The 55487-nt window shown below is 68.4% G+C and carries 52 protein-coding genes and 1 pseudogene (2 of these 53 cut by a window edge); 15 read left to right on the top strand and 38 right to left on the bottom strand.

The window, feature by feature from the left end; all coding sequences use genetic code 11:
- The 10 genes from BO996_RS07205 to BO996_RS07160 all read right to left on the bottom strand — a co-directional run.
- Positions 1-668 carry the 5' portion of an electron transfer flavoprotein subunit beta/FixA family protein gene (locus tag BO996_RS07205; protein ID WP_012203332.1) on the bottom strand. 82 nt of this gene lie to the left of the window's left edge, so only the first 668 of its 750 coding nucleotides appear in the window; its start codon is at positions 666-668; the stop codon falls past the left edge of the window.
- Positions 669-784: 116 nt separating this feature from the next.
- On the bottom strand, positions 785-1759 hold the full coding sequence (locus tag BO996_RS07200) for an NAD(P)H-dependent flavin oxidoreductase (protein WP_012203331.1): 975 nt from the start codon (positions 1757-1759) through the stop codon (positions 785-787).
- 7 nt (positions 1760-1766) lie between these two features.
- Positions 1767-2780 carry a Bug family tripartite tricarboxylate transporter substrate binding protein gene (locus BO996_RS07195; protein WP_034390425.1) on the bottom strand — a complete coding sequence of 338 codons (1014 nt, stop codon included), beginning with the start codon at positions 2778-2780 and terminating at the stop codon, positions 1767-1769.
- Positions 2781-2845: 65 nt separating this feature from the next.
- Complete coding sequence (locus tag BO996_RS07190) at positions 2846-3865, bottom strand: Bug family tripartite tricarboxylate transporter substrate binding protein (RefSeq protein WP_013804145.1); 1020 nt, start codon at positions 3863-3865, stop codon at positions 2846-2848.
- A gap of 118 nt (positions 3866-3983) precedes the next feature.
- A complete protein-coding gene (locus tag BO996_RS07185; protein WP_071954389.1) occupies positions 3984-5240 on the bottom strand; it encodes a CaiB/BaiF CoA transferase family protein in 1257 nt (418 codons plus the stop codon).
- Between the two features lie 42 nt (positions 5241-5282).
- Positions 5283-6083, bottom strand: coding sequence for an oxepin-CoA hydrolase, alternative type (locus BO996_RS07180; protein ID WP_013804147.1), 801 nt, complete (start codon positions 6081-6083; stop codon positions 5283-5285).
- A gap of 16 nt (positions 6084-6099) precedes the next feature.
- On the bottom strand, positions 6100-7236 hold the full coding sequence (locus BO996_RS07175; RefSeq protein WP_071954388.1) for an acyl-CoA dehydrogenase family protein: 1137 nt from the start codon (positions 7234-7236) through the stop codon (positions 6100-6102).
- A gap of 20 nt (positions 7237-7256) precedes the next feature.
- A complete protein-coding gene (locus BO996_RS07170) occupies positions 7257-8453 on the bottom strand; it encodes an acyl-CoA dehydrogenase family protein (RefSeq protein WP_071954387.1) in 1197 nt (398 codons plus the stop codon).
- Positions 8454-8619: 166 nt separating this feature from the next.
- The gene (locus BO996_RS07165) at positions 8620-9801 is read right to left on the bottom strand and encodes an acetyl-CoA C-acyltransferase (RefSeq protein ID WP_071954386.1); all 1182 of its coding nucleotides are present in this window, start codon (positions 9799-9801) and stop codon (positions 8620-8622) included.
- Between the two features lie 108 nt (positions 9802-9909).
- Complete coding sequence (locus BO996_RS07160) at positions 9910-12027, bottom strand: 3-hydroxyacyl-CoA dehydrogenase NAD-binding domain-containing protein (protein WP_071954385.1); 2118 nt, start codon at positions 12025-12027, stop codon at positions 9910-9912.
- Positions 12028-12302: 275 nt separating this feature from the next.
- Here BO996_RS07160 and BO996_RS07155 point away from each other — a divergent pair, with 275 nt between their 5' ends.
- Positions 12303-13214 carry a LysR family transcriptional regulator gene (locus BO996_RS07155; RefSeq protein ID WP_071954384.1) on the top strand — a complete coding sequence of 304 codons (912 nt, stop codon included), beginning with the start codon at positions 12303-12305 and terminating at the stop codon, positions 13212-13214.
- Position 13215: 1 nt separating this feature from the next.
- Here the strand turns inward: BO996_RS07155 and BO996_RS07150 are convergent, their stop codons facing one another.
- The 11 genes from BO996_RS07150 to BO996_RS07100 all read right to left on the bottom strand — a co-directional run bounded on the left by BO996_RS07150 (position 13216) and on the right by BO996_RS07100 (position 22406).
- Positions 13216-13575, bottom strand: a complete 360-nt coding sequence (locus tag BO996_RS07150) for a YXWGXW repeat-containing protein (RefSeq protein WP_034398157.1) — start codon at positions 13573-13575, stop codon at positions 13216-13218.
- Positions 13576-13703: 128 nt separating this feature from the next.
- Positions 13704-14129 (bottom strand): type II toxin-antitoxin system VapC family toxin, encoded by a 426-nt coding sequence (locus BO996_RS07145; protein ID WP_071954383.1) that lies wholly within the window; start codon positions 14127-14129, stop codon positions 13704-13706.
- Positions 14129-14386, bottom strand: coding sequence for a type II toxin-antitoxin system Phd/YefM family antitoxin (locus BO996_RS07140; RefSeq protein ID WP_012203319.1), 258 nt, complete (start codon positions 14384-14386; stop codon positions 14129-14131). Before BO996_RS07140 ends, BO996_RS07145 begins: the two co-directional genes overlap by 1 nt.
- A gap of 154 nt (positions 14387-14540) precedes the next feature.
- Entirely contained in the window at positions 14541-15419 is an 879-nt protein-coding gene (htpX, locus tag BO996_RS07135) for a protease HtpX (RefSeq protein WP_013804154.1), read from the bottom strand.
- Positions 15420-15501: 82 nt separating this feature from the next.
- A complete protein-coding gene (locus BO996_RS07130) occupies positions 15502-16311 on the bottom strand; it encodes a DUF3025 domain-containing protein (protein WP_071954382.1) in 810 nt (269 codons plus the stop codon).
- Positions 16308-17219 carry an NYN domain-containing protein gene (locus BO996_RS07125; RefSeq protein WP_012203316.1) on the bottom strand — a complete coding sequence of 304 codons (912 nt, stop codon included), beginning with the start codon at positions 17217-17219 and terminating at the stop codon, positions 16308-16310. Before BO996_RS07125 ends, BO996_RS07130 begins: the two co-directional genes overlap by 4 nt.
- Positions 17220-17252: 33 nt before the next feature.
- Entirely contained in the window at positions 17253-18293 is a 1041-nt protein-coding gene (pyrC, locus tag BO996_RS07120) for a dihydroorotase (RefSeq protein ID WP_043819970.1), read from the bottom strand.
- Between the two features lie 72 nt (positions 18294-18365).
- Positions 18366-19625: an alpha-hydroxy acid oxidase gene (locus BO996_RS07115; RefSeq protein WP_083571125.1), complete on the bottom strand. Its 1260-nt coding sequence runs from the start codon at positions 19623-19625 to the stop codon at positions 18366-18368.
- Between the two features lie 2 nt (positions 19626-19627).
- Positions 19628-20611: a Bug family tripartite tricarboxylate transporter substrate binding protein gene (locus BO996_RS07110; protein ID WP_013804158.1), complete on the bottom strand. Its 984-nt coding sequence runs from the start codon at positions 20609-20611 to the stop codon at positions 19628-19630.
- A gap of 61 nt (positions 20612-20672) precedes the next feature.
- On the bottom strand, positions 20673-21368 hold the full coding sequence (locus BO996_RS07105; protein ID WP_071954380.1) for an RraA family protein: 696 nt from the start codon (positions 21366-21368) through the stop codon (positions 20673-20675).
- 24 nt (positions 21369-21392) lie between these two features.
- Positions 21393-22406, bottom strand: coding sequence for a hydroxyacid dehydrogenase (locus BO996_RS07100; RefSeq protein WP_071954379.1), 1014 nt, complete (start codon positions 22404-22406; stop codon positions 21393-21395).
- A gap of 100 nt (positions 22407-22506) precedes the next feature.
- On the opposite strand from BO996_RS07100, the gene BO996_RS07095 reads away from it, so the two are divergent.
- A complete protein-coding gene (locus tag BO996_RS07095; RefSeq protein WP_071954378.1) occupies positions 22507-23436 on the top strand; it encodes a LysR family transcriptional regulator in 930 nt (309 codons plus the stop codon).
- A 16-nt stretch (positions 23437-23452) separates the two neighbouring features.
- Here the strand turns inward: BO996_RS07095 and BO996_RS07090 are convergent, their stop codons facing one another.
- Positions 23453-24190 carry a Crp/Fnr family transcriptional regulator gene (locus tag BO996_RS07090; RefSeq protein ID WP_043819957.1) on the bottom strand — a complete coding sequence of 246 codons (738 nt, stop codon included), beginning with the start codon at positions 24188-24190 and terminating at the stop codon, positions 23453-23455.
- Between the two features lie 153 nt (positions 24191-24343).
- Here BO996_RS07090 and BO996_RS07085 point away from each other — a divergent pair, with 153 nt between their 5' ends.
- The 7 genes from BO996_RS07085 (at position 24344) to BO996_RS07055 (ending at position 33635) form a co-directional block, all read left to right on the top strand.
- Positions 24344-25408, top strand: coding sequence for a porin (locus BO996_RS07085; protein WP_071954377.1), 1065 nt, complete (start codon positions 24344-24346; stop codon positions 25406-25408).
- A 9-nt stretch (positions 25409-25417) separates the two neighbouring features.
- On the top strand, positions 25418-27535 hold the full coding sequence (locus tag BO996_RS07080; RefSeq protein ID WP_071954376.1) for an acetate--CoA ligase family protein: 2118 nt from the start codon (positions 25418-25420) through the stop codon (positions 27533-27535).
- Positions 27532-28554, top strand: a complete 1023-nt coding sequence (locus BO996_RS07075; RefSeq protein ID WP_071954375.1) for a Bug family tripartite tricarboxylate transporter substrate binding protein — start codon at positions 27532-27534, stop codon at positions 28552-28554. Before BO996_RS07080 ends, BO996_RS07075 begins: the two co-directional genes overlap by 4 nt.
- A gap of 24 nt (positions 28555-28578) precedes the next feature.
- The gene (locus BO996_RS07070) at positions 28579-29964 is read left to right on the top strand and encodes a DUF1254 domain-containing protein (RefSeq protein WP_071954374.1); all 1386 of its coding nucleotides are present in this window, start codon (positions 28579-28581) and stop codon (positions 29962-29964) included.
- An 8-nt stretch (positions 29965-29972) separates the two neighbouring features.
- On the top strand, positions 29973-31334 hold the full coding sequence (locus BO996_RS07065; protein WP_071954373.1) for a DUF1254 domain-containing protein: 1362 nt from the start codon (positions 29973-29975) through the stop codon (positions 31332-31334).
- Positions 31331-32584 carry an alkyl sulfatase dimerization domain-containing protein gene (locus tag BO996_RS07060; RefSeq protein WP_071954372.1) on the top strand — a complete coding sequence of 418 codons (1254 nt, stop codon included), beginning with the start codon at positions 31331-31333 and terminating at the stop codon, positions 32582-32584. The genes BO996_RS07065 and BO996_RS07060 overlap by 4 nt, the downstream gene beginning before the upstream one ends.
- Before the next feature lie 61 nt (positions 32585-32645).
- Complete coding sequence (locus BO996_RS07055; RefSeq protein ID WP_043819940.1) at positions 32646-33635, top strand: Bug family tripartite tricarboxylate transporter substrate binding protein; 990 nt, start codon at positions 32646-32648, stop codon at positions 33633-33635.
- Between the two features lie 24 nt (positions 33636-33659).
- Here the strand turns inward: BO996_RS07055 and BO996_RS07050 are convergent, their stop codons facing one another.
- From BO996_RS07050 to BO996_RS07040, 3 genes are all read right to left on the bottom strand, one after another.
- Positions 33660-34688 (bottom strand): Bug family tripartite tricarboxylate transporter substrate binding protein, encoded by a 1029-nt coding sequence (locus BO996_RS07050; protein WP_071954371.1) that lies wholly within the window; start codon positions 34686-34688, stop codon positions 33660-33662.
- A gap of 76 nt (positions 34689-34764) precedes the next feature.
- The gene (locus tag BO996_RS07045; protein WP_071954370.1) at positions 34765-35781 is read right to left on the bottom strand and encodes a Bug family tripartite tricarboxylate transporter substrate binding protein; all 1017 of its coding nucleotides are present in this window, start codon (positions 35779-35781) and stop codon (positions 34765-34767) included.
- Between the two features lie 14 nt (positions 35782-35795).
- Complete coding sequence (locus BO996_RS07040) at positions 35796-36980, bottom strand: M20 family metallopeptidase (protein ID WP_071954369.1); 1185 nt, start codon at positions 36978-36980, stop codon at positions 35796-35798.
- 77 nt (positions 36981-37057) lie between these two features.
- On the opposite strand from BO996_RS07040, the gene BO996_RS07035 reads away from it, so the two are divergent.
- Positions 37058-38002, top strand: a complete 945-nt coding sequence (locus tag BO996_RS07035) for a MurR/RpiR family transcriptional regulator (protein WP_071954368.1) — start codon at positions 37058-37060, stop codon at positions 38000-38002.
- A 55-nt stretch (positions 38003-38057) separates the two neighbouring features.
- Here BO996_RS07035 and BO996_RS07030 read toward each other — a convergent pair whose 3' ends face one another.
- From BO996_RS07030 to BO996_RS07010, 5 genes are all read right to left on the bottom strand, one after another.
- Entirely contained in the window at positions 38058-38795 is a 738-nt protein-coding gene (locus BO996_RS07030) for an amino acid ABC transporter ATP-binding protein (RefSeq protein ID WP_012203297.1), read from the bottom strand.
- Between the two features lie 25 nt (positions 38796-38820).
- Positions 38821-39492, bottom strand: coding sequence for an amino acid ABC transporter permease (locus tag BO996_RS07025; RefSeq protein WP_012203296.1), 672 nt, complete (start codon positions 39490-39492; stop codon positions 38821-38823).
- Position 39493: 1 nt separating this feature from the next.
- Positions 39494-40246, bottom strand: coding sequence for an amino acid ABC transporter permease (locus BO996_RS07020; protein WP_043819928.1), 753 nt, complete (start codon positions 40244-40246; stop codon positions 39494-39496).
- A 112-nt stretch (positions 40247-40358) separates the two neighbouring features.
- The gene (locus BO996_RS07015) at positions 40359-41258 is read right to left on the bottom strand and encodes a transporter substrate-binding domain-containing protein (protein ID WP_063327262.1); all 900 of its coding nucleotides are present in this window, start codon (positions 41256-41258) and stop codon (positions 40359-40361) included.
- Between the two features lie 443 nt (positions 41259-41701).
- Positions 41702-42637 (bottom strand): LysR substrate-binding domain-containing protein, encoded by a 936-nt coding sequence (locus tag BO996_RS07010; protein WP_170962088.1) that lies wholly within the window; start codon positions 42635-42637, stop codon positions 41702-41704.
- 206 nt (positions 42638-42843) lie between these two features.
- Here BO996_RS07010 and BO996_RS07005 point away from each other — a divergent pair, with 206 nt between their 5' ends.
- From BO996_RS07005 to BO996_RS06995, 3 genes are read left to right on the top strand one after another with little or no spacing between them, the layout of a single operon-like run.
- Positions 42844-43389 carry a TRAP transporter small permease gene (locus BO996_RS07005; protein WP_013804178.1) on the top strand — a complete coding sequence of 182 codons (546 nt, stop codon included), beginning with the start codon at positions 42844-42846 and terminating at the stop codon, positions 43387-43389.
- The gene (locus BO996_RS07000; protein ID WP_043819923.1) at positions 43386-44684 is read left to right on the top strand and encodes a TRAP transporter large permease; all 1299 of its coding nucleotides are present in this window, start codon (positions 43386-43388) and stop codon (positions 44682-44684) included. The genes BO996_RS07005 and BO996_RS07000 overlap by 4 nt, the downstream gene beginning before the upstream one ends.
- Positions 44685-44716: 32 nt before the next feature.
- A complete protein-coding gene (locus BO996_RS06995) occupies positions 44717-45760 on the top strand; it encodes a DctP family TRAP transporter solute-binding subunit (RefSeq protein WP_012203290.1) in 1044 nt (347 codons plus the stop codon).
- A 164-nt stretch (positions 45761-45924) separates the two neighbouring features.
- Here BO996_RS06995 and BO996_RS06990 read toward each other — a convergent pair whose 3' ends face one another.
- The gene (locus BO996_RS06990) at positions 45925-46581 is read right to left on the bottom strand and encodes a TetR/AcrR family transcriptional regulator (RefSeq protein ID WP_071954367.1); all 657 of its coding nucleotides are present in this window, start codon (positions 46579-46581) and stop codon (positions 45925-45927) included.
- A gap of 116 nt (positions 46582-46697) precedes the next feature.
- Here BO996_RS06990 and BO996_RS06985 point away from each other — a divergent pair, with 116 nt between their 5' ends.
- Positions 46698-47138, top strand: coding sequence for a hypothetical protein (locus BO996_RS06985; protein ID WP_232240477.1), 441 nt, complete (start codon positions 46698-46700; stop codon positions 47136-47138).
- 8 nt (positions 47139-47146) lie between these two features.
- Here the strand turns inward: BO996_RS06985 and BO996_RS06980 are convergent, their stop codons facing one another.
- From BO996_RS06980 to BO996_RS06950, 7 genes and pseudogenes are all read right to left on the bottom strand, one after another.
- Positions 47147-48094 carry a 2-hydroxyacid dehydrogenase gene (locus BO996_RS06980; protein ID WP_071954366.1) on the bottom strand — a complete coding sequence of 316 codons (948 nt, stop codon included), beginning with the start codon at positions 48092-48094 and terminating at the stop codon, positions 47147-47149.
- A 106-nt stretch (positions 48095-48200) separates the two neighbouring features.
- On the bottom strand, positions 48201-49163 hold the full coding sequence (locus BO996_RS06975) for a PDR/VanB family oxidoreductase (RefSeq protein WP_071954365.1): 963 nt from the start codon (positions 49161-49163) through the stop codon (positions 48201-48203).
- A gap of 34 nt (positions 49164-49197) precedes the next feature.
- Positions 49198-50286: an aromatic ring-hydroxylating dioxygenase subunit alpha gene (locus BO996_RS06970; protein ID WP_071954364.1), complete on the bottom strand. Its 1089-nt coding sequence runs from the start codon at positions 50284-50286 to the stop codon at positions 49198-49200.
- 30 nt (positions 50287-50316) lie between these two features.
- Entirely contained in the window at positions 50317-51669 is a 1353-nt protein-coding gene (locus BO996_RS06965) for an MFS transporter (protein WP_071954363.1), read from the bottom strand.
- 259 nt (positions 51670-51928) lie between these two features.
- Positions 51929-52402 carry a MarR family winged helix-turn-helix transcriptional regulator gene (locus tag BO996_RS06960; protein WP_047326188.1) on the bottom strand — a complete coding sequence of 158 codons (474 nt, stop codon included), beginning with the start codon at positions 52400-52402 and terminating at the stop codon, positions 51929-51931.
- 98 nt (positions 52403-52500) lie between these two features.
- Positions 52501-53591 (bottom strand): annotated as a pseudogene (locus tag BO996_RS06955) (Rieske 2Fe-2S domain-containing protein).
- A 138-nt stretch (positions 53592-53729) separates the two neighbouring features.
- Positions 53730-54488: a GntR family transcriptional regulator gene (locus BO996_RS06950; protein WP_071954362.1), complete on the bottom strand. Its 759-nt coding sequence runs from the start codon at positions 54486-54488 to the stop codon at positions 53730-53732.
- 230 nt (positions 54489-54718) lie between these two features.
- On the opposite strand from BO996_RS06950, the gene BO996_RS06945 reads away from it, so the two are divergent.
- On the top strand, positions 54719-55487 hold the 5' portion of the coding sequence (locus BO996_RS06945; RefSeq protein ID WP_156897929.1) for a S9 family peptidase. The gene runs 1124 nt beyond the window's last position; 769 of the gene's 1893 nt are visible here — the first part of the coding sequence; it begins with the start codon at positions 54719-54721; the stop codon falls past the right edge of the window.

Here is a 55487-nt window from a genome sequence, read left to right as displayed (position 1 = left end):
GGCTCGGCCACCTTGAGCGTCTTCAGGCGCGGGGCGACATCGACGCCCAGCTCTTCAGGCTTGACCGTGTCCAACTGCTTTTTCTTGGCCTTCATGATGTTGGGCAGCGTGACGTAGCGCGGCTCGTTCAGGCGCAGGTCGGTGGTGATGACGGCCGGCAGGCTCAGGGCCAGGGTTTCCAGGCCGCCGTCCACTTCACGCGTGACATTCACCTTGTCGCCAGCGACTTCGACCTTGGAGGCGAAGGTGGCTTGCGGCAGGTCGGCCAGGGCCGCCAGCATCTGGCCGGTCTGGTTGGCATCGTCGTCGATGGCCTGCTTGCCCAGGATGATCAGGCCGGGCTGTTCCTTGTCCACCAGGGCCTTGAGCAGCTTGGCGACGGCCAGGGGCTGCAGCTCCTCGGTGGTCTCCACCAGGATGCCGCGGTCGGCACCGATGGCCATGGCCGTGCGCAGGGTTTCCTGGCACTGGGCCACGCCGCAGGAGACGGCGATGACTTCGGTGGCCACGCCCTTTTCCTTGAGGCGAACGGCTTCTTCGACGGCGATTTCGTCAAAGGGGTTCATGCTCATCTTGACGTTGGCGATGTCCACGCCCGTGCCGTCCGACTTCACGCGGACCTTCACGTTGTAGTCCACGACACGTTTGACGGGTACAAGGATTTTCATGAGAAAGCTCTTTCCTGGTTTTTGAAGTACGACCTACGCAAGAAGGAACAAGGCAAGCGGCTTGCCATGGGGCGCAGCACGTTGTCGCATCCTGTTTGCGTAAGCCCTATGGGCGGTCAGCGGGCCAGGCCTGCCAACCGCTCGTTGATCAGTGCATGGGCCTGGTCCATGATGCCGGAGATCAGCTGCTGGACCGTGGGCACGTCGTTGATCAGGCCGGCCACCATGCCACAGGACCAGACGCCTGCGTCCATGTCGCCGTCATGCATGATGCGCGGATAGACGCCGGCCACCTCGGGCGCGATGTCGGCAAAGGTGATGGCCGCGCCCAGCTCGCGCTCCTTTTGCAGCAGGCGCTCGGTGGCCGGGTTGGTCAGCACGCGCTCGGTGTTGCGCAGCGGGCGCATGACCAGGCGCGTGTCCAGCTCGCTGGCCGCGACGATGGCCTGCTTGACGTTGTCGTGCACGGGCGCTTCCTGGGTGGCGATGAAGCGCGTGCCCATGTTGATGCCCTCGGCGCCGAGCGCCAGCGCAGCCACCAGCGAGCGGCCGTCGGCCATGCCGCCCGAGGCGACAAAGGGAATCTTCAGTTCTTCGGCCGCGCGCGGCAGCAGGATGAAATTGGGGATGTCGTCCTCGCCCGGATGGCCTCCGCATTCGAAGCCGTCCACGCTGATGGCGTCGCAGCCGATGGCCTCGGCCTTGAGCGCATGGCGCACCGAGGTGCACTTGTGGATGACCTTGATGCCGGCTTCCTTGAGCGCGGGCAGCCATTTCTGCGGGTTGTTGCCCGCCGTCTCCACGACCTTGACGCCGCCTTCGATGATGGCCTTGACGTAGCCCGGGTAGTCGGGCGGGTTGACCGAGGGCAGGAAGGTCAGGTTGACGCCGAAGGGCTTGTCCGTCATCTCGCGGCAGCGCGCGATCTCGCGCGCCAGCAGTTCGGGCGTGCGCTGGGTCAGGCCCGTGATCAGCCCCAGGCCGCCCGCGTTGGAGACGGCGGCGGCCAGCTCGGCCAGGCCCACATGGTGCATGCCGCCCTGGATGATGGGGTGCTCGATGCCAAAGAGTTCGGTGATGCGTGTCTTCATGTCGATGTCACTCCACTGCAATGCCCTTGTCGCGGATCAGCTGGCCCCAGCGCGTGTAGTCCTGCTGGATGCGCTGGCCCAGCTGGGCGGGGTTCTGGTAGGCGGCGATGGCGCCTGCGTTGAGCAGCTTTTCCTGGATGTCCTTGTCGGCCAGGATCTGCTGCACTTCGCTGGCGATGCGGTCGACCACGGCCTTGGGCGTGCCCTTGGGCGCCAGCAGGCCGCCCCAGGAGACGGCGTCGTAGCCCTTGATGCCCTGCTCGGCAATGGTCTTGGTGTCGGGCAGCATGGCCACGCGCTGGGGCGATCCCACGGCGATGGCGCGCAGCTTGCCGGCCTGGATATGGGGCAGCGCGGCCACTAGGTCGGCATACATGATGGGCACCTGGCCGCCGATGGTGTCGGTGATGGCGGGCACGCCGCCCTTGTAGGGCACGTGCTGCATGTCGAAGCCGGCCATCTGCTTGAGCAGCTCCATGCTCAGGTGGCCGAAGCTGCCTGCGCCCGAGCTGGTGTAGTTGAGCGCGACCTTCTGCGCCTTGGCGTGGGCGATCAGGCTCTTGAGGTCGGTGACATCGGGCAGCAGCGTGGGGTTGACCACGATGACGATGGGCAGGTCATAGACCGTGGCCACGGGCGTGAAGTCCTTGACGGTGTCGTAGCCGGCCTTCTTGTACAGGTGCGGCGCCAGCAGCGTGGGCGTGGCCAGCATCATCAGCGTGTAGCCGTCGGCCGGGCTCTTGGCGACCTGCACGGCCGCGATGGAGCCGGAGGCGCCAGGGCGGTTTTCCACCACCACGGTCTGCTTGAGACGCTCGCCCAGCTTCTGGCCCACGATGCGCGATGCCGTGTCGGTGGGGCCGCCCGCCGGGAAGGGCACGACCAGCCGCAGCATCTTGCTGGGCCAGCCGGTCTCGGCCAGGGCGCCGCCGGCCAGGCCGGCCAGCAGCGGGGCTGCGGCCAGGGCCAGAACGCTGCGCCGCGTGGGGCGTGCCGGGGATGCGGGATTGCGCGTGTACATGAAGTCTCCTCTCAAAGCTGTCTCAGCAGTCGTCGGTGGCGGCCCGCTGCCGCGGGCCGGAAAAATCAATCAAGCTTCGCGCCGGCTTCTTCCACCAGCGCCTTCCAGATCGGCATGTCGCGCTGGTAGTTCTCGCGGAAGGCCTGCGGGCTGTTCATCAGCGGCATGAAGCCTGCTCCCACGGTGCGCTCCAGCACCTTGGGGTCCTTGGCGATTTCGCGCAGGTGGCCGTAGAGCTGGTCCACGATCTCCTTGGGCACGCCGGCCGGTGCGCCCATGGCCACCCAGCCGTAGATGGCGTAGGCGTCGTCGGTCACGCCCTGTTCATGGATGGTGGGCAGCTTGGGCAGGATTTCCATGCGCTCCTTGCCGGTGACGCCGATGGCCTTGAGCTTGCCCGAGTCGATGAAGGGCTTGGTGTTGAGCGCGCTGGAAAAGCACATCTGCAGCTGGCCGCCGATCAGCTCCTGGATCATGGGCGCCTCGCCCTTGTAGGCGGCGTGGGTCATGTCGGCGTCCATGGTCTTGCTCATGTAGGCACCGGCCAGGTGGGCATACGAGCCCACGCCCCAGGAGCCGTACGAGAGCTTGCCCTTGTTGGCCTTCACGTAGGCCAGCAGCTCCTTCATGTTGTTGGCCGGCACCGAGGGATGGACCACCAGGGTGACGGGCGCCGCCGCGATCTGGGTGACCAGGGCGATGTCCTTTTGCGGGTTGTAGGGCAGCTTGGTGTAGAGGAACTGGTTGATCAGCATGGAGGTGCTGAGCGAGACCAGCAGGGTGTGGCCATCGGCGGGCGCCTTGACCACGGCGTCCGTGCCCAGGATGCCGGCCGCGCCCGCGCGGTTGTCGATGACCACGGGCTGGCCCACGCGCTTGGCCAGGGCCTCGCCGATGGTGCGCGCAATGATGTCGGTGGCGCCGCCCGCGTTGAAGGGCACGACCACGCGGATGGGCTTGGTGGGCCACGCTGCCGGCTTGCCGGCCTGTGCGAGGGCGCTGGTGGCGCCCGTGGCCAGCAGGCTGGTGCCGCCGATGGCGGCCAGCCCTTGAAGAATGTCGCGGCGTGTGACTTGGTTGCTCATGGTTTTGTCTCCTGGGTATTGCTGTCTATGGGTGCCGTCTTGGTGCGGCATGCAAACCTGGCGGGTCGGGAGCCGGGCATCAATGGCCCCCGTGGAATCAGTCGCGTGATCGGTCCTCTTATCCCTGTTGCGCAGGCGTCTCGGGCAAGGTCAGCACGCCCTTGGACTGCAGCTGCTGCAGCTGCTCGTCGCTCAGGCTCAGCAGCCGGTGCAGCACCTCGCGCGTGCCCTCGCCCAGCGTGGGCGGTGCATGGCGGATGGGCAGGCGCTGGCCGTCCAGGCGGTAGGGCGGCGCGAACACGGGCGTGGTGCCGACCACGGGGTGGGGCATGTCCTGCAGCAGGCCGCCACGGCGCGTGCGCTCGCTGGTCAGGGCCTCGTGCAGGCCGGCCACGCGGCCGCAGGGGATGCCGGCGGCCGTCAGGCGCTCCAGCAGCAGATCGCGCGGGAAGGAGCGGATCAGCTCCTTGAGCATGGGGCCCAGCTCCAGACGGTTCTTGGCGCGGTTGACGTTGGTGGAGAAACGCTCGTCCTCGACGATGTCGGGGCGCATCACCACCTGGCGGCAGAACTTGTCGAACTGGGCGTTGTTGCCCACGGCGATGATCAGCGGGCCGTCGGCCGCCTCGTACATGCCGTAGGGAACGATGGAGGGGTGGGCATTGCCGTAGCGCTCGGGGTCGTGGCCGAGCTGCATGGCGTCCAGGCCGTAGTAGCCGGTGATCATGATGCCGCTGTCGTACAGCGCCATCTCGATGAGGCGGCCCTTGCCCGTGCGCTCGCGGCGGAACAGCGCGGCCAGGATGGCCTGGGCCGCGTACATGCCGGTCATGAGATCGACCACGGCCACGCCGAACTTGAGCGGCGGCGTGCCGGCCTCGCCGTTGAGCGCCATGAGGCCGGCCTCGCCCTGGATGACCAGGTCGTAGCCGGGGCGCTTGGCCTCGGGGCCGCTGCTGTCATAGCCGGCCACGGCGCAGTAGATGATGCCGGGCTTGATGGCCTTGAGCTGTTCGTAGCCCAGGCCCAGCTTCTCGGCGCCGCCGGTCTTGAAGTTGTGGATGACCACGTCGAACTGGGGCAGCAGGTCGTGGACGATCTTCACGCCCTCGGGGGTCTGCAGGTCCAGCGTGATGGACCGCTTGTTGCGGTTCATGCTGTTGTAGTAGGTGGTCTCGGTCTTGCCGATGCGCAGGCCCCAGTCGCGCGTGTCGTCGCCGCGGCCCGGGTGCTCGACCTTGACCACTTCGGCGCCGAAGTCGGCCAGCACCATGCCGCACAGCGGCCCCGCGAACACGCGCGAGAGGTCGAGCACGCGCACACCCTCCAGCGGGAAGTCGATGTCCTGGTTCTGATCGTTGTGGCTGTCGGCCATGTGCGTTGTCTCCTTGGAAAGTCTTTTAGGTCTTGAGCGGTTTCAGCCGCGCAGTTTGGTGAAGTCGGCAGCGCGCTTTTCGAGGAAGGCGCCAATGCCTTCGCGCGATTCCTCGCTCTCCTGCGAGCGCACCATGTACTGCGCCTCCAGCTCCAACTGCTCTTCCAGCGTGTTGCGCGGCGCCTGGCGGCACAGGTCCTTGATCAGGGCCATGGCCTGGTCGGGGCCGGTGGCCACCTGGGCGGCCAGCGCCACGGCGTCGGCCTGGGCCTGGCCCGGTTCGGACAGGCGGTTGACGGGGCCCAGGGCATGCAGGCGCTCGCCGCTGATGCGCTCGCCGGTCAGGCACAGCTCGGTCAGCACCTGGCGCGAGACGAACTCGGCCAGGAAGGCGGTGGCGCCGCCATCGGGCGTGAGGCCGACCTTGACGTAGGCGACCGAGAACACGGCGTTCTTCGCCGCCACCAGCATGTCGCAGGCCAGGGCCAGCGACAGGCCCGCGCCGGCCGCCGCGCCTTCGACGGCGGCGATCACGGGCTTGGGAAAGTCGCGCACGCTGCGGATCAGGTCATGCAGGCCTTCGAGCTTGGCGCGTCGCTCCTGCACCGGCAGCTCGCGGCGCTTGGCCAGCTGGCGCAGGTCGCCGCCCGCGCAGAAGTGGCCGCCCTCGCCCGTGAGCACCACGGCGCCCACGGTGGGGTCGGTCGCCGCGCTCTTGAGCGCCGCCGAGACGGCCGCGTAGAACTCGGGCGACAGCGCATTGCGCGCGGCCACGTTGTTGTTGGACAGCACCAGCACGGCGCCTTCGCGGCGGGTCAGCAGGACTTGGTTCGCTTCGGTCATGGCGGCTTTCCTTGGCTCAGTGTTGCGAGCCGAGTGCGATGTAACGCGACAGATGGTGGTCCTCGTCGCCGAACTGGTGGTCGATCATGACCAGGCGCTTGGCGTAGTGGGCCAGGGGCAGCTCCCAGGTCATGCCGATGCCGCCATGCATCTGGATGCTTTCCTCGGCCACCACGGTGCCGATGCGGCCGATGCTGTACTTGGCGGCCGACAGGGCCTTCTCGCGCGCCACGCGGTCTTCGTCCGCAATGGCGGCGGCCGCGTTGATCACGGCCGAGCGCGCCTGCTCCACTTCCAGCAGCAGGTCGGCCATGCGGTGCTGCAGGGCCTGGAAGCTGCCGATGGGCACGCCGAACTGCTTGCGCGTGCGCAGGTACTCCAGCGTCTGGTCCTTGGCCACGTCCATGGCGCCCACGGCCTCGGCGATCAGCGCCAGCACGGCGTAGCCGCTGATACGTTCCAGCAGGGACAGGCCCTGGCCTTCTTCGCCCAGCAGGGCGTCTGCCCCGACCTGCACCTTGTCCAGCACCAGCTCGGCCGCGCGGCCGCCCTCGATGCGGTTGTAGCCGCGCTTGGCGATGCCTGCGGCATTGCCGGGGACCAGGAACAGGCTGATGCCGGCCTCGTCGTACTGGCTGCCCGAGGTGCGGGCCGAGACCAGCAGCAGGTCGACCTTCTCGCCGAAGGCGACCACGCCCTTGGCACCGTTCAGCACCCAGCCGTCGCCGCTGCGCACGGCCGTGGTGGCGACGTTGTTGAGCTCGTAGTGGCTGCCGGGCTCGTCATGGGCCAGGGCCGCAATGGACGTGCCGTCGATGATGGCTGCCAGCTGTTCCTTTTGCGCATCGCTGCCAGCCGCGATCAGGGCCTGGCCCACGACCAGGGCGCCCAGCAGCGGCTCGGCCACCAGGCCACGGCCCAGGCATTCGAAGACCACGCTGATGTCGAAGCCCTGGCCGCCGAAGCCGCCAGCGTCTTCCGGGAACAGCGCGCCGATGGCGCCGATGTCCGCGAACTGCCCGTACAGCAGCGGGCTGTGGCCTTCCTCGCCATAGGCGACGTGGTTGCGCGCCTCGATGGCGTACTGCTCGGAGACGAAGCGGTTGAGGCTGTCCGCCAGCATGCGGCGGTCTTCGGTGTGTTCGAAGTTCATGTTCCGTTTTCCTTGCCGGATCAGAGGCCGAGGATCATCTTGGAGATGATGTTCTTCTGGATTTCGTTGGAGCCGCCGAAGATCGACAGCTTGCGGTAGTTGAAGTACGCGGCGGCGGCCGTGGCGGCAGCCGCGTCGCCGATGGCGGGCTGGTCGTAGCCGGCCTGCAGGGCCTCTTCGATGAAGGGCGCGGCGTAGGGTCCCATGGCGCGGCGCACCAGGGACAGGATTTCCTGGCGGATCTCGGTGCCGCGGATCTTGAGCATGGAGCTTTCGGCGCCCGGCACGCCGCCGCCGGCCACGGCGGCGATCACGCGCAGGTTGGTGGTCTTCATGTTCTCCAGGTCGATCTCGACCTTGGCCAGGCGGGCCGCGAACAGCGGGTCCTGCGTCAGCGGCTTGCCGTTGCGCAGCATGCGGCCGGCGACGGCCTTGAGCTTTTCCAGGCCGGCCACCGAGAAGCCCACGCCCGCGATGTTGGTGCGCTCGTAGGTCAGCAGGTACTTGGCGTAGGTCCAGCCCTTGTTCTCTTCGCCGACCAGGTTCTCCACGGGCACCTTGACGTCGGTGAAGAAGACTTCGTTGACCTCGTGCTCGCCGTCCAGCGTGATGATGGGGCGCACTTCCACGCCGGGCGAGTTCATGTCCACCAGCAGGAAGCTGATGCCCTGCTGCGCCTTGGCCTCGCGGTTGGTGCGCACCAGGCAGAAGATCATGTTGGCGTGCTGGCCCAGCGTGGTCCAGGTCTTCTGGCCGTTGACGATGTAGTGATCGCCATCGCGCACGGCAGACGTCTTGACCGAGGCCAGGTCCGAACCCGAACCCGGCTCCGAATAGCCCTGGCACCACCAGTCGGCGCCATTGAGGATGCGCGGCAGCCAGTGGGCCTTCTGCGCCTCGTTGCCGTACTTGATCAGGACGGGGCCCAGCATGCTCAGCCCAAAGGGCACGATGCGCGGCGTGCCCGCCAGTGCGCATTCATGCTCGAAGATGAATTTCTGCACCGCGCTCCAGCCCGGGCCGCCGTGCTGCTCGGGCCAGTGGTTGGCCAGCCAGCCGCGCTCGTTGAGGATGGCGTGCCAGCGCTCCATGTCCTGCTTGCTCAGCTGCAGGCCGTTCTTGACCTTGTGCGACAGGTCCTCGGGCAGCTTGTCCTTGAGGAAGCCGCGAACCTCGTCGCGGAAGGCCAGTTCTTCAGTCGTAAATTGCAAATCCATTGCTATTCCCCAGTAATCCGTGGCGTTGTAAGCCGTTTGCAGCCCTGAAATTGGCGTGCCCTAAGCGAGGGACGCCGAGCAAGGGCCGCCCCGCAGCAAGGGCGTCGTTCCCCTCCCGCGAAGCGAGAGAGGGGGAAGCGGCGCCAGCCGCTCAGGGGGTGCTTATTCAATAAATTTCGAACAGGCCTGCGGCGCCCATGCCACCTGCGATGCACATGGTGACCACGCCCCACTTGGCCTTGCGGCGCCGGCCTTCCAGCAGGATGTGGCCCGCCAGGCGCGCACCCGTCATGCCGAAGGGGTGGCCGATGGAGATGGCGCCGCCGTTGACGTTCAGGCGCTCGTTGGGAATGCCCAGCTTGCGCTGGCAGTACAGGGCCTGGGAGGCGAAGGCCTCGTTGAGTTCCCACAGGTCGATGTCCTCGACCTTGAGGCCGTGGCGCGCCAGCAGCTTGGGGACCGCGAAGACGGGGCCGATGCCCATTTCGTCAGGCTCGCAGCCGGCCACGGCAAAGCCGCGGAAGGCGCCCAGCGGAGACAGGCCCAGGCGCTCGGCCTGCTTGGCTTCCATCAGCACGCAGGCCGACGATCCATCGGACAGCTGCGAGGCATTGCCGGCCGTGATGAACTGGTCCGGGCCCTTGACGGGTTCCAGCTTGGCCAGGCCTTCCAACGTGGTGGAGGCGCGGTTGCAGTTGTCCTTGGTGGCGACCACGTCGCGGTAGGTGATCTCGCCCGTGTCCTTGTTCTTCTCGGCCATGCGTGTGGCGCAGGCAATGATTTCGTCCTTGAACAGGTCGGCGGCCTGGGCGGCGGCCGTGCGCTGCTGGCTTTGCAGCGAGAAGGCGTCCTGGTCCTCGCGGCTGATGCCGTAGCGGCGCGCCACGATGTCGGCCGTGTCGATCATGGCCATGTACAGCGCGGGCTTGTGCTCGACCAGCCAGGGGTCCATGTCGGTGGGCAGGTTGTTGCCGGGGCGGATGCCCGAGATGGTCTCGACGCCGCCGGCCAGCATGGCGTCCACGCCCTCAGCCACGATGCGGCCCGCCGCGATGGCGATGGACTGCAGGCCCGAGGCGCAAAAGCGCGTGATGGTCGTGCCCGCGATGGACAGGGGCAGCTCGGCGCGCAGCACGGTCTGGCGGCCCAGGTTGCGGCCCTGGAAGCCGTCGGGGTTACCGCAGCCCAGGATCAGGTCCTCGATCATGGCCGGGTCGATGCCCGAGCGCTCGACCGCGGCCTTGACCGAGAAGGCCGCCAGCTGGGCGGCGGGCGTGACGTTGAACTCGCCGCGGTGCGACTTGGTCAGGGGCGTGCGGGCAGTGGAAACGATGACGGCTTCGCGCATGGTCGGTCCTTGCTTGTCTCTGGAAAATTGTTGTGGTTGTGCACGGCCCTGCCCGCTCTGCGTTGGACGGAGCGGGTCAAGGGCATGGCGGGGAAACGCGGGGGCGGCTTACGCTGCCTTGTTCAAGCTTTCGAAATCGCGGCCTTCGGCGACCAGCTTTTCGAGCAGGGGAGCGGGCTTCCAGAACAGCGCGTCTTCCTTGGCGAATTCGCGGATGTCGGCCAGCACCTTGTCCAAACCTTGCATGTCGGCCCACTTCATGGGGCCGCCACGAAAGCGCGGGAAGCCGTAGCCGGACAGGAAGGTCACGTCCACGTCCAGCGGGCGCAGGGCAATGCCCTCCTCCACCACCTTGGCGCCTTCGTTGACCATGGCGGCCATGTAGCGGCGCATGATTTCCTCAGGGGTGAACTTGCGCGGCGTCACGCCCTTCTTGGCGCGCTCGGCATCGACGATGGCCAGCACTTCGGGGTCGGGCTGGCCGACGCGTGCGCCCTGCGGGTAGAGGTAGAAGCCACGGCCCGTCTTCTGGCCGAACCAGCCGCGCTCGCAGACGCGGTCGGCCACTTCGACATAGCGGGCCTTGGGATCGCGCGTGGCAGCGCGCCGCTTGCGCGTGGCCCAGCCGATGTCGCCGCCGGCCAGGTCGGTGACCTGGAACGGGCCCATCGGGTAGCCGAAGCCGCGCACGGCCTCGTCGATCTCGTAGGGGCTGGCGCCGTCTTCCATGATGTAGTCGGCAGCCTGCTTGTAGACGGCCAGGATGCGGTTGCCGATGAAGCCGTCGCAGACGCCGGCACGCACGGGCACCTTCTTCATGCGCTTGGCCAGCTCGAAAGCCGTGGTCACCACGTCGGGCGCCACCTTGGCGGGCACCACGATCTCCAGCAGCTTCATGATGTTGGCGGGGCTGAAGAAGTGCAGGCCGATCACGTCCTGCGGGCGCGAGGTGGCGGCGGCAATGGCGTCGATGTCCAGGTAGGAGGTGTTGGTGGCCAGCACGGCGCCGGGCTTGCAGACGCGGTCCAGTTCCTTGAACACGGCCTTCTTGACTTCGAGGTCCTCGAACACGGCCTCGATCACCAGGTCCACATCCTTGATGTCGTCATAGGAGGTGCTGGGCGTGTAGCGCGCCATGACGGCGGCCTTGGCCTCCTCGGTCATGCGGCCCTTGGCGATCAGGCCGTTGTAGACCTTCTCCACATTGGCCTGGCCGCGCGCGATGGAGTCGGCGTCGCGCTCGATCATGGTCACCGTGAGGCCCGCGTCCAGCGCGGACACCGTGATGCCGGCGCCCATGGTGCCGCCGCCGATGACGGCGATCTTGGCAAAGTGGCGCGGCGCGGCAGCCTTGGCCTCGGGAATCTTGGCGGTTTCGCGCTCGGCGAAGAAGGCGTGGATCAGGCCGGCGCGCTGCGGGCTGTTCAGGCATTCCACGAACAGGGCACGCTCCTTGGCGATGCCTTCGTCGAAGGGCAGCTCCACGGCGGCGCGCACGCATTCCACGATCTTCAGCGGCGAGAACAGGCCGCGGCTCTTCTTGGCGGTCTCTGCGGCCAGCGCGTCGAGTTCGGCCAGGGCGGCAGCCTTGTCGGCGATTTCAATGTCACGCGTGCGGCGCGGCGCGGTATTGGTTGCCAGCAGCTCGTTGGCGTAGGCCAGGCCTGCGGCCGTGGCGTCAGTGCCGTCCACCAGCTTGTCCACCAGGCCGGCGGCCAGCGCGGCCTTGGCCGACAGGTGCTTGCCGCTGAGCATGAGGTCGGCTGCCGCCTTCACGCCCATCAGGCGCGGTGCGCGCTGCGTGCCGCCGGCGCCGGGCAGCAGGCCCAGGTTGACTTCGGGCAGGCCAAGCTTGGCAGCCGGCAAAGCCAGGCGGTAGTGGGCCGACATGGCCACTTCCAGGCCGCCGCCCAGGGCCGGGCCATGGATGGCGGCGACCACGATCTTGTCGGAGGCTTCAAGGCGATTGAGCACCTCGGGCAGCGAGGGCGGCATGGCGGGCTTGCCGAATTCGCGGATGTCTGCTCCGGCGATGAAGGCCTTGCCCTCACCCACGATGAGCACGGCCTTCACGGCGGCATCCGATTCGGCCTGCTCCACGGCAGCCAGCAGGCCGGCGCGCACGGCCTGGCCCAGGGCATTCACGGGGGGGTTGTTGATGCTGACCACCAGCACGGCACCATCAAGGCGGGTCTGGACCACGGAAGCCTGGGCTTGTTCGCTCATCTGTATGTCTCCGAACTTGGGTTTTCCACTCAAAACATCCATTCTTGCCACGACAATGGTTCTTTACAATCCCATGAATGATTGACAGACTGTAAAAAAATCTTTGACATTGAAGCGCTTGCGCGCCTTCCCCCCTCTATTTGCTGCGCGAGGAGGGGGACGACACCATCGCTGCAGGGCGGCACGGCCGGCGTAGGCCCTTGCTCGGTGTCCCTGGTTTTGGAGCCCCGCCCATTTCATAGGCTGTGGGCGAAGCAAAGTATCTGGACATATCCATGGATCTGAACTCCCTGACCCTGCTGGTGGAAATCATCGATAGCGGCAATCTGAGCCAGGCGGCGCGCAAGCTGAAGATGACGCGGGCCAATGTGAGCTATCACCTGACGCAGCTGGAAAAATCGGTGGGGGTGCAGCTGGTGCGGCGCACCACGCGGCGCGTGGAGCCGACCGAGGTGGGGATGCGGATGTACGAGCATGGCCGCGCGATCCAGAACGAGATGATGTCGGCGCGCGAGACGATCACGTCGCTGGGCCAGGGGATGGCAGGCCGCGTGGGGCTGAGCGTGCCCAGCGGCTATGGGCAGATCGTGATGAGCGACTGGCTGATCGAGTTCAAGCGGCTGTATCCGGGCATCGTGCTGGATGTGCTGTTCGAGAACCGCGCCGACCATTTGCGCGACGAGGTGGACATCGCCATCCGCGTGATCCAGGAGCCGCCGCTGTCGGTGATTGCGCGCAGCCTGGGCAATGTGCACTACGTGGCCTGCGCCTCACGCGAGTATGCGCAGCAGCACGGCCTGCCCACCACGCTGTACGAGCTGCGCAACAGCCCCCTGATCACGGCCGGCGTGATGGGCCGCCAGCTGCGCCTGTCGGCCTACCAGGGGACGGACCGCCAGGAGGTGCTGCTGGCGCCGACCATGATCTCCGAGCACTTCCCCTTCCTGCGCCAGGGCATTCTGGCGGGCCTGGGCGTGGGCCTGGTGCCCGACTACGTGGTGCAGGACAAGGTGGCCAGCGGCGAGGTGGTGCTGACCCTGCAGGAGTACCGGCTCAGCATCTTCGGCACCCACATGTACCTGCTGTACCTGCCCGACCGTCATCAGACGCGGGCCGTGCGCACCTGCATCGACTTCCTGCTGGCCAAGGCCGGCCAGGGCGGCAGCGGCGACGCTGCCGCCACCTGACTCAGCGGCGGTACCAGCCGCCCGGGCGCTGGTACCAGCCACGCGGGCCATGGTCCCAGCCGTGCGGACGCCAGCCATAGCCGGGGTGCGGCGGCGCGGCCCAGTAACCGGGGCGCCAGGCATAGCGGCCGCCACCCCAGCCCCAGGAGCCGCCGATCCAGACATGAACCGGCGAGGGAGCGACCGGAATGACCTCGGTCTGCAGCGGCGGCGGCGCCATGGGCGCGTAGACCACCTCGCCCGAAGGACCTACGGGATAGGCAGGCGCCACCACGCAGCCGGTCAATGCCACAGTGGCGGCAGCCAGGACCAGGGCCGGAACCAGGCGACGGCCCGGCGTTTGAATCGATACAGACTTCACGATGCACTCCTGGCCGCGCTTAGTGCGGCCATGCAGATACAACGAAAAAGCCCCTGCCGGTTGTTGACAGGGGCTTGTGAAGCCTGGGTAAAGATCAAGTCTGGCTGTACGTGAGGTTGAGACGGGCCCTACATCCAAGGGTTCAAGACGCGCACTCCATGAACATGGAAGGGCTCGAAATCCTTGATGTTGCGAGTGACCACGCACAAGCCATGCACCTTCGCCGTGGCCGCGATCAGGCTGTCGGCCAGCGGGCGCGGCGCAGGCACGTGGTAGGCCGCGTTTTCCATGGCAACCATCGCATCCACAGGCAGCACACGCCCCTGAAAGGCCGTGAACACGCGTTCCACCAGCCAGCGGCGCAGCACCTGCCCGGCAATCGGGTCTTGCCGGGCTTTCAACTGCACGCCTTTCTCCAGCTCCATCAGCGTGATCGCGCTGATGAAAAGGGAGTCGGCCGCGACCGATTGCGCCCAGGCCACAACGCCATCGTTCGCGCGGCCCGACGATGCCTTGCGCAGTTCGGAAACGATGTTGGAGTCCACCAGATACATCAGGACAGGTCCACGGCGCGCGGCAAATCCTTCGTGCGCTCAATGTCGAAATCGATATCGGCGGCCTCGGGCATGGCCAGCAACTGAAGAATGTTCCGGGTCTGCCCCGACAGTTCACGGAATTTCTCAATGCTCATCAGCACGTGGGCAGGTTGCCCCCGGTCCAGGATGTAGACCACGTCATCACCGCTGGCCGCTTTCTTGGCAGCGGAAACATGCTGATTGAATTCACGGCTGCTGAAGGTCGAAATCTGCATGACGCACCTCCGTCAAAGAAAATGCTTGTACGTTACTACATTCGCATAAATGCAGCACCGGACAAGCATTTCTGATGGGGCTTCGGGAAGCGGAGCCCAGTCGATGACCGGGCCCCCACTGGACAGGTTCCAGCGTGTCGAACCTGATGCTGAATCAGAGGTTCTGCGCGTTCTGCAGGGCGGCAATGCGCTCTTCGATCGGCGGGTGGGTCGAGAACAGCTTGCCGATGCCGCCGGCAATGCCCATGGCGGCCACGCTCTTGGGCAGCTCGCCGGGGTGCATGCCGCCCAGGCGGGCCAGGGCATTCATCATGGGCTGCTTGCGGCCCATGAGCTGGGCGGCGCCCGCGTCGGCGCGGAATTCGCGCTGGCGCGAGAACCAGGCCACGATGATGGCGGCCAGGAAGCCCAGCACGATGTCCAGCACGATGGTGGTCACGTAGTAGCCGATGCCGGGGCCCGAGCTGCTTTCGTCGTTCTTGCGCAGGAAGCTGTCCACGGCATAGCCGATGACGCGCGACAGGAAGACCACGAAGGTGTTCATCACGCCCTGGATCAGGGTCATGGTCACCATGTCGCCATTGGCGATGTGGGCGACCTCGTGGCCGATCACGGCCTCCACCTCTTCGCGCGTCATGCCTTCCAGCAGGCCCGTGGACACGGCCACCAGGGCCGAGTTCTTGAAGGCGCCGGTGGCGAAGGCATTGGGCTCGCCCTCGTAGATGCCGACTTCGGGCATGCCGATGCCGGCACGGTCGGCGAAGCCGCGCACGGTGTTGACGATCCAGGCCTCATCAGCGTTGCGCGGCTCGTTGATCACGTGCACGCCCGAGCTCCACTTGGCCAGCGGCTTGGAGATCAGCAGCGAGATGATGGCGCCGCCAAAGCCCATGATGAAGGCGAAGCCCAGCAGGGCCCCGAGGTTCAGGCCATTGGAAGTCAGGAAGCGGTTGACGCCCAGCAGGCTGGCGACGATGCCCAGCACCACCACGACGGCGACGTTGGTCAAAAGAAAAAGTGCGATGCGTTTCATCAGTGGGTTCTCCACAAAGTGGGGAAAGGGGGAAGGATCTGGGCCCTGCAGCGTTGAAAAGTGAGGGCCCCACCGGCTGTTTTCAAGCCGGGTCCTGCGCCGTTGTCATTCCTTGTTGTGATGCTTGTGCGGAACGGGGCGCCCGGAACACGAGAGAGTCATCATAGAAGGAAAAGTTCTCGTTCTCGTGGCACCAGCCGGGCACGCCCAGCACGGGCAAGGGTGCAAAAGGCTTGCACGCCAGCGTGTCGGCCTCCAGCCAGATGCTGCCGGCTAGCCAGGCGTCGATGTCCGACGTGGCGGGGCCTGCCGTGGCGCCTGCACCATCCGTGTGCACGCACAGCACATGGGCCGTGATGGGCTTGCGCGGCTGCACCAGCTTTTCCAACAGCGCATGGCCTATGGGCAGCAGCCTGGCCTGCCGCCACAGTGCGCGCTGCTCCACGAAGAGCTGGTGCCAGCGCCGGTGGCGCAGCGCCTCGCACAGCGCGGCCGGCGCCAGCAGCAGGGCGCCGTTCTCGTCCAGCACGGTGACGGCATCGCGCAGCGGCCCGCGCTGCGCGCCCACGCCCGCCTGGGCAATGGCACGGGCCTGCAGGGCATTGCAGCGCTGCTTGAGCGCGGGCCAGCGCAACCAGATCAGGCCGTTGAAGAAATCATGCAGGTTGTCGCGCGTGGGGATGCAGCGCGTCTCGAAGATGAACTGCTCGTAGGCCTTGCCTTCGGGCAGATCGTGCTGGGGCACAAAGCGCCAGGGCAGCGCCTGTGCGTCGGCCAGTGACTGCAGGGCCTGCCAGACCGGCCGGCCCTGCGCCACCTGCAGGCAGGCCGCCCTGCCCTGCGCTTGCAGCCCCTGCAGCCAGGGCGCATTCCAGTCGATGGGAAACGTCAATTGCCGGACGGCCTGGACTGGGCCTTGGCCAGGCGCTTGTCGCGCACGGCCACGCGCGAGGTGCCCTCGTCGCGCATCTCGAAGGCCTGCGTGGCCGCCAGCAGCTTGGTGAGCGTGGCGTAGCCGTAGTTGCGCGCATCGAACGAGGCCTTGTTGCCGATCTGCGCGCCCACGGCGCCCACATGGGCCCAGCCGCTTTCGTCCTGCGTGGCGTTGACGGCGCTGCGCAGCATGGCCAGCAGCCGCTTGTCCTGGCGCAGTTCCTGGCTGGGAACGCGCAGACAGGGACGCTGGGGCTGGGCCTGGGGTTCTGCCGAGGGTTCGTTCTCGGCCTGGGCCGGCGCACGCTCCTTTCCAGCGCCGTTCGGCGGCTGGGGAGCGGTAGCCACCGCAGCTGCAGCCACGGGCGGCACCGCCGCCTGGCCCGCCTCATGCGCGGCGTCCTGGCCATTGCCGTTGGCGGGCGCCGCCTCGCCCAGCGCCTCCAGGTACAGAAAGCGCGAGCAGGCATTGACGAAGGGCTGGGGCGTCTGCGCCATGCCAAAGCCGTAGACGGCCGCGCCCTTGGAGCGCAGGTGCATGACCAGCGGGGTGAAGTCGGCGTCGGAGGAGACGATGCCGAAGGCGTCGGGCCGCTCGGTGTAGAGCAGCTCCATGGCGTCCACGGTCATCGCCATGTCGGTGGCGTTCTTGTGCTTGGAGTAGTCGAACTGCTGCATGGGCCGCAGTGCGAAATCGAGCAGCTTGCGCTGCCAGCCGCTGAGCGAATGCTTGGTCCAGTTGCCGTAGGCGCGGCGGATGTCGATGACGCCGAAGGTCGACAGCTCGGTCAGGATCTCGTCGATCATCTCGGCCGGCGCGTTGTCGGCGTCGATCAGCAGGGCGATGCGCGGTTGCGGCTCAGGCATGGCAATCCTCTGGCGGGTGGCAGTCCCGCCAGCTTAAACCAGCTTCCAGGGCAGAGCTTCGCCCGAGCGCAGCGGCTTCAGTTGCGCCTCGCCGAAGGCGAAGCTGTCCGGCGGCGTCCAGCTTTCGCGCACCAGGGTGATCTTGCCGGTGTTGCGCGGCAGGCTGTAGAAGTCCGGTCCGTTGAAGCTGGCGAAGGCTTCGAGCTTGTCCAGCGCGCCGGCATTGTCGAAGGCCTCGGCATACATCTCGATGGCGGCATGGGCGCTGTAGCAGCCCGCGCAGCCCGTGGCGTGTTCCTTGAGATGGGCCGCGTGCGGCGCGCTGTCGGTGCCCAGGAAGAACTTGGGCAGGCCGCTGGTGGCCGCCTCCACCAGGGCCAGGCGGTGCGTCTCGCGCTTGAGCACGGGCAGGCAGTAGTAGTGGGGACGGATGCCGCCCGTGAAGATGGCATTGCGGTTGAACAGCAGATGCTGGGGCGTGATGGTGGCGCCCACGAAGCGGTCGGCCTCGGTCACATACTGGGCGGCTTCGCGCGTGGTGATGTGTTCGAAGACGATCTTGAGTTCGGGGAAGTCGCGGCGCAGCGGGATCAGGTGCTGGTCGATGAAGGCGGCCTCGCGGTCGAACAGGTCGATGTCGCTGCTGGTGACTTCGCCGTGCACCAGCAGCAGCAGGCCTTCGCGCTGCATGGCTTGCAGCGTGGGGTAGATCTTGCGCAGGTCGGTGACGCCGTGGTCGCTGTTGGTGGTGGCGCCAGCCGGGTAGAGCTTGCAGGCCACGACGCCGGCCGCCTTGGCGCGCACGATTTCCTCGGGCGGCAGGTTGTCGGTGAGGTACAGCGTCATCAGCGGCTCGAAGGCCATGCCCTCGGGCACGGCCGAGAGGATGCGCTGCTTGTACTCCAGCGCCTGCTCGGCGGTGGTCACCGGCGGCTTGAGGTTGGGCATGATGATGGCGCGCGCAAATTGCGCGGCCGTATGCGGCACCACGCTGCGCATGGCTTCGCCATCGCGCACGTGCAGGTGCCAGTCATCGGGACGGGTGATCGTGAGGGTGTTGGTGGAGGCGGTCATTCCGCCATTTTCCCATCGCCGCGAAACCGTGGACCAATTGCGGGGCACGCCACCCTCGGGACTGGCGCGTGGCTAACGCGGTCGCAGGTGCTGCGGCCCCAGCTGCTGCAGGTTTTGCACGCCGATCAGGGCCATGTTGCGCCGCATCTCGGCCGCCAGGATGGCGATGGCGTGCAGCACGCCGGCCTCGCCGCCCACGGCGCCCGCATAGTTGAAGGGCCGGCCCACGAAGACGAAGTGTGCGCCCAGGGCCAGCGCCACCAGCACGTCGTTGCCCCTGCGAAAGCCGCTGTCGATCATCACCGGGTAGTCCGGCCCCAGCGCCTCCACCACCAGGGGCAGCATGTGCAGGGGCGAGACCGCGCCATCGAGCTGGCGGCCGCCGTGGTTGGACAGGATGATGGCGTCGGCCCCGGCATCGCGCGCGGCCAGCGCGTCCTGCGGGCTGAGGATGCCCTTGACCACGAGGCGGCCCTTCCAGCGCCGGCGTATGAGGGCCAGGTGTTCCCAGCTCAGGTGGTCGCGTGCGCCGAAGTCGCGCGTGACGGTGGACGAGAGAATGGGCGCGCCGCGCGTGGCCTGCGAGTTCTCGAAGTGCGGCATGCCGTGCCGCACCAGGGTGCGCAGCGCCGTGCCCAACAGCCAGCGCGGATGGGTGATGCCCTCCCACGCCAGGCGCAGGCCGGGCCGCAGCGGCGTCGAGAAGCCCGCGCGGATGTTGTTCTCGCGGTTGCCCGACACGGGCGTGTCCACGGTGACGACCAGGGTGGCGAAGCCTGCGGCCTCCACGCGCCCCAGCAACTGCACGATGCGTTCGGTCTCGCCCGGCACATAGGCCTGGAACCAGGCCTGGGGATTGGCCTGGACCACCTCCTCCATGCGGATCAGCGAGGTGCCGCTCAGGATGGCCGGGATGCGGGCGGCCGCCGCCGCGCGCGTCTGCACCAGGTCGCCCCGGTAGGCCGACAGCGCGCTGATGCCCATGGGCGCGATGCCGAAGGGCGCAGCCCAGGTCTGGCCCAGCAGCGGCGTGGCCAGCGTGCGGCGCGAAGTGTCGGTGAGCACGCGCGTCACCCAGCGGTGGGCATCGAAGGCCTCGCGGTTGGCGCGCAGGGATTTGTCGGTCTCGCAGCCGCCGCTGACGTAGGCGAAGATCGGCGCGGGCAGGTGGTGGCGCGCCGCCCGCTCGAAATCATCGAGCGACAGGATGCGCCTGAGCCTGCGCGGCGTGGCGGAGGCCTGGCCCGCGCCCAAGAGTGCGGGTAGGTGTGCGGGCAGGGGTGCGGAGGAACTGGGGGTGTCGAGCCGGTCGACCTCGATTGGGGCTGCCATGGTCAGTTGATCTGGAACTTGCCCTCGCGGATCAGCTTGCCCCATTTGGCGTGCTCGCTGCGAATCCACTCGCCGAACTGCGCGCCATTGGCGGGCGTGGCCATGCTGCCTTCCTGGGCCAGCTTCTCTTTGACCTCCTTGGTGGCCAGCAGCTTCATGGTCGCGTCGGCAATGCGCTCGGCGATGGGGGCGGGCAGGTTGGCCGGCCCCACCAGGCCCAGCCAGGTGGAGGCCTCGAAGCCCGGATAGCCCTGCTCGGCCACCGTGGGCACGTCCGGCAGGGACGGCACGCGCTGGGCCGAGGTGACGGCCAGCGCACGGATCTTGCCCGTGGCCAGCTGCGACATCACCGACACCGTGTTGCCGAAGTACAGGTCCACCTGCCCGCCCATCAGGTCGGTGAGCGCGGTATTGGCGCCCTTGTAGGGCACCTGCAGCACCTCGATGCCCGCGCGGCGTGCCAGCATTTCCCCGGCCAGGTGGCCTACCGTGCCATTGCCGGCCTGGGCGATGCCGTAGGTGCCGGGCCTGGCCTTGGCCGCCTTGATGAAGTCCTGCAGGTTCTTGAAGGGCGAGTCGCGCCGCACGGTCAGCACCACGGGCTGCAGGGCCACGCTGGCGATGGGCGTGAAGTCCTTGAGCGCATCGAAGGGCATCTTGGCGTAGAGGCTGGGATTGATGGCCAGGTTGGCGGCCTGCCCCATGCCGATGGTGTAGCCGTCCGGCGCGGCCTTGGCCACGGCATCCAGGCCGATGTTGCCGCCCGCGCCGGGCTTGTTGTCTATGACCATGGTCCAGCCCATGGCGAGGTTGAGCCGGTCGGCCACCAGGCGCGAGGTGGCATCCGTGCCGCCGCCGGGCGGAAACGGCACGACCAGGCGCACGGGCCGCTGCGGCCATTCGCCCTGGGCCAGCGCCAGTGCAGGGAAGGCCGTGGCCAGGGCGGCGGCAGCGCCGCCCAGAAGATGCCGTCTGCGCATTGTCATTGTTTGTCTCCTTGGAATCGTTATGGCGGGAAAAAGTCGGGCGCAGCCTGCGCGCGGGACGCTAGACCGGCAGGCCCTTGGCGCGCAGCACGGCGTCGAAGCGCTCGGGGTCGGCCGTGCCGCTGCGGTTGGTCTCGCGGATGACGGCCTCGCGGGCCAGGTGGGCCTGGCTGCGGCGCAGCACCTCGGCGGCCTCGGCCGCGGGCACGGCGATCACGCCGTCGGCATCGCCCACGATCAGGTCGCCGGGCAGCACGGCCAGGCCGGCGCAGGCCACGGGCACATTGATCTCGCCCGGGCCGTCCTTGCTGGGCCCGCGGTGCGTGTGGCCGCGCGCAAAGATGGGCATGCCGTCCTGCGCCCATTCGCACAGGTCGCGGATGGCGCCGTCGATGACCAGGCCGCCCAGGCCACGCGCCAGGCAGGTGGTGCGCATCAGGCCGCCGACCAGGGCCTGCGAGACATCGCCGCCGCCGTCGATGACCAGCACATCGCCGGGCTGCACCATCATCAGCGCCTTGTGGATCATGAGGTTGTCGCCGGGCCGCACGCGCACGGTGACGGCGGGGCCGCAGAGAACGGCCTCCAGCCGCGCGTGGTACTGGCGCAGGCCGATGGCGCCGACATTGCGGCTCATGGCGTCGCCGATGGCGGCCACGGGAATGGCCTTGAAGGCCTGGACGACGTCGGCCTCGGGACCTGCGGCGCGCGGATGGATGCGGTAGCCCGCAGGCCATTGGCTGGATGGGGTGGTCATGGCAAATCTCCGGGAAAAAACAGCTCAGCGCAGAACCTCGGGGTTCACGCAGTGGGAAGGGTCGGCGGGGCTGCCCTGCAGCCAGCCCAGCACATTGGCGGCGGCCATGCCGGCCATGGCCGCCAGCGCAGCGGGCGTGGAGCCGCCCACATGGGGCGTCAGCACCACGTTGTCCAGCGCGGCCAGGGCGTGGCCTACAGGCAGGGGCTCCTCGGCCATGGTGTCCAGGCCGGCGGCGGCCAGGTGGCCGCTGCGCAGGGCGTCGATCAGCGCCGCCTCGTCCACCACCTCGCCCCGCGCGGTGTTGACCAGCAGGGCGCCGCGCGGCAGCTGGGCGATGCGGCCGGCATCGAGCAGATGGCGCGTGCGGGCATTCAGGGGCACGTGCAGGCTGAGCACATCGGACAGGGGCAGCAGCTCGTCCACCGAGCCCAGCATGCGCACGCCCGCCACAGTGCCGGGCCCTGGGGCGCAGGCCGGATCGAACGCAGGGTCGAACGCTGGATCGAAGGCCACCACCTGCATGCCCAGCGCCAGCGCCACGCGCGCCACGCGCTGGCCCACCTGGCCAAAGCCCAGCAGGCCCAGGGTGCGGCCGCTCAGCTCCAGGCCGTCCTGGGCGCGGGACCAGCGGCCGCAGCGCAGCTCGGCATCCATCCAGGCGATGCGGCGGGCGGCCGCGAACATCAGGCCCAGCGTCATCTCGGCCACGGACTGGGCATTGGCGCCCGGCGTCACATAGACCGGAATGCCCCGCTGGCTGGCCGCGGCCACATCGATATTGCTCACGCCCACGCCGTGCTTGGAGATGACCTTGAGCGTGGGACAGGCCGCGATGGCAGCGGCCGACAGCGTGGCCGTGCGCGAGATCACGGCATCGACGCTCTCGCGTGCCAGCACGGCGGCAACCTCGGCCTCGCCGCCGCCGTCTTGCAGGTACAGCACGCGGCAGTGCGCCGCCTGCAAGCGCTGCAGCCCGGCGGGCGCCAGGCGTGGCGCGGTCACGAAAACGGTGGGCGGGTGGGTAGTGGCGGTCATGGGAACGGGCAATTCGCTTTGTCGATGCACCGCATTCTTGTGAGCACCATCCATTCCGTCCATTCGATAATGTTCATTCAAACATCACTTTTATTCATCGATGGACCTGCACCTGCGCGACCTGCGCTTCTTCGAGATCGTGGCCGACCTCGGGCACCTGGGCCGGGCCGCAGAACAGCTGGGGCGCACCCAGCCCGCGCTGAGCAAATGCATACAGCGCCTGGAACTGACCGTGGGCGGCGCGCTGTTCGAGCGTGCCGGGCGCGGCATACGCCTCACGCCGCTGGGCGATGTGCTGCTGGCCCGCGCGCGCATGCTGCGCAATGCCAGCCAGGAGGCGCTGCGCGAGGTGCGCGACTTCAACGAAGGCCATGCCGGCCATGTGCGCATCGGCAGCGGGCCGGTGGCCGCCGATCACCTGCTGCCCGAGCTGTGCAGCAAGGCCCTGGCCGACGGGCGGCGCATCACCATCAGCATCGTGATCGGCCCCAGCTGGGAACTGCGCGACCGCCTGCGCGAGGGCCAGTTGGACCTGCTGATCGGCCTCACGGCCGAGGGCGATCCGGAGCTGGTCTCCCACCCGATCGCCGAGGACGTGGTGGTGGTCGCGGCGCGCCAGGACCATCCCGTCTTCGAGCGCCAGCGCATCACCATGGCCGCGCTGCTGCGCCATCCCTGGGCCCTGCCCAGCGCCAACATCCCGAGCCGGCAATGGCTGGACCAGGCCTTCACCTCGCGCGGCATGCCGGCGCCCACGGTGCAGGTGGAGGCGGGCTCCATACCGCTGCTGCCGCGCATGGTGGCCAAGACCGATCTGCTGACCTTCGTCTCGCGCCACACGCTGCGGCTGGAGCGCAGCCGCACGCTCAGGGAAGTGCGACTGCCGGCCACCACGCTGCGCCGCCACCTGGGCGTGACCTGCCGGCGCGACGGCTATCTGTCGCCCGCGGCCCGGCACATGCTGGAGCTGCTGCGCGCCGACGGACAGGCCCTGTTCGGCGAGGATGCCTCGCCGCTGGACGAGGGCTGATTCCAGCGGACCGGGGCTAGGGCCCCGGCCGCGCGCGCGCATCGGCCAGGCGCAGCAGGCCCGCCAAGTCGACGATGGTCAGCCGGCCATAGGCGGCCTGCAGCAGGCCGCGCTGCTCCAGCAGGCGCAGCTCCTTGTTGATGGTCTGGCGCGAGACCGAGAGCATGGCGGCCAGGTCGCTCTGCGAGATGCGCAGCACCACGCCCTGCCCGTCGGGCGCGGGCTGGCCATGCGTGGGGGCCAGCCGCGCCAGCAGCTCGGCCACGCGGTTGTCGATGTTGCTGAAGGCGTGGCGCTGCTGGACGACGATCAGCTCGTGCATGCGCGCCAGCACCAGCAGGCAGATGTCCTTCCACAGCGGCGGATGGGCATCGAGCAGGGCCAGGAAGGACTCGCCGGGGATCTCCACCAGCACGGTGGGCTGGTGCGCGTGGTAGTCGTAGACGAATTGCGTGTGCTCCAGCAGCCGCGCCAGGCCGACGATGTCGCCCGCGCTGTGCATGGACAGCACGAAGCGCGAGCCCGTGGCGTCCACGCCGCCCACTTCCACGCAGCCCGAAGCCACCACCAGCACCTCGCGCCGCTTGGGGTCGGCGGCGCGCACCTGCTGGTGGCGCTCGTAGCGGCCCAGTCGGGACAGCGCCGTCAGCTCATCCAGCACCTCGGGCGGCCAGTTGCGCAGCATGCGGCACAGGCCCAGGGCGCGGCGGATCAGCGCCGAAGGGTCGGCCACGGGAGCAGGCTTGGAGCGCATGGTTCTCTCACGATGTCGAAGGCCCCGGGTTAGTCCGGTGCCCATGTACCGCCATTTGTCAATGGCTTGACAGAGTGCATCCCCTGTCGCTCGGGATAGTAGCAAGCAAGCCACCGGGCAAAGCATCCGGGGCGCTACCAAGGAGACAAGTTCGTGAAGCACAAGCATTGGCTGGCCGCCGGCGGCATGGCGGCCCTGGGCACGTCCGCGTGGGCCCAGAGCAGCGTGGAGATGTTCGGCATCGTCGACGTCCACATCAACAGCGCAAGGTCGGGCGCCACGCGCCTGAGCCGGCTGGAGGACGGGGGCAGCGCGGCATCGCGCATCGGCTTTCGCGGCAGCGAGGACCTGGGCGGCGGCCTGCGCGCCCAGTTCATGCTGGAGGCCGGCGTGGCGCCGGACACGGGCCTGGGCACCATTCCCGGCCCGGGCCTGGCCTTCACGCGGCAGGCCTGGGTGGGACTGAACAGCGGCTGGGGCGCCGTGGAGATGGGCCGCATGTATACGCCCATGTTCGGCGCGCTGTTCCGCGCCGATCCGCTGGGCATGAACGCGCTGTTTTCCTCGCTGAACCTGGTGTCGGCCACCGATGCCCAGGCCGGCCTGCGGCCGTTTGCGGCGCGGGCCAACAACCTGGTGCGCTACCGCACGCCGGCAGGCCAGCCCTGGCTGGCGGACCTGGCCTATTCCTTCGGCGAAGTGGCTTCGCCGAACAGCAGCAACGGCCGCCTCTACGGCGCCACGCTGGGCTGGAACCAGAAGCCCTGGTTCCTGGCCTACAGTTTCCAGAAGTCCGTGGAAGGCAGCGCCGCCGCACCCGTGGCCGCGCCCGCCACCAGCCAGTACCAGGCGTTGTCGGCCAGCTGGGAGGCCCTGGACGGGCTGCGCCTGACGGGCAACTACGTCATCAACCGCGTGGACCGTGCCGGCACACCCAAGGCGAAGCTGGCCCAGCTGGGCGCCGATTGGAGCGTGGATGCGCGCTCCAAGCTGCTGGTCTCGGTGGCGCGGCGCGAGGTGGGCGGCACGGACCGCGCCCAGAACACCTGGACGCTGGGCTACGACTACGCGCTGAGCAAGCGCACCGTGCTCTACGCGCGCTGGCTGCAGCTGGGCAATGCGGCCAATGCCTCGGCCGCCATTGCCAACGTGCCGGTGGCCGCCAACAGCGGCGACGGCGTGCGGTCCCTGGCGCTGGGCGTGCGCCACAACTTCTGAGGGACACACATGACCGACAGCCATTGCTTTGACACCTCCCGGCTCGACGCGCTGTTCGCGCCGCGCTCCATCGCCGTGGTCGGCGCCTCGGACCAGGCCAGCAAGATCGGCGGCATTCCGCTGGACTACCTGCTGCGCTTCGGCTACGGCGGCGCGCTGTATGCGGTGAACCCGCGCGCCAGCCGCGTGCAGGGCCTGCCCGCGCACGAGCGGCTGGCCGCCATCGGCGCGCCGGTGGACCTGGCCATCGTCGCCGTGCCGCAGTCGCAGGTGGCCGGCGTGCTGGAGGATGCGGCCGCCGCGCGCGTGCAGTCCATGGTGCTGTTTTCCTCGGGCTATGCCGAGACCGGCTCCGACGGCACGGCCGCCCAGCAGGCGCTGGCGCGGCGCGCGCAGGAGGCGGGCATACGCCTCATCGGCCCGAACTGCCTGGGCTTCATGCGCCCCGGCCACCAGGTCTACGCCACGTTCTCGCCCGCGCCGGGCGGCGGGCTGGTGCGGCCCGGGCGCATCGGCATGGTCAGCCAGTCGGGCGCCTTCGGTGCCTATGCCTACAGCCTGGCGCGCGAGCGCGGGCTGGGCCTGTCGCTGTGGGCCACCACGGGCAACGAGGCCGATGTGCAACTGGCCGATGGCCTGGCCTGGCTGGCCCAGGACCCCGAGACCGACGTGATCATGGCCTACATGGAGGGCTGCCGCGACGGCCCCCGGCTGCGCGCTGCCCTGGCCCTGGCGCAGGAGCGCGGCAAGCCCGTGGTCATGTGCAAGGTGGGCACCAGCGCCCTGGGCGCGGCCGCCGCCGCATCGCACACGGCCTCGCTGGCGGGCAACGATGCAGTCTATGACGCGGTGTTCCGCCGCTACGGCGTGCTGCGCGCGCATTCCATCACCGACTTCTTCGCGCTGGCGGCCAGTGCCTCCATCGCCCGGGCCCCCCAGGGGCGGTCCATCGGACTGTTCACGGTCTCGGGCGGCGTGGGCGCCATGATGGCCGACGACGCCAGCACAGCCGGCCTAGACGTGGCACCGCTGTCCGATGCGGCCCAGCGCCAGCTGCGCGAATGGGTGCCGTTTGCCGCGCCGCGCAACCCCGTGGACATCACGGGCCAGGTCACCAACGACATGACGCTGCTGGAGCGCAGCGCCCGCCTGATGCTGGCCGACCGGCAGTTCGACAGCTGGCTGGGCTTCTTCGCGGCAGGCGGCCTGTCCGACGCCTTCTGGCCCGTGCTGCAAAGCCTGGTGCAGACGCTGCGCACCCACCATCCCAACACCCTGCTGGCCGTCAGCACGCTGTGCCCGCCCGAGCGCCGCGATGCGCTGGAGGCGCTGGGCTGCCTGGTGTTTGCCGACCCGGGCGCGGCCATACGCTGCATTGGCGCGCTGGCCCGCCTGCATGAAACACCGCAGGCGCTGCCCGCGATGGCCGATGCAGGCAGCGCGCTGCACCTGCCGGCGGGCACGCTGTCGGAGCAGCGCAGCATGGCCTTGCTGGCCGAGGCCGGCGTGCCCGTGGTGCCGCACCGGCTGGTGCGAACGGCGGCCGAGGCAGCGCAGGCCGCGCAGGAGATGGGCGGACGCATTGCGCTCAAGGTCTGCAGCGATGCCATCGCCCACAAGTCCGACGTGGGCGGCGTGGCACTGAACCTGGCGGATGCGGCCGGCGCCCAGGCCGCCTTCGACCGCATCCTGGCCAATGCGCGCCAGGCCCGGCCCGATGCGCACATCGACGGCGCGCTGGCCGCCCCCATGGTGCAGGGCGGCGTGGAGTGCATCGCCGGCGTGCACCGCGACCCGGTATTCGGCCCGGTGCTGATGTTCGGGCTGGGCGGCATCCATGCCGAGATCCTGCGCGATGTCTCGCTGCGCCTGCTGCCCATCACGCGCGACGACGCGCTGGCCATGGTGCGCGAGCTGCGGGCCTTTGCCGTGCTGGACGGCGCGCGCGGCCGCCCCCGCGTGGACCTGGACAGCATTGCCGACACGCTGTGCGCCCTGGCCGGCTTTGCGCAGCGCGCAGGCGCCACGCTGGAAAGCGCCGAGATCAACCCCCTGATCGCCCGCCCGCGCGAGGACGGCGGCTGCGTGGCCGTCGATGCGCTGGTCATCGGCAGGGAGGCTGCATGAAAGCCGACACCCACCCCATCGCCCGCCCGGAGGCCACCATGAACACACCCCTGCTGCGCACCGCCGCGCTGACCTGCCTTGCCCTGGCCTGCAGCGCCGCGCTGGCCCAGGACGGCTATCCCGCCCGTCCCGTTCGCATCGTCGTGCAATACCAGGCCGGCGGCTCCACCGACACCGTGGCGCGCATCCTGGCCGAGGGCCTGGCCAAGCGCCTGGGCCAGCCCGTGGTGGTGGACAACCGCAGCGGCGCCGGCGGCATCATCGGCACCGAGCATGTGGCCAAGAGCGTGCCCGACGGCCACACCCTGCTGCTGACCGTGCCCGGGCCCATCACGGCCAACCTGGTGCTCTACAAGAAGCTGCCCTACGACCCGCGCACCGAGCTGCGCATGGTCTCGGACGTGGTCTCGCCCTCCATGGTGATGGCCGTCAACCCGGCCGTGCCGGCCAGGGACTTCAAGGGCCTAGTAGAGGCCGTGCGCCAGTCGCCGGGCAAGTACGCCATGGGTTCCTGGGGGGCGGGCACGCAGCCGCACCAGGTCCAGGTCTTCATGGACAAGGCCTACGGCCTGCAGTCGCTGCACGTGGCCTACAAGGGCGAGGGGCCCATGTCCATCGACCTGATCAGCGGCGTGATCCAGATGACGCTGGGCTCGGCCGCCACGCTCAAGCCCTTCATCGACGCCGGCAAGCTGCGCGCCCTGGCCGTGGCCGGACCGCGCCGCAGCAAGGCACTGCCCGATGTGCCCACCTTTGCCGAGCAGGGCTACCGCGAGCCCGTGTATGCCATCACGGGATCGATCTCGCTGATGGCGCCCGCGCGCACGCCCGACGCCATCGTCGAACGCCTGGGCCGCGAGGTCGCCGCCGTGATGCGCGAGCCCCAGGTGCGCCAGCGTGTCGAGGCGCTGGGCCTGGAGGCCCAGGGCAACAGCCCGGCCGAGGCCAGCGCCGCCTACGCCGCCTTCTTGCCCGTGGCGCTGGACCTGGCGCGCTCCACGGGCGTGACCCTCGACTGACCCCCTCATCCCCTGAAGAAAACAATGGACATGAACCCGACCCCTCCCTCCCTGCCCGAAGTCCGCCGCGCCCTGGCGCGCTCCATCGGCCTGGCCGCCTTTGTCTACGGCTATCCGCTGATAGAGACCTACCGCACCTGCCGCCTGCAGACCGATGCCGGCGCCGCGCGCGCCACCGGCCTGGGCCTGGACATGCGCGGCGACTTCGACACGCTGCACCACAGCCAGCGCCCCTCCACCCATGAGGACCGCGACGTGGTCACGCCCGCCAACGACCTGCTGTACTCGCTGGCCTGGATCCACCTGGCCGACGGCCCGCGCCTGCTGACCGTGCCCTCCAGCGCCGCGCATCCGGGCCGCTATTTCGTGCTGGCCCTGTACGACGCCTATACCGAGAATTTCGAGAACCTGGGCCCGCGCAACTGCGCGCCCGAAGGCGAGACCGTGGTCCTGGTCGGGCCGGGCGGCCAGGTGCCGGAACACCTGGCCGGCCACCGTCTGGTGCACTGCCCCAGCAACCTTGTCTGGCTGATCGGCCGCACCGTGGTGGGCGATGCGCCCGACTGGCCTGCAGCCCGCGCGCTGCAGGCCGACATCCGGCTGGAGCCCGCGCCGGGCACGCCGAAAGGAGGCCGCCCGGCCGCCGTCACGAACTGGGTCGGCCCGCCCGTGGACGCCATGGCGGCCGCCTTCGAGAACCAGGAGCCTGCGGCCGAGGTTGCACCGCGATTTTTTGCCAACCTCTGCCATGCGCTGGCCGAGGCGCCTGGCCGCAAGGAGGACCAGGGGCTGCTGTCCTGGTTCGGCCAGGCCGGCCTGGTGGCCAGCGCCCACATGGCGTGGGAGCAGCTGGAGGAGCCCGTGCGCGAAGGCCTGACCGAGGGCTTTGCCGACGGCGTGCGCACCGTGGCCGCCATGGGGCGCAACCGCCGTCCCCGGCCGTGGACCATGACGCCGTCCACCGGCCGCTACGGCAGCGAGTACCTGGGCCGCGCACGCACCGCCTACCTGGGCCTGGGCGCGCTGGCCACCAGCGAGGCCATCTACGCCGCCGCCCACCACGACGCAGGCCTGCAGCCGCTGGACGGCAGCCAGCGCTATGTGCTGCGCTTCAATGCCGCCGACATGCCGCCGGCCGACGCCTTCTGGTCCGTCACCCTGTATGACGCCGACCGCTTTCTCTACGGCAACGAGATCGGCCGCCACTCCATCGGCGACCGCACGCCGGGCTTGCTGCGCGAGGCCGACGGCAGCCTGCAGATCGACCTGGGCCATGCCCGTCCGGCACAGGGCGCCGCCAACTGGCTGCCCACGCCGCACGGGCGCTTCTACCTCATCCTGCGCATGTACCACCCGCAGGCAGGCGCGCACCAATGGCCTGTTCCGCCCCTGCAGCCCGTGGCCGCATGAGACACGCCATGGACCTGAGCACCCTGGCCGAGGAGGCCGTCATCCACACCTGCCCGCTGTACGAGATGCGCCGCATGCGCGCGGCCACCTCGCCCCGGCGCAATGCGGCGGGCGAAGCCGCGCCCGCCCCGCAGCGCTGGTGCAACCAGTTCGTGCATGCGCGCCAGCTGCTGCGCGCCGGCACCAGCCGCGTGGTCACGCCCAACAACGACACGCTCTACACCAACGCCTGGCTGGACCTGGGCGCCGGGCCGCTGGTGATCGACGTGCCCGACACGGCGGGCCGCTACTACGTCCTGGGCCTGCTGGACTTCTTCACCAACCCCTTCGCCCACCTGGGCCAGCGCCTGACGGGCACGGCGGCGCGCTCCTTCCTGGTCACGCCGCCCGGCTGGCAGGGGGCGCTGCCGCCACCGTTCGATGCGCCCGGCGCACACATTGCCGCGCCCACGCCCTGGCTGTGGGTGATAGGCCGCATCCTGGTCGATGGCGAGCATGACCTGCCCGCCGTGCACGCGCTGCAGGACGGCTTTGCGGTGCGCCCGCTGGCCGACTGGCAGGCGGGCACTCCCTCGCAGGCCCGCGCCTTCGACCCGGACTGCGATCCCCAGGCCCCGCCAAATGCCGAGCACTATGCCACACAGGTGAATGCCGCCTTGCGCGACAACCCGCCGCCGGCAGGGCATGCCGCCCGGGTCGCGCGCTTTGCGGCCGTGGGCCTGGGCGCCGGGCTGGGCACACCCGACGCGGAACAGCAAGCCGCACTGCAGCGCGCCCTGGACAGCGTGCTGCCCCGGCTGCGCGCAGCCAGCACGGGCCGGCGCCTGGACTCGGGCTGGGAACTCCCCGCCCTGGTCGAAGGCAGTTTTGGCGACGACTTCCAGGCCCGCGCCGAAATTGCGCTCAAGTACATCGGCATGCTGGAAAGCCGCGAGGCCATCTACCCGCTGGCCTGGCATGACGCCCAGGGCCAGCCCCTGCACGGCAGCCGCCGCTACCGGCTGCGCTTTGCACCAGGCGCGCTGCCGCCCGTGCAGGCCTTCTGGTCCCTGACCCTCTACGGCGCCCACGACTGCATGCTGGTGGACAACCCCATCGACCGCCATGCCATCGGCGACCGCACGCCGGGCCTGCGCCCCGACGCCGATGGCGATGGCAATGGCGACGGCGATGGCGATGGCGATGGCGATGGCGGGTTGACTATCCACATCAGCCACGCGCCACCGGCCAGCGAAGACCCCCGCGCCAACTGGCTGCCCGCGCCGCGCGAAGGCTTTTACCTGTGCCTGCGCGCCTACATGCCCCAGCCCGAACTGCTGGACGGCCGCTACGCCCTGCCCCCCATCGAACCAGACCCGGAGACCCCATGAACGCCAGAGACGACGACAAGCCCTTCTTGCTGGTGGGCACCGGCAGCGAAACCGTGGCGCCGGGCCTGCACATACTGCGCGGCCAGGGCCAGTCCTTCGTGGCCGAGACCGACGCGGGCCTGGTGGTGATCGACGCCGGCCCCGGCGGCAAGGTCAGCCAGGACATGATCGCCAGCCTGCGCCAGCTCAGCGACGCGCCCGTGCATGCGCTGTGCTACAGCCACGGCCACATCGGCTACAACGCGGGCGTGCCCGCCTGGCTGGAGCATGCGGCCGCGCGCGGAGAGCCTGTGCCGCGCCTCATCGCGCACCGCAACCTGCCGCGCCGCCAGGCACGCTACCGCGAGACCCGGGCGCTGCAGCACCGCATGGCCGAGATCCAGTTCAACCGCAGCGCGGGCTTTTTCGAGCACCGGCTGGACATGCACGAGCCCACCGAAACCTTCGACACGCGGCTGGAGATAGGCAGCGGGGACAGCCGCATCGAGCTGTTCTGGGCGCCGTCCGAGACCGACGACGCCATCGCGCTGTGGAGCCCCGGCCAGCGCGTGCTGTACGGCGGCGCGGCGCTGCTGGACTCCATCCCCAACATCGGCACGCCCTTTCGCACGCTGCGCGACACCGTGCGCTGGGCCGACACGCTGCAGGCCATGGCCGCGCTGCGCCCGCTCAAGGCCGTGCGCGAGTTCGGTCCCGTGATCGAGGGCGAGCAGGCCGTGCAGCAGGTGCTGCTGCACACCGCACAGGCGCTGCGCTGGCTGCGCGCCGAAGTCGTGCGCCTGATGAACGAGGGCCTGAACGAGCAGCAGGTGCTCGCGGCCATGGACTATCCGCAGGAGCTGTTCGGCGTGGAGTGGATGAAGCCCACCTATGGCGACCCCAGCTACATCGTGCGCGACATCTACCGATCGGAAAACGGCTGGTGGGACCGCAACCCGACCACGCTGCACCCGGCCCCGCCCGAGGCCGCAGGCGCCGCCATTGCCGATGCCATCACCGACAAGCCCGGCCTGGTGGCCAGCGCCCAGGCGCTGGCCGACGCGGGCCAGTGGCAGCTGGCCCTGCATGTGATCGACGTGCTGGCCACGGCGACCGGCGACGCGCCCGAGATCGGCCAGGCCCGCAGCCTCAAGGCCGCCTGGCTGCGCGAGCGTGCGCGCGAGGTGGACAGCTATGTCTCGCGCAACCTCTACCGGGTGGGAGCCGACATGATCGAGCAGGGCACGCAGGCGCGCCTGGGGCTGCGCTGACGGGGCCGCACACAGGAAAGGCGTCACAAGGCGACACAAGGCGACACAAGGAGACAAGTGCATGAAGACGATGAAGAAGCACGGCATGGCCCTGGCACTGCTGCTGGCCATGGCCTGCACAGGCCACGCCCAGCCGGCACAGGATGCCGGCAACTACCCCGCCCGCCCCGTCACGCTGATCGTGCCCACGGCCGCCGCCGGCGGCACGGACACCATCGCGCGGGTGTTTGCCGAAGGCCTGACCCGGCTGCTCAGGCAACCCTTCGTGGTGGACAACCGGCCCGGCGCCAACGGCCTGGTCGGCGTGGAGCAGGCCGCGCGCAGTGCGCCGGACGGCTACCGGCTGCTGTTCACCTACACGGCGTCCATGGCCGTGAACCCCAGCCTCTACCGCAAGGTGCCCTATGACCCGGTAAAGGACTTCACGCCCATTGCGCAGATAGGGCGCGCCGGCAATCTGCTGCTGGTCTCGCGCGATCTGCCCGTGCATTCGCTCAAGGAGTTCGTGGCCTATGCAAGCGCACGGCCCGGCCAGCTCAGCTACTGCTCCTGGGGCCAGGGCTCGGGCGGGCACCTGACCATGGAATTCCTGCTCAAGCAGGCCGGCCTGCAGATGCAGCATGTGCCCTACAAGGGCAGCAGCCCCTGCGTGCAAGGCCTGCTGGGCGGGCAGGTGCAGGCCGCGTTTGCGGACACCTCTTCCACCGTGGAGCTGGTGCGTGCGGGCCGCGTGCGCGCCATCGCCCACAGCGGCGACAAGCGCATTCCCAGCCAGCCGGACCTGCCCAGCCTGACCGAGGCGGGCTACCCGTTCCACAACTATTCCTGGTACGGCGTCTTCGCGCCCGCCAAAACGCCGCAGCCCATCGTGGACAAGCTCAACGCCGCAATCAACCAGTTGCTGCAGGACCCGGCCACGGCCAAAAAGCTGGGCGAGCTCAACCTGACCGATCTGCCCCGGACCACGCCCGCGCAATTCGCCGACACGCTGCGCCAGGACCTGGCGGACTGGGGCCGGCTGGTGCGCGAGGTGGGCGTGCAGCTGGACTGAGGGCAGGCCCTTGGCGGGCCAGGCTCACTCGGCGACGATGCCCGTCCTGCGCACCACCTCGCCAAAGCGCTTGAGGCGCTCGGACATCATGGCCTCGAAAGCCGCGGGGCTCATTTCCTCGGGCGGGGTCACGCCCCGGTCCTGCAGGCTGGACACCATGGCCGGCGCCGTGGCGGCCTGGCGCACGGCCTTGAAGAGGGCCTGCACCACGGGCGCGGGCGTGCCGGCCGGCGCGGCCAGGCCGGTCCAGGAGCTCATGTTCAGCTGCGGGTAGCCGACCTCGGCCAGCGTGGGCACATCGGGAATTTGTGCCACGCGCTGCTCGGAGGCCACGGCCAGGGCGCGCACCTTGCCCGCCTGGATATGGGGCAGCATGGAGATGAGGTTGTCGAAGAACACCTGCACCTCGCCCGCCAGCACCGAGGTGACCAGCAGCGTGCCGCCCCGGTAGGGAACATGGGTGATGTCCAGGCCCGCATCGGCCTTGAACATCTCCATGTTGAGCTGGCCCATGCTGCCCGTGCCGCCGCTGCCGTAGTTGAGCTGGCCAGGGTGCTTTTTGGCATAGGCGATGAACTCCGCGAAGCTGCGGATGGGCAGGCTCGCGGGCACGACCAGCACATTGGGCAGGCGGCCCAGGATGGCGATGTTCTCGAAATCCTTGATGGGGTCGTAGCCCACCTTGGGCTGGGTCAGCGGATTGGCCAGGTGGCTGCTCTGCGAGGACACGACCAGGGTGTAGCCATCGGGCCTGGCGCGCGCCACGGCCAGCGCAGCCACCGAGCCGCCCGCGCCGGGCCGGTTCTCCACGACGATGGGCACGCCCAGGATGCGTGCCATGGGCTCGGCATACTGGCGCGCCATGGCGTCCACCGAGCCACCGGCCGGAAACGGCACGATGAAGCTGATCTGGCGCGTGGGGTAGCCGGCGGCCTTGCCTTCGGCGGCCAGCGCCGCAAGCGGGGCCAGCACACCCAGGCCCAGCCCCACGCCGAGCACGCGGCGGCGGGAAGGGTGGCTGGCAGCCTGGCGGGCGATAGGGGTCATGCTCATGTCTCCTCCTTATGGAAATACGTCGGCTGCGCCCGGCCATCCGGGGCGCCCTGGGGGCGCCCTGGGCGTGCCCTGCTTACTCGGCCACGATATGGGCCTTGCGCACCACCTCGCCGAAGAGCTTCAGGCGCTCGGCCATCATCTTCTCGAAGGCGGCGGGGCTCATCTCCTCGGGCGCGACCACGCCGCGCTCCTTGAGGCTGGCCACCATGGCCGGCGCCGTGGCCGCCTGGCGGATGGCCTTGTACAGCGTCTGGACGATGGCGTCGGGCGTGCCCGCAGGCGCCGCAATGCCGGTCCAGGAACTCATGTTGAGCTGGGGATAGCCGACCTCGGCCATGGTGGGCACGTCGGGCAGCATGGGCAGGCGCTGCTCCGAGGCCACGACCAGGGCGCGCACCTTGCCCGACTGCACGTGGGACAGCATGAAGACCAGGTTGTCGAGGATGAACTGCACCTCGTTGCCGATGGCCGCCGTGACCAGCGGCGAGCCGCCACGGTAGGGAATGTGCGTGGCAAAGATGCCCGTGGCGGCCTTGAGCATTTCCACATTGAGCTGGCCCATGCTGCCGATGCCGGCGCTGCCGTAGTTGACTTGGCCGGGGCGCTTTTTCACGTACTCGATGAACTCCTGGAAGTTCTTCACGGGCAGGCTGGAATGCACCATCAGCGCATTGGGCTGGCGGCCCAGGATGGCAATGTTCTCGAAGTCCTTGATGGGGTCGTAGCCCACCTTGGGCTGGGTCAGCGGATTGGCCAGGTGGCTGCTCTGCGAGGACACGACCAGGGTGTAGCCGTCCGGCTTGGCGCGCGACACGTACTGCGTGGCCACCGAGCCGCCCGCGCCGGGCCGGTTCTCCACCACGATGGGCACGCCCAGGATGCGCGACAGGGGCTCTGCGTACTGGCGGCCCATGATGTCCACCGAACCGCCGGGCGGAAACGGCACGACCAGCGTGATCGGGCGCGAGGGGTACTTGTCATCGGCGCGTGCGGCCAGCGGCGCCAGCGCGGACAGGCCCGCCAGGCCAAGGCCTGCGCCCAGCAGCTTGCGGCGGGTGTTCAGGGAGGGGTTCACGGACAGGTTTTTCATGGGTATCAGCGCAATCAGGGGTGATCAAAGATGGCGAGGGCCACGGCCTGCGCGCGCGGCACGAAGGTAGCCAGCTCGCAGTACTCGCGCTCGGTATGGGGATGGCCGCCCACGGGGCCGGTGGCGCACAGCGTGGGCACGCCCACCGACGCGGTCAGGCCGCTGTCGGCCGCGCCGCCCGTGAACTCGCCCTGCACATCAAAGCCCAGCGACTGCGCGCCGCGCCGGTACAGCTGCAGCAACGCATCAGGCGTGGGCGCCATGGGCAGGGTGCGGCGCACGGCGGTGACGCGGCCCTGGGTGCGGGGCACGGATTCTTCCTCCACGATGGCGCGGATGCGCTCCATCAGCGCATCGGGATCGGTCTGGGCCGTGTAGCGCACATCGAGCTCGGCCTTGGCGTGGGGCGCCACCATGTTCGGCACGATGCCGCCCTGCAGCACGCCCACATTGGTGGTCGTGCCCGTGGCGGGATCGGTCAGCGCATGCAGGGCCAGCAGCTTGCGCGCCATGGCCTCCAGCGCGCTGGCGCCGGCCGCGTGGTTGATGCCCGCATGGGCGGCCACGCCCTGCACCTCGAACTCCACGGCCATCGATCCCTTGCGGCTGGTCACCAGGTTGCCGCTGACGCGGCCGGGCTCGGCATTGAAGACGGCGCGCGCACCGCGCACCGTGTCCATGATGGTCTGGCGCGTGGCGGGCGAGCCTATCTCCTCATCGCACGAGAAGAACAGCTTGAGCGGCGCCGTCAGGCCGCCACAGCGCGCAAAGGCCTCGGCCACGAAGACGTTGAGCACCAGGCCCGACTTCATGTCGGCCACGCCGGGACCGTAGGCCCTGCCCTCTTCCACGCGGAAGGGGCGGCGCGCCACGGTGCCCGCCGGGAAGACCGTGTCCATATGGCCCATCAGATAGATGGGCGCGCCTTCGGCCGGGCCGTCCCCGTCGGTACCGACGACATCGGCATGCAGCAGCACGCCGTAGCCGGGCACGTCCTCGAAACGCACGGCCACGCCGGCCGCCTCCAGCCGCTCGCGCAGCGCCTGGGCCACGGCCAGGATGCCGGCTTCATCGCGGCTGCCGCTGTCGATATCGACAATCCTGTGCAACAGGTCTTGCATGGCCTGCTGCTGGCCGCCCAGCCAGTCCAGCAGTCTCGCGCGCTGCTGCACGCGGCTTTGTTCGAGGGTATCGTGCATGGTGGAATCTCCAGAGTGCATGCAGTGTTGCACGCGACCCCCTATTTTGCAATACACGTTGCATATACAAGAAAAATATGAAATCACCATTGCAAAAAGCCGCACTGCTGCTGCCGCAGCGCCTGGCGCAGCAGGGCGCGGAGCTGACGGCCAGCGAGCTGACGCTGGCCCAGACCCTGGGCAGCAACTACCCGCATGCGCTGCTGGAGTCGGCCACGGCGCTGGCCGCGCACACGGGCACCAGCGCATCGACCGTGGTGCGGCTGTTCGCCAAGCTCGGCTATGCCAGCTATGCCGAAGCCCAGCGCGAGGCGCGCGGCGAGGTGACGGCGCTGCTGCAGACGGCCGCCCAGCGCGCGCCCGTGCTGCTGGGCGCGCAGCGCAGCCTGAGCGAGTGCGTGGACGATGCGCTGCTGCACGACCAGCACAACATCCAGGCCACGCGCGAGGGGCTGGACATGGCGGCCTTCGAGGCCATGGCCCGCAAGCTGGCCCAGGGCGAGGGCCGCGTGTTCGTGCTGGCCCAGCTCAACAGCTCGCCGGTATCTGCCTGGCTGGCCCTGCACCTGAACATGTGCCGCCCCGGCGTGCAGGAGCTGGATGCCGGAGCCATCGCGCCGGCCGACCAGCTGCTGTGGATCGGCCCCTCGGACACGCTGCTGGCCTTCAGCGTCAGCCAGTATTCGCGCGGCACCTTCGAGATAGCGCAGCGCTTTGCCGACGCCGGTGCCCAGGTGCTGGCCATCACGGACAGCCCCGCCGCGCCGCTGGCCACCGTGGCCCACCACTGGCTGCAGGTGCGCACGGCCAATGCCTCGCCCTTTCACTCCTACACGGCAGCCTTCTACCTATGCAACGCCCTGGTCTCGGCCGTGGCCCAGCTGCGCCACAAGGATGTGTCCGAGGCCCTGGCCCGGCGCGACGCGCTGTGGAAGGAGTTCAACCACCAGTTGATCAGGACGCCCGAGCCGCGCGCCGCCGCACGGCGCAGCCCCGGCCGCTCCAGAGCGGCAAAAGACTAAGGGCGCCGAAGCGCCCTTGTCTTGAGATGGCCTGCTGCCTGCCGGCAGCAGCCGATCAGTGCTGCAGGATCTTGTTGAGAAATTCCTTGGTGCGCGGCTGGCGTGCTTCGGGGTTGCCGAAGAATTCGTCCTTGGAGCAGTCCTCCAGGATCTTGCCGCCCACGTCCATGAAGATCACGCGGCTGGCCACCTTGCGTGCGAAGCCCATCTCGTGGGTCACGCACATCATGGTCATGCCTTCGTTGGCCAGGCCGATCATCACGTCCAGCACTTCGCCGACCATTTCGGGGTCCAGCGCGGAGGTGGGTTCGTCGAACAGCATCACGATGGGGTCCATGGACAGCGCGCGAGCAATGGCCACGCGCTGCTGCTGGCCACCCGACAGCTGGCCCGGAAACTTGTCCTTGTGCGCCGTCAGGCCCACGCGGTCCAGCATCTTGAGGCCACGCTTCTTGGCATCGTCCGGGCTGCGACCCAGCACCTTGATCTGGGCGATGGTCAGGTTCTCGGTCACCGACAGGTGCGGGAACAGCTCGAAGTGCTGGAACACCATGCCCACGCGGCTGCGCAGCTGGGGCAGGTTGGTCTTGGGATCGTGCACAGCCACGCCGTCCACGAAGATCTCGCCCTTCTGGAAGGGCTCCAGCGCGTTGATGGTCTTGATCAGCGTGGACTTGCCCGAGCCCGACGGGCCGCAGACCACCACGACCTCACCCTTCTGGATGTTGGTGGAGCAGTCGGTCAGCACCTGGAAGCTGCCGTACCACTTGGAAACGTTCTTGAGTTCAATCATTGCAATTCCTCAATGGGGTGCTGGCTCATCGAATGATGGCAATCTTTTTGTGCAGGCGCTTGACTGCCCACGAGAGCGAGTAGCACAGCACGAAGTAGGTCACGCCAGCGGCCAGATAGGATTCGATGGGACGGCCATAGTTCTTGCCCGCCACTTCGAAGCCCTTGAGCATGTCGTAGGCACCGATGGCATAGACCAGCGAGGTGTCCTGGAACAGGATGATGGTCTGCGTGAGCAGCACCGGCAGCATGTTGCGGAAGGCCTGGGGCAGGACCACGAGGCGCATGTTCTGGCCGTAGGTCATGCCCATGGCCTGGCCCGCGGAGACCTGGCCGCGCGGGATGGACTGGATGCCCGCGCGCATGATCTCGCTGAAGTAGGCCGCCTCGAAGGCGATGAAGGTGATGATGGCCGAGACCTCGGCGCCGATGGGCCGACCGATGATCAGCGGCATCAGCAGGAAGAACCACAGGATCACCATCACCAGCGGCACGGAGCGCATGCCGTTGACGTAGAGCGTGGCGGGCACATCAAGCCACTTCTTGCCGGACAGGCGCATCAGCGCCAGCACGGTGCCGAAGAGCACACCGCCGATGGTGGCGATGACGGTCAGCGTCAGGCTGAAGTACAGGCCCTTCAGCACGAAGTTGCTGAACAGGTCCCAGGTGAAGAACGACCAGTCGATTTGCAGGTTCATGTCAGTGTCCTCCGCCGCTGGCAGCGATCAGGCCCGGGACGCGCGAACGCTTCTCGATGAAGGCCATGATGCGGTTGATGGCAAAGGCGGAAATCACATACAGGCCGGTGACGGCCAGATAGATCTCGATGCCGCGCGAAGTCTCTTCCTGCGCCTGCATGGCGAACATGGTCAGCTCGGCCACGGACACGGCGAAGGCCACGGACGAGTTCTTGAACACGTTCATGGTCTCGCTGGTCAGCGGCGGGATGATGATGCGGAACGCCATGGGCAGCAGCACGTAGCGGTAGTACTGGAACGTGGTGAAACCCATCGCCATGCCCGCATAGCGCTGGCCGCGCGGCAGCGCCTGGATGCCCGAACGCACCTGCTCGGCGATACGCGCCGAGGTGAAGAAACCCAGCGCCAGCACCACGAGCACGAAACCCGGCAGCGACTTCAGCGCAGGAACAAAGGACGGAACCACGTGGTACCACATGAAGATGTGGACCAGCAGCGGAATATTGCGAAACAGCTCCACCCAGGCATTGCCCAGCCGCACGATCCACGGCCGGCCCTCCAAAGTGCGCAGCGTGCCGATCAGCGATCCGACGACCAGTGCGATCACCAGCGACAGCAGCGACACGGAAATGGTCCAGCCCCAGGCCGACAGCATCCAGTCCAGGTAGGTGATATCGCCGTTCTTGCCGAAGCAGCTTTGACCGACCTCTTGGGTAATGGTGTCCTGGCAGAACACCTGCCAATCCCAACTCATAGGAGCACCCCTTCATTCAAAACACGAAATGCGTGCCGGCAGAAAAACCGGCGACGCAACAAAAAACGCCCCTTCCAACCGCATGGCAGAAGGGGCGGCATTCAGCTGGTGCTTACTTGACTTCGTACGACTCCATGGGCTTGTCGTTGGGGTGGGCCCATGCGTCCTTGGTGGCGTCGGACAGTGGCAGGCCGACCTTCACGTTGGCCGGGGGAATCGGCTGCATGAACCACTTGTCATAGAGCTTGGCCAGCGAGCCGTCGGCGATCTGGCGCTTGATGGAGTCGTCCACGGCCTTCTTGAAGGCGGGGTCGTCCTTGCGCAGCATGCAGGCGATGGGCTCGACCGACAGGGTTTCGCCGACGATCTTGTACTCGGCAGGTGCCTTGGACTTGGAGATGTTGGCGGCCAGGATGGAGCCGTCCATGATGAAGGCGTCGGCACGGCCGGTTTCCAGCATCAGGAAGCTGTCGGCGTGGTCCTTGCCCATGACTTCCTTGAAGGTCAGGCCGTCGGCGCGCTTGTTCTTGCGCAGGGTCTGCACCGAGGTGGTGCCCGTCGTCGTGACGATGGTCTTGCCGTTCAGGTCCTTGATGCCGGTGATGCCGGAGTTGCCCTTGACGGCGATGCGCACTTCTTCCACGTAGGTGGTCACGGCGAAGGCCACATCCTTTTGGCGGGCCTGGCTGTTGGTGGTGGAGCCGCACTCGATGTCCACGGTGCCATTGGTCACCAGGGGGATGCGGTTTTGCGAGGTGACGGGCTGGTACTTGATGTCCAGCTTGGCCAGGCCCAGCTCCTTCTGGATGTCGGCCAGCACGCGCTCGCCCATCTCGGTGTGGAAGCCCACGTACTTGCCATTGCCCAGCGTGTAGCCCAGGCCGGAGGATTCACGCACGCCCAGCGTCACGGCGCCGGAGGACTTGATCTTGGCCAGGGTGTCACCAGCCTGCGCGAAAGCGCTGCCTGCAGCCAGGGCGGTCACGGCGATGGCCAACAAATGCTTCTTCATACGGGTCTCCTGAGATGAGAACGAAAACGGTCTTGATGAGAACGGTCGAGTCGCCTTGTGGGCTTGCTCGAACTATCAACGATGTGACACATATTGTGCAATCACGCACGGTGCTGGAGCACCGACACGTGCTAGGGCTTTCCAGCACGTCAGCCGGATTCAGGTAAGCAACTGCCGTGCCATGGCACGCGTTTTTTGCCCGATCCAGCGCACCGGCGGTCCTGCACACGGCGTGGTTGCTGTGCGCGCACTCTAATGCCAGGGCCGGTGGCACAGCCAATGCCGTTTGCAAAAGCCCTTATGCATGCTATGCATAATAGGTGTTTACCCTAGGCATAACCCGTGCACCAAGTCGGGCTCTTGCCGGGCACCCGCATGCACCAACGTGCAGCAAAAAGGGGCTGCGAGAGCCCCTTTTTTCCTGATGCGTGCCGTTTGGCGTGTCAGCCGATGGTCTCGCCCTGCTCCAGCAGGAAGTTCCACAGTGCGCCGGCCACGCCCTGGGGCGCATCCTTGCTGGCGGGTTTTTCACGGTAGGCGCGCACTTCCATGTCCATGCGAAAACCGTTGTCGCCCGCAGGCGCGGCGCTGACCAGGCGCCCGGCCTCCAGCTCGTTGCGCACGGCGCTGAACGGCAAGAAGGCGACGCCATGGCCTTCCAGCGCCATGGCCTTGAGGCCTTCGGCCATGTCGGTCTCGTAGACACGCTCCAGGTGCACGGCCTCGGCCGCTTCCTTGAGGATGAGCTCCGTCACCCGGCCCAGATAGGCGCCGGGCGCATAGCCCAGATAAGGCAGCGGCTGGCCCTGGCGGCCCGGCAGCTGGTGCAGCGGCAGGCCGTCGGCGTCGGGCTTGGCGTAGGGGGCGAGCACCTCATGGCCCAGGCTGACCATCTCGTAGCGCGCAGGGTCAAGCTGGAAGGGCTGGGACGGATGGAAGTAGGCGATCAGCAGGTCGCAGCCGCCTTCGACCAGGCGCATCACGGCGTCATGCACGTTGAGCGCGAACAGCCGGCTGCGGAAGGGCCCGAACTTGGCCTGCACGCTGGAGACCCAGTTCGGGAAGAAAGTGAAGGCCAGCGTGTGCGGCACCGCAAACCCCACCATGCCCTTGCCCGCGCTGACGTGGGCACGCAGCATGGTGCGCGTGCTCTGCAGCGACTGCAGCATCTCCAGCGCCTGGTCATACATGGTCTTGCCGGCCGGCGTGAGCCGGGTCGGGTAGGAGCTGCGGTCCACAAGGTCGGTGCCGGCCCAGGCCTCCAGTGCCTGGATGCGGCGCGAGAACGCAGGTTGCGTCACGTGCCGCAGTTGGGCGGAGCGGCTGAAACTGCGTGTTTCAGCCAGGCTGACGAAATCTTCTAGCCATTTGGTTTCCATGGGCCTCATTATCCGCCGGGCCGTGACGGGTGCCTGACAGGGCAGGGATGGTCCCTCTGGCACACCGCATGGATGCGCACATAATGGCGCTGCGCCGCATTTACCCAATGTGACATTTTTTCCTCACGGCCCCCGGCACACGACGCCGAGGAAGCTCAGTGACTGCATCTGCCCCGCCATGTGTAATTTTCTGACTCCCCGCGTCCATGTCATCCCCTCCCACCGAAAACGGCGCCGCTGAGACGCCTTCGCAGCCGGACGAGCCGCGTTCGCTGCGCATCGAGGACTGGCTCACCGTGGTGATCATGGCCCTGCTGGCCCTGATCACCTTCGCCAATGTGCTGGTGCGCTACTTCACTTCCTCCTCCTTCGCCTGGACCGAGGAAATCTCGGTCTTCCTGATGATCCTGCTGGCCATGGTCGCGGGCTCGGCGGCCGTGGCGCGCAACGCCCATATCCGCATCGAGTACTTCGCCGAAGGCGGCAGCGCCCTGCGCAGGAAGCGCCTGGCACGCTTCGGCACGCTGATGGTGGCCCTGCTGTTCGCCGTGATCGCCGCACTGAGCGTGCGCGTGGTCTGGGACGACTACCGTTTCGAGGAAACCTCGCCCGGCATCGGCGTGCCGCAGTGGTGGTATTCGATGTGGCTGCCGATTTGCTCGGCACTGATCACGGTGCGCGCGCTGCAGCTGTTCCAGCGCCAGGGCCGCCCTGGCGCCTTCGATGACAGCACCGGGGAGAAGGCGCAATGATCGCAACCCTGCTCTTCATCGCCTTCCTGGGCCTGATGTTCCTGGGCGTGCCGATCGGCGCGGCCCTGGGCCTGGCGGGCGCCGCCGCCATCGCGCTGGCCAGCCCCGACACGCAGTGGTTCGGCCTGCTGGCCGTGCCGCAGAACTTCTATGCGGGCCTGGGCAAGTACCCGCTGCTGGCGATTCCGATGTTCGTGCTCGTGGGCTCGATCTTCGACCGCTCTGGCGTGGCGCTGCGCCTGGTGAACTTCGCCGTGGCCATCGTCGGCCGCGGCCCCGGCATGCTGCCCCTGGTGGCGATTGCCGTGGCCATGTTCCTGGGCGGCATCTCGGGCTCGGGCCCGGCCAATGCCGCCGCCGTGGGCGGCGTGATGATCGCGGCCATGAGCCGTGCCGGCTATCCCGGCAGCTTCTCGGCCAGCGTGGTGGGCGCGGCTGCGGCCACCGACATCCTGATCCCGCCGTCCGTGGCCTTCATCATCTACTCGGTGCTGGTGCCCGGCGCCTCGGTGCCGGCGCTGTTTGCGGCCGGCATGATCCCCGGCATCCTGGCCGGCGTGGCGCTGATCATTCCTGCCGTTTGGATGTCGCGCAAGCACAAGATGGGTGCGCTGGAATCGTCCATGCCGCGCCCGCCGTTCTGGCGCAGCCTGCGCGAGGCCTCCTGGGGCCTGGCCGCTCCGGTGCTGATCCTGGGCGGCATGCGCGCCGGCTGGTTCACCCCCACCGAGGCCGCCGTGGTGGCCGTGTTCTACGGCCTGTTCGTGGGCATGGTGATCCACCGCACCATCACGCTGCGCGACCTCTACCCCATCCTGCGCGAGGCCGGCGAGCTGTCGGCCGTGATCCTGCTGGTGGTGTCGCTGGCCGGCATCTTCGCGTTCTCGCTGTCCACGCTGGGCGTGATCGATCCGGTGGCCAAGGCCATCGTGGACTCGGGCCTGGGCGAGTACGGCGTGATGGCGCTGCTGATCCTGCTGCTGATCACCGTGGGCATGTTCCTGGACGGCATCTCCATCTTCCTGATCTTCGTGCCGCTGCTGCTGCCGATCATGCAGCACTACAACTGGGACCCGGTGTGGTTCGGCGTCATCCTCACGCTCAAGGTGGCGCTGGGCCAGTTCACGCCGCCGCTGGCCGTGAACCTGATGGTGTCCTGCCGCATCGCGGGCGTGCGCATGGAGTCCACCGTGCGCTGGGTCGGCCCCATGCTGCTGGCCATGTTCCTGGTGATGATCGCCGTGATCGCCTTCCCGCAGCTGGCTCTCTGGCTCCCAGCACGCCTGGGCTACTGATTTCCCAAAAATTCAACAAGGAGACCTTCGCAATGAAACTTCGCACTTTCCTCGCCAGCGGCCTGGCCGCGGCTGCGGCCCTGGCCCTTTCGTCCGCTCCCGCAGTGGCGCAGACTCCGGCCAAGTACAAGAGCGAGTACCGCATGTCGCTGGTGCTGGGCACGGCCTTTCCCTGGGGCAAGGGCGGCGAGATCTGGGCCAACAAGGTGCGCGAGCGCACCAACGGCCGCATCAACATCAAGCTCTACCCGGGCGTGTCCCTGATCCAGGGCGACCAGACGCGCGAATTCAGCGCGCTGCGCCAGGGCGTGATCGACATGGCCGTGGGCTCCACGCTGAACTGGTCGCCCCAGATCAAGGAGCTGAACCTGTTCGCCCTGCCCTTCCTCATGCCCGACTACGCCGCTGCCGACGCGCTCACGCATGGCGAGCCCGGCAAGCGCCTGTTCCAGCGCCTGGAAAAGGCCGGCGTGGTGCCGCTGGCCTGGGGCGAGAACGGCTACCGCGAGATCAGCAACTCCAAGCACGCCATCAAGACCCCTGCCGACCTCAAGGGCCTGAAGATCCGCGTCGTGGGCTCGCCGCTGTTCCTGGACACCTTCACCGCGCTGGGCGCCAACCCCACGCAGATGAGCTGGGCCGATGCCCAGCCCGCCATGGCCAGCGGTGCCGTGGACGGCCAGGAAAACCCCGTGTCGGTCTACATGGCCGCCAAGCTGCAGTCCGTGGGCCAGAAGCATCTGACGCTGTGGGGCTACATCAACGATCCGCTGATCTTCGTGGTCAACAAGGACATCTGGGCCACCTGGACCAAGGAAGACCAGGACATCGTGCGCCAGGCTGCCGTGGACGCCGCCAAGGAGCAGATCGTGATCGCGCGCAAGGGCATGATCGAGGCCGACAAGCCGCTGCTCAAGGACCTGGCCGCCAACGGCGTGACCGTGACCCAGCTCACACCGGCCGAGCGCGAAGCCTTCGTCAAGGCCACGCGCCCCGTCTACGACAAGTGGAAGCAGCAGGTCGGCACCGACCTGGTGGATGTGGCGGAGAAAGCCATTGCCGCGCGAACTCGTTAGAATGCTATCGGTTGATCGCACACTCCGGTAGAAGCAAAAGGCCCCGCTCTGCGGGGCCTTTTTTTCGCCATCCTGCTGCGCAAGGGCGACCAGGACTTCAGCCGGCCCATCAAGGCACGCCTTGCTGCGAAGCTGGTCCAGTGCAATGGCACAGCCCCTGCTGCCTAGGGGGCAGCGGCTCCCGCACCCGTCGCGCCACCCAGCAACATGTCTGTCCCCATCTCGCACAGCAGCTCCTCCAGTGCGCCCGAGGCGATCAGCGGCGAGGCCTCCAGCGAGGCGAAGCGCACCGTGCCCAGCACGGCCCGCGTGGCCACGTAAAGGCGCGCATAGGACAGCGAGGGGCCACCCCAGCGCTGCAGGTGGGCGGCCATGCGCTCGGCGGTCTCGCGCATGGACAGGGCAATGCGCTCGTCACCATCCTGCAGCCAGGCAAAGCGCGCCAGCTTGCGCCGCGCAGGCGTGCGGCCCGCAAAGCCCTCGACGATGCAGGCGACCACGCCGCGCGCCACGGCCTCGCGCGGCAGGCCCTGCTCCGACGCCTGCTCCAGCCAAGCCTCGATGGCCGCGACGGCCACACGGCGCTGGCCATCGACCATGGCGCGGAAGACGGCCTGCTTGTCGGGGAAGTACTGGTAGAGCGTGCCGATGGAGACGCCTGCGCGCTCGGCAATGCGGTTGGTGGTGAGCGCGGCTTCGCCCTCCTTGACCAGAATCTGAGCTGCTGCCTGAACAATGGCCTGCAGCGTGCGCTGCGCACGGGCCTGTACGGGCTGTCTTCTTCTCTGGGATTCAGTGGTAGCGGAGGTATGGGAGGGCATGCGGCAAAACCTGAGCACAAGGCGAGTTTTCTGCCCGGAGTTTAAGCACTACAGTGGCCGGCCATTGCAGCAAATCCCAAGGAATACACCATGAAGAAGCATCAGCACACCGGCGCGTGGGAAGCCCTGGCGTGAAGGGCGTGCAACTGCTGGCCCTGGCCGCCGCCCTGTTCGACACGGCGGCCGCGCTGGCCCACTTCGCCTGCATCGTCTGGGGGGGACGCGGGCTGCGGATCATGGGTGCCGGCGAGCGCATGGCGCGCATGGCCGAGGCCGGGCACTGGTATCCGCCACTGGTGTCGGCGGCCATCGGCGTGGTGCTGTCGCTGCTGGCGGGGTATGCGCTGGCAGGCACGGGCCTGCTGGGTCCCCTGCCCTTCATGCGCCCGGTGCTGGCCGGGGCCGGCCTGGTGCTGGTGGCGCGGGCCGTGGCCTATCCATGGCTGAAGCCGCGGTTCCCGGACAACAGCGACCGCTTCTGGCACGTGTCCTCGGCCATCTGCCTGGTCATGGGGCTGCTGCACCTGGCAGCAGCTGCCGGGATGGCACAGGGCTGAATCCAGCCTCAGGCCGTGACGGGCGAGACCAGCGGGCGGCCTTCCAGGTGGCAGCGCATGTTGGCGATGAAGCGGTCCACCGAGGCCTGCACGGCTTCGGGCGACCAGCCGCCCACATGGGGAGTGAGCACCACGGCGTCCAGGTCCAGCAGTTCGGCCGGGGGCGCGGGTTCGCTTTCGTAGACATCCAGGCCCGCTCCGGCAAGGCGGCCTTCGCGCACGGCGGCGGCCAGGGCGGCGGTATCGACCACGCTGCCGCGCGCGATATTGACCAGATGGCCCTGCGGGCCCAGCGCATCCAGCACCTGCGTGTTGATGAGGTGGCGCGTGCCCGGGCCGCCCGGCGTGGCGACCAGCAGCACATCGGCCCATTGCGCCAGGGACAGCAGATCGCCGAAGTAGCGGTGTGGCAGCTCACTGCGCTGGCTGCGGTTGTGGTAGCCGATCTCCATCTCGAAGCCCAGCGCGCGCTGGGCGATCTTGGCGCCGATGGCGCCCATGCCCAGGATGCCCAGGCGCTTGTGCGAGACATTGGGCGGCAGCGGCATGGCGGTGCGCCAGACGCCGTCGCGCGTGGCGCGGTCCAGGCTCACCAGGCCGCGCACGGAGGCGATCAGCAGGCCCATGGCGTGGTCGGCCACGCAGTCGTCATTGGTGCCCGCGCCATTGCCCACGGCAATGCCATGGGCCTGCGCATGGGCGACATCGATGTTCTCGTAGCCCGCGCCCAGCGCGCAGACCAGCCGCAGCGCAGGCATGCGCTGCATCTGCGCGGCCGACAGGCCGATGGAGCCGATGGTCAGCACGGCCTGGATGCGTGCGCCGTGCTCGGCGAGAGCCGCCTCGCATTGGCTGGCGTCGGGCGCGTAGAGCAGGTCGAAGGAGGGAAAGGCCTGGGCCATCTGGCGCAGATGGCCTTCGGCGTTGAAGTTCAGGACAAGCAGGGCAGGTTGCATGGCGAAAGAGCGGCGCCCGCTGCCGCAGGGAAATCAGCGGCTTCAACGGGCTGTGGGCAAGGGAAAACCCATTGTCCACCCGCCAGGGGCCCTGCGCAGTGCCGCGCTACAGGTCCAGCACCAGCCGGGCGGATTTCGCGCGCGAGCAGCAGGGCAGGAACTGGTCGCAGGCGGCCTGCTCGTCTTCGGTCAGGTACATGTCGCGGTGCTCGGGCTCGCCCGAGAGCACGCGGGTGAGGCAGGTGCCGCACACGCCCTGCTCGCACGAGGTCTGCACCTCCACGCCGATGCCGGCCAGCGCCTGGACCACGGTCTGCTCGGGCGCCACGCGCACCACCTGGCCGGTGCTGGCGATCTCGATCTCGAACCCGGCATCGCCCTCGCGCTGCACGGCCTCGCCCGCGAAGAACTCGTAGTGCAGACTGTCCTCGCCCCAGCCCGACGTGCGAGCCATGCCCAGCGCCGCGTCCATGAAGCCGCGCGGGCCGCAGACATACAGGTGCAGGCCCGCCTGCGGGGCGCCGAGCAGCTGCGCCATGTCGAGCGCGCCCTCGCCATCCACATGCAGGTGCACGCGGTCGGCCCAGGGCATGGACTGCAGCAGGGCCGTGAAGGCCATGCGCTCGCGCGAACGCGCGCAGTAGTGCAGTTCGAAGTCGGCACCCTCGCGCGCCAGCTGGCGCGCCATGGCCAGCACGGGCGTGATGCCTATGCCGCCGGCCAGCAGCAGATGACGTGCAGGCCCGCCCGCATGCAGCGCGAAATGGTTGCGCGGCGCGCCGATGGCGATCTGCTGGCCTTCCTGCACCTGTTCGTGCACGGCGGCCGAGCCGCCGCGCGAGGCGGCCTCGCGCAGCACGCCGACCACGTAGCGGCCGGTGTCCTGCGGGTCGTTGCACAGCGAGTACTGGCGCACCAGGCCGCCGGGCAGGTGCAGGTCGATGTGCGAGCCGGCCGTGAAGGCGGGCAGGCTCTGGCCGTCCAGCGGCACGAGTTCAAGGCTGCAGATGTCCTGCGCCTCGGCGCACTTGCGCGCGACGCGCACCTGGAGGATGGAGTTGGCTTGCATGGGAAAAACGTGGGAATGGAGAGGTTCGGAAAAATCAGGCCGCCGCCAGCGCCTGGGCGCTGGCCTCGCGCAGCCGGTGGATGACGCGGCGCGCGCGGTTGGGGCCGGCGTCCACGTGGATGTCGATGACGGGGCGCGCGCCAAAGCGCTGCTGATTGCGGAACTGGGCCTCGATGACGACCTTGTCTTCCTCGAAGGTGGCAGCCGTCTGGTCGATCACCAGGCGCGTGGTGTCCTGCATGTCCGGATGCGGGTTGGTGGCAATGGTCCAGAAGTAGTGGGCCGAATGCTCGGTCTCCGGCGTCACGCCGTGAAAGCCCCGCATGTGAAAGCCTTCGCGCTGCGGGTCGTCCAGCTGCCCGCTGCCTGCGTCCATGGCGCCGGTCCAGATGCGCACATGCGAGGGGTGGAACTCCACCTCCTGCCAGCGGTCGATGCGGCCCGCGAACGGCCAGGCCGCCGCATAGGTGGGCGGCGGGTCGGAGTCGGGCATCCAGCGCAGCACGGTGACGCTGTCGCCCTCCTGGCGCACCTTGAGCTCGGCATTCATGTGGACGCCGGCATTGCCGCCAATGGTCTTGAGGTGCACATAGCCCAGGTGGCTGAGGTCCAGCAGGTTGTCGTGGATGAGCTGGTAGGGCGCGTCGTAGTGGTAGACATCGCCGCCGAAGCGGTAGCGCGCATCGCCGTGCACGGGATAGTCGGGCGGCTCATGCGCGGGCACGGAATCGGGCGTGGCGCCCATCCAGATCCAGAGGATCTGGTCACGCTCGCGCAGGTCGAAGGACTTGACGCAGGCCTTGGGCGGTATGCGCTGCTGGCCCGGAATCTCCAGGCACTGCCCGGCGCGGTCGAACAGCAGGCCGTGGTAGCCGCAGCGCAGGCCGCGCGCCTCCACCGTGCCGCAGGACAGCGGCAGCTCGCGGTGGCAGCAGCGGTCTTCCAGCGCGGCGACGCTGCCATCGGGCGTGCGAAACAGCACGACGGGCCGGCCCAGCAGGGTGCGGGCCAGCGGCGCGTCGTGCAGCTCCCAGGCAAAGCCGGCGACATACCACTGGTCCAGCGGGAAGGCGGGCGTGGAGACGGGCGTGGAGGCGGGTGCAATGGTGGTGCATTCGGTCATGGGGTTCTCCTTCTTGTCTGCAAGTCGCGCTCAATGCGCCGACAGCGTGCGGCCCGTGGCTGCGGGCCTGCCGGCTTCAGGCCCTTGCAGCCGGTGCAGCGACACGATGCAGGCCGCGAACACGAAGGCCGCGCCATAGCCCACGTACAGCTGGCTGGCCGACCAGGAGGCGTCGAGCAGCGAGCCCGCGACCATGGGCGAGACGATGGCGCCGATGCGCCCTATGCCTATGCCCCAGCCCACGCCGGTCACGCGCACCTCGCCGCCATAGACCATGGGCGCGATGGCATAGAGCCCGGCCACGCAGCCGTTGACGAAGACGCCGATCAGGAAGGCCAGCGCATACGACAGCAACAGCGAGCCCGGATTGCTCACGATGAAGCACAGCAGCACGGCCGTGGCCAGCATGAAGCCGGCCAGTGCGCGGTGCACGGGATAGCGCGCCGCCAGCAGGCCCAGCAAGGTGGCGCCCAGGATGCCGCCCAGGCTTAGCAGCACGCCGCCGGTCACGCCCTGCTCGGGCGTGAGGCCCGAGGCGGCAAGCAGCTTGGGCGTCCAGCTCATGACGAAGTAAAAGCCGAACATCACCGCGAAGAACGACAGCCAGACCAGCAGCGTGGGCCGGCGCAGGCCCGGCGCAAACAGCTGCAGCGGGCCACGCCGCGCCGGCCCCGCCGATGCGGGCGCGGCAGGCGGCAGCGCAGCCAATGCGGGCAGGCCCAGCCGGCCGACCAGGGCATTGAGCCGCTGCAGCGCGCCGGCCGGGCGCCGCGCCAGCAGGAAGTCCATGGACTCGGGCAGTCGCCGCCAGGCCAGGACCAGCACGCCCAGCGTCACGCAGCCGCCGAAGAGGAAGACGGCGCGCCAGTCATGGCGCCCCAGCAGCCACACCGCGATGGAGCCGCCAATGCTGGCGCCCAGCGCGTAGCCCGTGGACTGCAGGGTGACGGCCAGGCTGCGCCAGCGCTGCGAGGCGTATTCGCTGGCGATCACGTTGCTGCAGGCCAGGATGCCGCCCACACCCAGGCCCGTGAGCACGCGCAGCGCCGCAAGCTGGATGGCGCTGTGGCTGAAGGCCGAGCCCAGCATGCCCACGCCCGAGAGGGCCAGGCAGGCCAGGATCAGCGGCCGGCGGCCCAGCCGGTCGGCCCAGGGCGCGATCAGCAGCGATCCGCCCGCCATGCCGAACAGGCCCGCACTGAGCAGAAAGCCCAGCTGGGCGCCGCTGAGCTGCCAGTGCGCCGACACAGCCGAGGCCGTGAAGGCCATGACCAGCACGTCGAAGCCGTCGATCATGTTGAGCACCATGCACAGGGCTATGACCGACCACTGGAAGCGCGTCATGGGCCGCTGGTCGACGCTTGCACGCAGGTCGGCGCTCATGGCCGCAGCTCCTGCGAAAAGGGGATGGAAGATGCGGCGGCGCGGGGCCGCTGCAGGCGAGGGGCAAGCAGGCAGGCAGTCATCGTGGGTCTCCTTGGGGTCGAAGCTCTGGCCGAGCTTTCTTGTGTTTTCAGCCGTTTTTCAGCAGTTCATTACGTATGCTGAATGTGATTCAGTTTACTGAATGATGATGTACGTCAAATACCGGGTTTCCCCGATCAGGGTCGGCTCGCCATGCGCGCTGGCGGCCAGGCCGCCCTCAGTCGGCGGACGATGTTTCCGTGGATTCGCGCACGTCGTGCAGTTGCACGAACTTGCGCAGCAGGCGCTTGAACTCGGCCTGCTCTTGGGGTTCGAGCGCGGCCAGCATGCGCTCGTGCAGTTCGTGGACATTGGGCACGAAGCCGGCCAGCATGGTCTCGCCCTCGGCCGTGAGCGTCAGGCGCCGCTGGCGCCGGGGCAGGATCTCGCGCAGCACCCAGCCCTTGGCCTCCAGGCGCGCCGCGATGTCGGCCGTGGTGGAGTTGTCCAGCGCCACCAGCCGCGCCAGCGTCACCTGGTCGATGCCCGGCTTTTCCTGCAGCATGCGAAGGATGGCGTACTGCACGGGCGTCACGTCCGGCCCCAGCACGTCGCGGAACAGCTGCGCCGCGATCTGCTGCGCGCGCCGGATCAGATGGCCCGGCTGGTCGTAGAGGTCGATGGAAAGCGGATCGGAGGCGGAGTGGACCATCGGTGGCGGCAGGCCTTGCGGCCCTGGGGTTGAAGCCCGCCGAGGTTACCCCATCCCCGGCACCGCCCGCGCCTGCTGGCCTGGCCATGCCGGCAGCCTCAGGCCACGGCGGCGGCAGGCTGGGCCGCTGCTGCGGCCACCGTCGCGGCCTGCTGCTCCTGCGCAATCCATTTGTCGATGACCTTGCGCGACTGCACGCCGCCCGCATCGATGTTGAGCTTGAGCAGCTTGCGGTCGGGGTGGGCACTGAGGTTGCGCTGCTGCAGCTCCAGCATCTGCAGGTCTTCGCTGAAGATCTTGTGCTGGCCCTCGCGGATGCGGTCGGTGACTTCGGCATCGCCCGGATTGAAGCGGCGCGCCATGCCCCAGAAGTACCACATGGACTCCTCGGTCTCGGGCGTGATGAAGTCCACCACCATGCTGTAGACCTTGTGCTCGTCGGGCGCGTCGTAGCCGCCGTGGCCTGCATGGGCTACGCCGACCTCGATCAGCACATGGCTGGGCGGGGTGAAGCGGCAGACCTGCCAGCGGTCCACGGGCACCTCGTCGGCCAGGCCGTTGCTGCGCAGCGCCATCTTCCAGAACGGGGGGCGGGGATGTCGTTCATGAAGCGGCTGGTGACGACCTCGACATCGGCGCCCTCGCCGCGCGTCTCGGTCTTGCAGGGCGTCTCGTCGATCTCGGCCTGGCCGATGGAGCTGGCGTGCACATAGGTCTCGTGCGTCAGGTCCATGAGGTTGTCGATCATCAGCCGGTAGTCGGCCTGGATGTGGAACATGCCGCCGCCGTAGGCCCATTCGGGGTTGTCGTGCCAGGGCAGCTTCGGAATCAGGGCGGCATCGGCCAACGCCTTGTCGCCAGGCCAGACCCAGATGAAGCCGTGGCGCTCCTCGACGGGATAGCTGCGGATCTCGGGGAAGCCGCGCACGCGCTGGCCCGGCATGGCAATGGTCTTGCCGTCGCAGCCCATCTCCAGCCCGTGGTAGCCGCAGACCAGCTTGCCCTCGCAGACAAAGCCCAGCGACAGGGGCGCGCCGCGGTGCGGGCAAAAATCCTCCACGGCGGCAACGCCGTGCTGCGCGCGGTAGAAGGCAATGCGCTCGCCGCAGATGCGACGGCCCAGCGGCTTGTCCTGGATCTCGTCGGACGTGGCGGCCACGTACCAGGTGTTCTTGGGAAATGTGCTCATGGGGGGTCTCCTTTATGGGTGGGGTCCGCAGTCCTTGGCGCTGCGGTGGCTGGGGCGCAGGCGGCCGAGGCCGCCGGCGCACATCAAGCGCACATCAAGCGCACATCAAGCGCACATCAAGCGCGGATCAGACTCGAATCAGGCTCGGATCAACTGCACGCCAGGAACCGCATGGCTGCCGGGCTCGCTCACGGCCTCGCGCAGGTTGCGGCGCGCAATGCGCGAGTGCTCTTTCATCAGCGCCTCGGCCCGGGCGCCCTCGCGCGCGGCAATGGCGTCCAGCACCTGGCGGTGCTGGTCCTGGGCCACCATCAGACTGTGGCGCGCACGCGGCGATTCGGCCCGCGCCAGCACAAAGCCCGAAGGCGAGGCGAAGGGCATGCGCACCACGCGCTCCAGCTCGCGCTGCATGACGCTGCTGCCGGCCATGGAGTGCAGCAGGTCGTGGAATTCGGAGTTCAGCGCCACATAGCGCGAGAAGGCCTCATCGCCCCAGTCGGCCGTCTCCAGCACACGGTCGATGGCATCGAGGCAGCGGCCGGCCTGCGCCAGCAGCGGCTCGGCCACGCCGCGCTCGGCCGCCCAGCGCGCGGCCAGGCCTTCCAGCGTGCCGCGCAGTTCGATGGCATCGGCCACATCGGCCTCGGAGAACAGCCGCACGCGGTAGCCGCGCCCGCCGGCCATGGCTTCGAGCAGGCCTTCCTGCTCCAGCCGCATCAGCGCGGCGCGCACCGGCGTGCGGGAGATGCCCAGGCGCTGCACCACGGTCAGCTCGGCGATGCGCTCGCCTGCGGGCAGTTCGCCCGCAAGAATCATCTCGCGCAGTTGCAGCTGGGCCTTGATGACCTGGGAGTGTCTTTCCGCTTCGGAGGCGGCGGGGGCAAGCTGGGGGCTCATGGGGCTTTGTCTGGATGGAATGGCGTGAATGTATACATCCAAGGCGATTCATGGTGCATTTTTCCGCAAAAACACGGGAAAACACCAATCAAATGTATACAACCAATCCCAGCAAAGACAATGACCCGCCTGTTTGTATACATCGCCATGGCATCATGGCCGGCTCCCTTTTTCCCCTGCCGCTGCAACCCAGGAGGTCACCCTTGCCGACGTTTTCCCGACACCCCGCCATGGCCGCCCACATCCTCAACCTGGCACGGGATGCCAGCGCCGATGCGCAGGCTCCGCAGGCCTATCCGATCAAGGACTTCTTCCGCAATCCGGAGCGCGGCTTCTTCCGCCTGGCCGATGACGGAAGCATGCTGGGCTTCATGCAGCCCGTCAGCGTGGATGGCCATCCGGCGCGCATGAACATCCATGTGCAGGCGCTGGAGGGCAGCACCCCTGTGGGCGAGCCGCGCCGCATCACGGCCGAGACCGAGCGCGACATCAGCAACTTCTTCTGGAAGGGCTCGGACGTGGTGCTCTACCAGAAGGACTTCGGCGGCGACGAGAACTTCCACGTGCTGGCGGTCAACGCGCGCAGCGGCGAAGCCACCGACCTGACGCCCTGGGACGGCGTGCGCGCCAGCATCGAGGACGACCTGGAAGACGACCCCGACCATGTGCTGATCAGCCACAACCAGCGCGATGCCGAGGTCTTCGACGTGTACCGCGTGAACGTGCACACGGGCGCGGCGCAACTGGTGGCGCAGAACCCCGGCAACATCGTCGGCTGGCAGACCGACCATGCGGGCCGCGTGCGGGCCGCCGTGGCCAGCGACGGCCTGAACAGCGCCCTGCTCTACCGCGACGACGAGGCCGGCGAGTTCCAGCCCCTGATCACCACCGACTACCGCACCAGCGTCAGCCCGGCCTTCTTCACCTTCGATGACCGCAGGCTCTACGCCCTGTCCAACCGGGGCCGCGACAAGCTGGCCCTGGTGGTCATCGACCCGG

The sequence above is a fragment of the Delftia sp. HK171 genome (genome assembly GCF_001886655.1).
Taxonomy (GTDB): Bacteria; Pseudomonadota; Gammaproteobacteria; order Burkholderiales; family Burkholderiaceae_C; genus Comamonas; species Comamonas acidovorans.
The sequence above is the reverse complement of the archived record's forward strand: the minus strand, read 5'-3'. Positions and strand labels throughout refer to the sequence as shown.

What these genes read in the sequence shown, in the direction of transcription:
- BO996_RS07200 (WP_012203331.1), bottom strand. Translation starts at nt 1,759, where the DNA reads ATGAAGACACGCATCACCGAACTCTTTGGCATCGAGCACCCCATCATC.
- BO996_RS07195 (WP_034390425.1), bottom strand. Translation starts at nt 2,780, where the DNA reads ATGTACACGCGCAATCCCGCATCCCCGGCACGCCCCACGCGGCGCAGC.
- BO996_RS07190 (WP_013804145.1), bottom strand. Translation starts at nt 3,865, where the DNA reads ATGAGCAACCAAGTCACACGCCGCGACATTCTTCAAGGGCTGGCCGCC.
- BO996_RS07185 (WP_071954389.1), bottom strand. Translation starts at nt 5,240, where the DNA reads ATGGCCGACAGCCACAACGATCAGAACCAGGACATCGACTTCCCGCTG.
- BO996_RS07180 (WP_013804147.1), bottom strand. Translation starts at nt 6,083, where the DNA reads ATGACCGAAGCGAACCAAGTCCTGCTGACCCGCCGCGAAGGCGCCGTG.
- BO996_RS07175 (WP_071954388.1), bottom strand. Translation starts at nt 7,236, where the DNA reads ATGAACTTCGAACACACCGAAGACCGCCGCATGCTGGCGGACAGCCTC.
- BO996_RS07170 (WP_071954387.1), bottom strand. Translation starts at nt 8,453, where the DNA reads ATGGATTTGCAATTTACGACTGAAGAACTGGCCTTCCGCGACGAGGTT.
- BO996_RS07165 (WP_071954386.1), bottom strand. Translation starts at nt 9,801, where the DNA reads ATGCGCGAAGCCGTCATCGTTTCCACTGCCCGCACGCCCCTGACCAAG.
- BO996_RS07160 (WP_071954385.1), bottom strand. Translation starts at nt 12,027, where the DNA reads ATGAGCGAACAAGCCCAGGCTTCCGTGGTCCAGACCCGCCTTGATGGT.
- BO996_RS07155 (WP_071954384.1), top strand. Translation starts at nt 12,303, where the DNA reads ATGGATCTGAACTCCCTGACCCTGCTGGTGGAAATCATCGATAGCGGC.
- BO996_RS07145 (WP_071954383.1), bottom strand. Translation starts at nt 14,129, where the DNA reads ATGTATCTGGTGGACTCCAACATCGTTTCCGAACTGCGCAAGGCATCG.
- BO996_RS07140 (WP_012203319.1), bottom strand. Translation starts at nt 14,386, where the DNA reads ATGCAGATTTCGACCTTCAGCAGCCGTGAATTCAATCAGCATGTTTCC.
- htpX (WP_013804154.1), bottom strand. Translation starts at nt 15,419, where the DNA reads ATGAAACGCATCGCACTTTTTCTTTTGACCAACGTCGCCGTCGTGGTG.
- BO996_RS07125 (WP_012203316.1), bottom strand. Translation starts at nt 17,219, where the DNA reads ATGCCTGAGCCGCAACCGCGCATCGCCCTGCTGATCGACGCCGACAAC.
- pyrC (WP_043819970.1), bottom strand. Translation starts at nt 18,293, where the DNA reads ATGACCGCCTCCACCAACACCCTCACGATCACCCGTCCCGATGACTGG.
- BO996_RS07115 (WP_083571125.1), bottom strand. Translation starts at nt 19,625, where the DNA reads ATGGCAGCCCCAATCGAGGTCGACCGGCTCGACACCCCCAGTTCCTCC.
- BO996_RS07110 (WP_013804158.1), bottom strand. Translation starts at nt 20,611, where the DNA reads ATGACAATGCGCAGACGGCATCTTCTGGGCGGCGCTGCCGCCGCCCTG.
- BO996_RS07105 (WP_071954380.1), bottom strand. Translation starts at nt 21,368, where the DNA reads ATGACCACCCCATCCAGCCAATGGCCTGCGGGCTACCGCATCCATCCG.
- BO996_RS07100 (WP_071954379.1), bottom strand. Translation starts at nt 22,406, where the DNA reads ATGACCGCCACTACCCACCCGCCCACCGTTTTCGTGACCGCGCCACGC.
- BO996_RS07095 (WP_071954378.1), top strand. Translation starts at nt 22,507, where the DNA reads ATGGACCTGCACCTGCGCGACCTGCGCTTCTTCGAGATCGTGGCCGAC.
- BO996_RS07090 (WP_043819957.1), bottom strand. Translation starts at nt 24,190, where the DNA reads ATGCGCTCCAAGCCTGCTCCCGTGGCCGACCCTTCGGCGCTGATCCGC.
- BO996_RS07080 (WP_071954376.1), top strand. Translation starts at nt 25,418, where the DNA reads ATGACCGACAGCCATTGCTTTGACACCTCCCGGCTCGACGCGCTGTTC.
- BO996_RS07075 (WP_071954375.1), top strand. Translation starts at nt 27,532, where the DNA reads ATGAAAGCCGACACCCACCCCATCGCCCGCCCGGAGGCCACCATGAAC.
- BO996_RS07070 (WP_071954374.1), top strand. Translation starts at nt 28,579, where the DNA reads ATGGACATGAACCCGACCCCTCCCTCCCTGCCCGAAGTCCGCCGCGCC.
- BO996_RS07065 (WP_071954373.1), top strand. Translation starts at nt 29,973, where the DNA reads ATGGACCTGAGCACCCTGGCCGAGGAGGCCGTCATCCACACCTGCCCG.
- BO996_RS07060 (WP_071954372.1), top strand. Translation starts at nt 31,331, where the DNA reads ATGAACGCCAGAGACGACGACAAGCCCTTCTTGCTGGTGGGCACCGGC.
- BO996_RS07055 (WP_043819940.1), top strand. Translation starts at nt 32,646, where the DNA reads ATGAAGACGATGAAGAAGCACGGCATGGCCCTGGCACTGCTGCTGGCC.
- BO996_RS07050 (WP_071954371.1), bottom strand. Translation starts at nt 34,688, where the DNA reads ATGAGCATGACCCCTATCGCCCGCCAGGCTGCCAGCCACCCTTCCCGC.
- BO996_RS07045 (WP_071954370.1), bottom strand. Translation starts at nt 35,781, where the DNA reads ATGAAAAACCTGTCCGTGAACCCCTCCCTGAACACCCGCCGCAAGCTG.
- BO996_RS07040 (WP_071954369.1), bottom strand. Translation starts at nt 36,980, where the DNA reads ATGCACGATACCCTCGAACAAAGCCGCGTGCAGCAGCGCGCGAGACTG.
- BO996_RS07035 (WP_071954368.1), top strand. Translation starts at nt 37,058, where the DNA reads ATGAAATCACCATTGCAAAAAGCCGCACTGCTGCTGCCGCAGCGCCTG.
- BO996_RS07030 (WP_012203297.1), bottom strand. Translation starts at nt 38,795, where the DNA reads ATGATTGAACTCAAGAACGTTTCCAAGTGGTACGGCAGCTTCCAGGTG.
- BO996_RS07025 (WP_012203296.1), bottom strand. Translation starts at nt 39,492, where the DNA reads ATGAACCTGCAAATCGACTGGTCGTTCTTCACCTGGGACCTGTTCAGC.
- BO996_RS07020 (WP_043819928.1), bottom strand. Translation starts at nt 40,246, where the DNA reads ATGAGTTGGGATTGGCAGGTGTTCTGCCAGGACACCATTACCCAAGAG.
- BO996_RS07015 (WP_063327262.1), bottom strand. Translation starts at nt 41,258, where the DNA reads ATGAAGAAGCATTTGTTGGCCATCGCCGTGACCGCCCTGGCTGCAGGC.
- BO996_RS07010 (WP_170962088.1), bottom strand. Translation starts at nt 42,637, where the DNA reads ATGGAAACCAAATGGCTAGAAGATTTCGTCAGCCTGGCTGAAACACGC.
- BO996_RS07005 (WP_013804178.1), top strand. Translation starts at nt 42,844, where the DNA reads ATGTCATCCCCTCCCACCGAAAACGGCGCCGCTGAGACGCCTTCGCAG.
- BO996_RS07000 (WP_043819923.1), top strand. Translation starts at nt 43,386, where the DNA reads ATGATCGCAACCCTGCTCTTCATCGCCTTCCTGGGCCTGATGTTCCTG.
- BO996_RS06995 (WP_012203290.1), top strand. Translation starts at nt 44,717, where the DNA reads ATGAAACTTCGCACTTTCCTCGCCAGCGGCCTGGCCGCGGCTGCGGCC.
- BO996_RS06990 (WP_071954367.1), bottom strand. Translation starts at nt 46,581, where the DNA reads ATGCCCTCCCATACCTCCGCTACCACTGAATCCCAGAGAAGAAGACAG.
- BO996_RS06980 (WP_071954366.1), bottom strand. Translation starts at nt 48,094, where the DNA reads ATGCAACCTGCCCTGCTTGTCCTGAACTTCAACGCCGAAGGCCATCTG.
- BO996_RS06975 (WP_071954365.1), bottom strand. Translation starts at nt 49,163, where the DNA reads ATGCAAGCCAACTCCATCCTCCAGGTGCGCGTCGCGCGCAAGTGCGCC.
- BO996_RS06970 (WP_071954364.1), bottom strand. Translation starts at nt 50,286, where the DNA reads ATGACCGAATGCACCACCATTGCACCCGCCTCCACGCCCGTCTCCACG.
- BO996_RS06965 (WP_071954363.1), bottom strand. Translation starts at nt 51,669, where the DNA reads ATGAGCGCCGACCTGCGTGCAAGCGTCGACCAGCGGCCCATGACGCGC.
- BO996_RS06960 (WP_047326188.1), bottom strand. Translation starts at nt 52,402, where the DNA reads ATGGTCCACTCCGCCTCCGATCCGCTTTCCATCGACCTCTACGACCAG.
- BO996_RS06950 (WP_071954362.1), bottom strand. Translation starts at nt 54,488, where the DNA reads ATGAGCCCCCAGCTTGCCCCCGCCGCCTCCGAAGCGGAAAGACACTCC.